Below are 56855 nucleotides of genomic sequence, written 5' to 3'. Positions count from 1 at the left end.
ACGACCGAAACTCTGACCCTCGCGGACGGTACGACCGTCGTGACTGTGTCTAAGTACGATGGCGCTGGGACCACACTGCAGGAGCGTACGACCAACACGACCAGTGCAGATGGTCGCATCGTTACCTTCACCCGTGACTCTAATGGCGACGGTGTGGTCGATCAGCTCAAGGATGTGCTTCAACACGTCGATGGCAGCTCGACCGTTGAAATCCGGGACTTCAATGAAACCGGCGGCGTTACCAGCCGGACACTGACGACAAAAACGGCGGATGGCCGCGAGAGCACGGCTCAGCAAGATATCGATGGTGATGGTACCTTCGATCTGTCGACGACCCATCGCTGGCATGACAACGCCGATGGGTCGACCGAGGAAACAGTCGACATCTATCAGATCAGCGCCCGCGCCAGCGACGGCACCGTCGTCGTGATCACGCCATTGCTGGTTCAATCCGCCAAGGTCACCACCAGTGCGGATGGGCGCGTACAGACCAGTTCCGTCGACGTTAATGGCGATGGTACCTTCGACGAGGTGACAACGGCGACTACGCGCCTGGATGGTTCCAGCCTGACGGTTGTGAGCACAACGCCTGCGGCTCGGAACGAACCGGCTTCGCCCAGCGAGGTCAAGTGGGTCTCCGCCATTGTTGCCGGAGCCACCACGGCGGCTCTCACCAAAATCGATGTCGCGGCCGATGGTGTCAATCGCACCGTCCTTGCGGACTTCGATGGCGACGGGCACGACGATCACCTGGAAATCTGGACCATTCGAATTGATGGCTCCCAGCGCGGTCAAATCTGGGACCGCAATTCCTCTGACGTCACTGTCGCCTCGGGGGTGATATCCATCAGCTCTGATGGGCTGATCACGCAGTTGGATCGAGACTCGGACAATGACGGAACCGTTGACTACGTGGAAACCGTCACCATCCGTGTCGACGGAAGCGCGGTAAAGATTGTCGAAACACTCGACGCTAACGGCAACCTTGTCACCAGCTCTGTTACAACCACGCACTCCAACGGTCAGTCGCTGACGATCCGGGGCACGCCTGGAGACGATGTACTAATCGGTGGTCGCTGGAACGATGTGCTTGTTGGCGACGGCGGCAATGACACCTTGGATGGCGGGGCCGGTGCTGACTACATGGTCGGTGGCATCGGAAACGACATCTACATCGTCGACAATGCCGGAGACACGGTTGTCGAGTCGGCCAACGAGGGGACCGATCTTGTTCGGTCGTCCGCATCGTACACGCTGGGTGCACATCTGGAGAACCTCACGCTGATCGGGGGCCAAGACGTCAACGCCACTGGCAATGAGCTCGACAACGTCCTCGTCGGCAATACTGGGGACAATGTTCTCGATGGAGGAGCCGGAAACGACGACATATCTGGCGGAGACGGCGATGATACCTACATCGTCAATTCCACCGGAGACAGCGTCACTGAACTGGCGGGTGAGGGAACGGATTTGGTCCGCTCCTCAATCAGCTACACCCTCGGTGCAAACCTGGAAAATCTGACCCTGACCGGCGGCGGCACAATCGACGGCACGGGCAACGAGCTGTCCAATGTCATTACCGGGAATGGTGCCAACAACGTCCTTTCTGGCTGCGATGGCGATGACGTGCTCATTGGGGGTGGTGGAGCCGACGCGCTCTATGGTGGCAATGGGTTTGACATTGCCTCCTATGAGAACGCGACCAGCGGCGTGCTCGTCCATACCGATGACTACAATCAAAATACCGGAGAAGCTGCCGGCGACACTTACTTCTCGATCGAGGGGCTGCGCGGCAGTGCCTTTGATGACCAGTTGATCATTGTGGCAAATGGGGGCAAGGCTTGGGGCGGCGCTGGTGACGACGAGATCACCGGTGTCGGGACTGACTTGGAACTGCACGGCGAGGCCGGCAGCGACTTTCTTTATGCCCACAATGGCAATGATGCCCTCTATGGCGGCTCCGAGAACGACGAGCTGTTCGGCTATGGTGGCAACGATCTACTTGATGGTGGCACAGGTGCCGACTGGATGGTGGGCGGCTCCGGAAATGATACTTATGTGGTCGACAACGCCGGCGACAGTGTTGTCGAATACTCAGGCGGCGGCACGGACACCGTTCAGTCCTCCATCACCTACTCTCTCGGCTCGCATGTCGAAAACCTCACACTGACCGGTAGCGCCGCGATCAACGGTACCGGCAATAGCGCGAACAACATTCTAACCGGGAATAGCGGCGCCAATGTTCTTGTTGGCGGTGCAGGGCACGACACGCTCGATGGAATGGGCGGCGCCGACACACTCATTGGTGGTACGGGGAACGACACCTACGTGGTCGATGATCTCGGCGACACGGTTTCGGAAGGCTCCGGGGAAGGAACGGACCTCGTACGGGCCTCAATCAACTACACCCTGGGGGCCAACCTCGAAAACCTAACCTTGATCGGCAGCAGTGCCATTAACGGCACCGGTAACGGGTTGAACAACGTCATCACCGGTAACGCCGCCAACAACATTCTCTCGGGTGGCAGCGGCAATGATACTCTCAATGGTGGCGATGGCGATGACACGCTCATCGGTGGTCTCGGGGCCGATGCCCACAATGGCGGCGCTGGCTTCGACTATGTGACCTATGAGGGAGCATCGAGTGGCGTCTATGCACACACTGGCTCTCCTGGGTCGAACACGGGTGAGGCTGCCGGAGACACGTATAGCTCCATAGAAGGTCTGCGCGGCAGCGCGTTCGCGGATGACCTTATCTTGGTGACCGAATCCGGTCGCGTTCACGGTGGTGATGGCGATGACTACATCACCTTCGTTGGTAGCCAGGGTGAACTCTACGGCGATGACGGCAATGACAGCCTCCACGCCCATAACGGCAACGACCAGCTCTACGGCGGAGCGGGCAATGACGATCTCATTGCCTATGGCGGCAACGATTACCTGGACGGAGGTTCGGGCGTTGACTGGATGGTCGGCGGCACCGGCAACGATACCTACGTCGTCGACAATGCCAGTGACTCGGTTATCGAACACTCCGGGGAAGGCACCGATCTGGTTCTGGCGTCGGTGACGCACGCCCTTGCGGCGCATGTCGAGAACCTGACATTGACCGGCAGCGCTGCCATCAATGGCACCGGCAATAGCCTCAACAATGTCCTGATTGGTAATGCCGCTGCGAATGTTCTGAGCGGCGGGGGGGGCAACGACACTCTGGATGGTGGCGCCGGTGCGGACACCATGGCGGGCGGCACAGGCAACGACACGTACCACGTCGATAATGCTGGTGACCTGGTGGTCGAAGCTACGGGTGAGGGCACGGATCAGGTCATCGCGTCCATCAATTATATACTCGGCAACAATGTCGAGAACCTCACCCTGGTCGGCGCTTCCGCGCTAACCGGCACTGGCAACAGCCTGAACAACACCATCATCGGCAATGAATACGCCAACACACTCAATGGTGGTGGCGGTAATGACTGGCTGGACGGTGGTGTTGGCGCGGACACCCTGGTCGGGGGATCGGGCAATGACACCTACGTCGTTGACAATACTGGTGACATTGTCACCGAGCTCGCAGGCGGCGGAACCGACAGTGTCCGATCCTCGATATCCTACACGGTTGGAAACTACGTCGAAAAACTGGTGCTGACCGGCTCTGCCAATATCAACGGCAACGGCAACTCTTTGGCCAACACGCTCGAAGGCAATGTCGGCAACAATACCTTGAGTGGCGGGACCGGGAACGACACCTACGCCTACAACCGGGGCGGTGGTCATGACACCATTGTTGAAAGCGCCACGGGTGGCAGCGCTGACGTTCTTCAAGTCAATGGCGTCAACGGCTACACCCAGACCTATCTCCATGCACAGGGCAAGGATCTGCTGATCGAGATATACGAATCCTACAGCGGAGCCGGCGATAGTGGATCGATCCTGGTCAAGGATTACCTCAATATGGCCGGAGACTACGGCGTCGAAACCATCATCGACGGAGCCAGCAATGTCTGGACCAAGGCCGATATTTTCCAGTTCCTCTACGGCAATAGCTCAGGCGGGCTGTCGATCTGGTCAGGGGCCGACAATGACACGCTGATCGGTACCAACCAGTTTGACGAGTTCCACGGCGGCGACGGCAACGACCAGCTGTTTGGCGGCGCCGGCAATGACGAACTCATTGGAGACGCGGGGGACGACATCCTGGAGGGTCAGACAGGGGACGACTGGTTGGTTGGTGGTACCGGTGCCGACACCTTCGTGTTCCGGGCTGGCACAGGCGAGGATGGCGTCGGCGACTTCGAGGTTGGTGTCGACACGCTTGAACTGCATGACCAAGGCTCGACAGACTTCGCATCCCTGATTGCCAACTCGGCGGAATGGGGCGGCAATGCCTGGCTGCATCTCGACAACGGCGATGTCGTAATTCTCTACGGCGTCGGTCTCAACGACCTCTCCGCCTCTGACTTCCGGTTCATGTAACACATGAGCCTCGCTACTGTCTCTGAACAGCGGGCCCAAGGGCCCGCTGCATCGCGATTGTCCCTGGTTGGTCCGAGCGTTTCCCTGGTCGTCGTCAGTCTGGTCTCGAACCTGCTGATGCTGACAGGGCCGCTCTTCATGCTGCAGGTCTACGACCGGGTGCTGGCCAGCCGGTCGGTCCCCACTCTCGTTGTCCTGACAGGTCTGATTGCAGGCCTCTTTGCCTTCTATGCGTTTCTGGACGCCCTGCGCAGCCGCATGTCGGCGCGATTGGCCAATGTGCTTGATGGCAGGATCTCCGACCGGTTGTTCGCGGCGGCCGTGAAATTCCGCCTCGTCGCCAATGCGCCCAAGACTGCCGATCCGGTCCGAGATGGCGATGTGCTGCGCCAGTTCCTGGCGAGCCCAGCACCCATGACGCTACTCGACCTGCCCTGGGTCCCCGTCTATCTGGTGGTCGTATTCCTGTTTCATGTCTGGCTCGGCTGGCTGGCAGTCGCCGGCAGCGTGGTCATCACCCTGCTGATGGTGATCAACGAAGCCATCGCGCGCCGACCCTCCCAGGAGGCCAATGCCGAGCAACAGCTTCGCCAGCGGCAAAGCGATGATGTTCGCCTCAATGCCGAGACTGTCATTGCCATGGGGATGCTGGATGCCTTGCGCGACCGCTGGCTCTCGCAGTCCAGCCGGATGCTGCAAGCGCAACTCAGAGGCGGTGATCGCGCGGCCTTCTTTTCTTCTGCCACCAAGGGCCTGCGCTTCTTCCTGCAATCGGCTGTGCTGGCCCTCGGTGCCTATCTCGTCATTCAGGGGCAGATGACCCCGGGACTGATGATCGCGGCCTCCGTGGTCACTGCAAGGGCCTTGGCGCCTGTGGAGCAGATTGTGGGGCAGTGGCGGAGCTTCGTCAGCGCCCGCCAGGCCTGGTCGCGCATTCGCAAGGTGCTGGAGGTCAAGGACGCGCCCATGCGAGAGGTGGGACTGCCCCTGCCTTCGAAGTCGTTGAGCGTTCGCGGATTTGCCACTGGGCCGCAGGGTGTCCGGGCTCCAGTTATCTCTGGCGTGACGTTTGAGCTCAGTGCCGGTGAGGGGCTCGGTATTCTGGGCCCATCGGGTTCCGGCAAGTCATCACTGGCGCGGGGTCTGGTAGGCGTGTGGCCGGCCGTGGCAGGCGAAGTCAGGTTCGACGGTGCCATGCTGGCGCACTTCAGGCCCGACCAGATTGGCCAGATGATCGGCTATTTGCCGCAGCGCGTGGATCTCTTTGATGGCACCGTGGCGGAAAACATTGCCCGGTTCCGCCCAGACGCAACGAGCGACGCCATTATCGCCGCAGCCAAGGCAGCAGGTGTGCATGACCTGATCAATTCGCTCCCCGATGGGTATAACAGTTCGGTTGGCGAACAGGGTGATCAACTGAGTGCCGGCCAGCGGCAACGCATTGGGCTAGCCCGCGCCTTGTATGGCGATCCGTTCCTGGTCCTTCTGGACGAGCCCAATTCCAATCTTGATGCCGAAGGTGAAGCGGCGCTCACAGCAGCCATTCAACAGGTCCGGGAGCGGGGCGGTGTTGTCATTGTCATTGCGCATCGTCCCAGTGCCATCGCAGCCGTGGACAAGGTGCTGTTCGTCCAGGGTGGAAAACAGATGGCCTTCGGCCCCAAGGCCGAAGTGCTTCAAAAGATCACCCAGCCCGGCAGCAATGTGCATCCGATCAAGGTGCCGGGCATATGAGCGCCGAAGCCCTATCGCAAGGTCAATCCGATCTCTCCAGCCTCAAACGACATGGTTTGCTGGGCTTGGCCGCCGTCATCGGGCTCATGGGCGGCCTGGTGGGCTGGGCGGCTCTGACCAACATATCCGGCGCCATTATCGCGCCCGGGACCCTGATGGTGGAAAGCAATGCCAAGCAGGTACAGCACGCTGAGGGTGGCATTGTCACCGAACTCCTCGTGCGCAACGAGGACGTCGTTGAAGGCGGCCAGTTGCTGGTTCGTCTCGATCAGACGGCCATCGCCGCCGGCCTTGAGATTTCCGAGGCACAGCTGCGGGAGGCCTTCGCCCGTGAAGCGCGATTGGCGGCCGAGATCGAAGGAAGGGCGAGGGCCGAGCTATCTGACGCTGCCTTGACCATGTTCAGCCCAGGCGAGCTGTCGTCGCTTCTTTACTTGGAGCAGCAGGCCCTAAATGTCCGCCTGGCGACAAAGTCGGGACGTATCGCGCAGCTCAATGAACAGATCGTCCAGTTGAACAAGCAGCGAGAAGGCCTGCTCATCCAGCAACAGGCACTCGAGACCCAGATCGGCATCCTGGACGCAGAGATCGCCGACTTTGACGCCCTCTATGAGCAACGGCTCGTCGCCTCTAGTCGGGGAACCGCGCTCAACAAAGATCTGGCCTCAGCACGCGGACAACTGGGCCAAGTGGTCGCGGCAATTGCTCAAAGCGACGCGGCGGAACGGGCGCTGCAGATCGAACAGATCCGGGATGAGTTTCTGACGGGGGCACTGGCTGAACTTCAGGAAACCCGGGGGCTCATCGTCGAGGCGAGCCAGCGCCGCGTCGCCGAGCGTGACCGGCTGCAGCGCACCGAGATCCGCGCTCCCCAACATGGGGTCGTCCATGAGTCCATTCTGCACACCGTCGGTGGCGTCGTTGCTCCGGGCGAGACGCTGATGCTGATCGTTCCAACCGACGAGCCCTTGTTGGTCAATGTGCGAGTCGATCCGATCGACATTGACAAGGTCTATGTCGGCCAGGAAGTCGTGCTCCGTCTGCCCGGACTAAATCCCCGGACCACGCCGGAGCTCTTTGCATCGATCACCCGCGTCGCGCCGGACGCCACCATCGATACCGCCACAGGGCTGCATTACTACGCCGCGCGTATTTCGATATCTGACGAGGAATTGTCACGCCTGCCAGATGGCGTGCAACTCGTGCCTGGCATGCCCGTCGAAGCTTACATGCAGATCGATGACCGGACGGTACTCTCGTACCTGATCAACCCCTTCACCGAGCAAATGAGACGCGCCCTGCGCGAGGAATGAACGACTGACCAGGATAGAGGAGATACTCAATGAGACTGAAGCTCGTGACCGCTGCAATGCTGGCAATATGCGGCCTGATCGCCCCCGTCCTGGCAGCCAAAAGCCCCCTGAACGACGGCTCATACATATGCCGTAACAAGGGCCAGATCACCGGGTCATTTGAGATCACCGGACCTTCATCATACGTGGATAGCAACGGTCGAGACAGGACATACCAATACGATCCGGGGCTAAACGTTCTTAACTTCGACACCGGAAAACAGTACTTCATCGGAAGTCGCGATCTCCTGATACTTGTCGAAAACGGCCAGCTCGGCAAGCACGGCTGCGTAAGGCAGATCCGGTAGTCGTTCGACGTCGAAAACCTTGAGGGCGTAGGACACTGACTGGCAGCGCCATGTCGGCTTTCGACAGCGCCGCGCAAAAAAGCTGCCGATCGACAACGCGCCCCATTTTAGTCGTTCCAGCCGCGGTTCTGCGTTCCCCATAGCGGACGGATACTGAAGTCCGAGCGTGCCACCCCTGCGTCCAACTGGGAGGCTTGTTGGTTGAGAATGGTGTTCCACGCACCGTACAGGGTCGAGTGCAAAAGCTGGTATCTCTCACCCGCCCGATAAACGACGAGGTTCTTCTCGGGCATGATATAGAGAATCTGCCCGTTCTGGCCCATGAAGTAGGTGAATGGGCCCTGCAGTTCCTAGCCGTCTCGATCGAGCACATTTTGAAGCGTATGGTTGCCGTAGTGGTCGTCTCTTCGCGCGGCCAGGGGAACATCGAGACCGAGAAACTCCCGCCAGAGATTGTTCGGGAGAAAGGACGTTGTTCCTGTTCCATTGGAGGCGAAGAAGATGCCGATGCGTAGCCAATCGCGCGCGGTCGCATAGATGCAGCAATAAGCCGAGACGCTGGTTTCGGCTGAGGGCTTACGCCAGACAGCGGTTTCGGCGCCAGCGGGCATCCAGATCTTTTCTGACAGCAGATCTTCGAGTGGCCGGCCATAGGCGCGCTCGATGACAGCGCCGAGCAAGGCGGTGTTGACGTTCTGGTAGTTGAACGTATCCGGCGGTGTTGGATCCATGGTCAGACCGCTCACCACGGCGTCCACCCCCTGGAAATGCAGGCGAGCAAGCGGGCCGAAAGGATTGGGGAAAGTGTCGCTGTCCTTGAAACTTCCGGGAGCCCCGAAGCTCGCCGTCTTGCTATCGAAATGAACGCCCGAGCGCATGGTGAGGATTTTGCGCAGGGTCATGTCGCTCAATCCCACTGCTACGGGCAGCAAGTCGCCAAGGGTCTGATCGAGGCTTTTGATCTTGCCCTCAGAAATTGCCTTGAAGACCAATGCACCGACGAGGCTTTTGGCGATCGAGAACGAGTTGAGCCGCGTTTGCTGGTCGATACCCAAGCCATAGTGTTCGAGGACCAGCTCGCCGTCACGAGCGGCCAAGAGGGCGCTGCCGCCACTTTCAGAAAAGAGCGTATCGAGATTCGGCTCCAGGCCAGAGACAGGAGAACTCCCTGTCCATCCTGGCTGAGCGGCCCCACGCACCTCGACATATTGACCCGCGTTGCGCCATGTCAGCGTAGGCGAGCTTTCGAGCACCAGCGACATCAGGTGAGGCGCGAAGGCATACAAACCGAGGGCTCCGCCCAGTATCACGGTAGTCGTCAGAGCGAGTAGTCGGCGCATATGCCACCTGAGCGTTCGCGTGTGGTCAGAGGTAACGTGTTCACGCTCCACCACTGAAGGACATCGCTAGCATGTTCAATCGGGAGAAATTTTGACCGGACGTGTCCAATAGGCGTTGGCGCTGCTCAAGAATTCCACTTTCTGGTGGCCGCTGCTATTGCCTGACTTTCTCTGATCCATCTGCACAAAAACTGCTGACGGCATCGTCAGGTTGTGCTCATGCGCAACTCAGATCGCCCACAGCCGCGTCCCGCCGTTCAATTGCCAAGTTGCATCACCAATGATGGCTGGTGGTTGGTGGCCGACCTCCCAATCCCATGCACAAAGGGGCCGAAGCGACCGGGTTGCGCCTTTCTCGTGCTCGATGGAGGCAAGCAAAATGCAAATGACCAGCCCGACAAGTTTGATGTCGGAGAAAGCCAGAGGCCCAGTCGCCGCGGGCGCACTGACAGTCCTGCTGGTTTTCGCCAGTGATCTCCTGCTTTTCGATGTCGAGCCGGGCATCAACCTCTTCATTGCGGCCATGCTCATCTCGATTGCACTCACATTGTTTGCAACGAGGCGGGAACGGTTCGGTCGAGGCGTTTTGGGCGTAGCTACGACGCTCGTCTTTGCCCTGCCCCTGATCGAGGCACCGTCGCTACTTGGGCTGGCACTGGCGGGTCTCGCCCTCGCCTTGGCGGCGCTTATGGTCATGAGGCTGGTGCCGTGCCGGTTGGAGCAACTTCCGACCACGGTGATGCGCTTTCTGCTGCCAGCGCCGATTACGCTCGCCCGCGATGCAGCCTCGCTCGGGCGCGTCGCGCGTCAACATTCCTGGCAGGCAAGCATTAGGGGGCTGTTCGCCTGGATCATGCCGCTGGGGCTTGGACTGGTGTTCGTTCTGTTGTTTGCCGCGGCAAATCCTCTCATTGAGATAGCGCTCGCCACGTTGCGGGTCGACAGCGCACTCAACCTGCTCAACCCGGTTCGTGTTGTCTTCTGGCTGATCATGGCCGCCGGCATCTGGGCGCTGCTGCGGCCAAAGCTGCTGCGATGGCAGAAAATCCGACGGGAAACGTCGTTGTTTGCGCCACGCGAGGCGGCCTGGTTTGGCCATGCGGCAGTCATCCGCTCGCTCGCCATTTTCAATGCGCTCTTCGCCATCGAAACCGCGCTCGATCTCGCCTTTCTGTGGGGCGGCATGGAGCTTCCCACTGGCATGAGCCATGCCGAATATGCCCATCGTGGTGCCTATCCCCTAGTCTTCACGGCGCTTCTGGCCGGAGCCTTCGTTCTGGTCGCCATGCGCAGTGATGGACCGGGCCAGAAAAGCCGACTCATCCGGGCCCTCGTCTATGCCTTCATCGCCCAGAACGTGCTGCTGTGCCTTTCTGCCATGCTGCGGCTCAAGCTCTACGTAGAAGTCTATTCGCTCACCGAACTGCGTCTTGCCGCCGGGATATGGATGGGCCTGGTGGCTGCCGGGCTTGTGTTCATCTCGCTGCGCATCTGGTGGCGGAAATCCAATACCTGGCTCGTCGCCTTAAATGTCGTGGCGCTGGTCTTTGTGCTCTATGGGGCAGCGCTGGTCGATTTTTCGGCCGTCATCGCACGTTTCAATGTGGAGCATAGTCTGGAAGTCAGCGGACAGGGCCTTGCCCTGGATTTCGATTATCTCGAGGAGCTGGGCTCCACGGCTATCCCCGCTCTTGATGTGTTCATCGCATCGCTAGGACCCAAGCAGGCCGCCTGGGAAAAAGCGCACCACCTGCGGGCCAAGCTCGATCATGATTTCAGGCGCCCAAGCCCGGAGTGGCGGAGTTGGTCGTGGCGTGCCCATCGATTGGCTGAGTATCTCACGCTCGATCCGGTTGCCTATGTGCATTCAACGCTGCAAAACAATGGTTTGATGCCGAGGTAGCGGTTTGATGAGCAACAAAATTCTGGTCGCTGACGATGATCCGCACATCCGCGATGTGATCACCTTCGCCCTCGAACGGGCCGGCATGGTCGTCGTTACGGCGCGGGATGGCGCAGATGCACTGGCGGCGTGGCGACGAGTGACGCCAGATCTCATCGTGCTCGATATCGGCATGCCCGAAGTCGATGGACTCGATGTCTGCAGACAGATTCGCAAAAGCTCGGATGTGCCGATTCTGTTTCTGTCCGCTCGCGACGAAGAAGTCGATCGCATCATAGGCCTCGAATTAGGCGGCGACGACTATGTGAGTAAGCCATTTAGTCCGCGGGAGCTGGTGGCGAGAGTCAAGACGATTCTGAAGCGAACGGCTGGTATTAGAACTTTGCAAAAGCAAAGCTTAGCTCGGGGAGCCTTGCGGCTTGATCGCGCCGCTCACAGCGTCAGTTGGGCGGAGACGCCTGTTGCTCTGACTGCAATGGAATTTTCAGTACTCGCAAGCCTTCTGGGCCGGCCAGAAGTGGTGTTCACGCGCGAGCAACTGATGGTCTCCGCCTATGGGAGTGGCATCCATGTGTCCGACCGCACGATCGACAGCCATGTGCGCAATCTGCGCGCTAAATTCCTCGCCATCGGCTGTGCCTCGGTCGTCGCCACCGTCCATGGCGTTGGGTTCAAGCTTGGAACGCTGGAGCCCATATCGTGACCAGGGCGCCGCGCGTGCCCAGCAAATGGCGACCGTCTCTGGCTCTGGTCGTCTACTCAGTGCTGTTGACCGTATTGGGCTTGCCATCTGGCCTCATCATCCTGGTTCGCGCCTGGGGTGGGCGCGGCCTGTCAACGCTCGAGATCGGTGTGCTGGTCGCTTCACTTATCGTCACCTTGATCATTGCCTATGTGCTGACGCGGGCGGTGACACACCCGATTTCGGCATTGATCTCTCGGACCCGAGACATTAGCCATGGTGGCCGCGACGCCATCGTTCCTCCCGATACTTATGGCTCAGCGGAACTTGCAACGTTGTCGCAGGCCTTTCTCGACCTCGCGTCGCGGCTGATGGATCGAACAGAACATATGCGGTCCTTTGCCGCCCATGTGTCGCATGAACTGAAGTCGCCATTGACCGCCATCCGCGGGTCTGCCGAACTGCTGCGCGATGAGGCAGCAAACATGACGGATCAGGAGCGGCAGCGTTTTCTGGAGAACATCATTTCGGACGCCGAGCGACTGACGCGGCTTGTGGCGCGAATGCGCGAGCTGGCCAAGGCTGAAGTACCGCTCGCGCGGGGCGCGACTACGCTCGGAGCCGTGCTGCCGGATTTGCGATCTCGGTTTTCAGAACTGGTGGTGGCCGCATCTGGGGAGGAGGTGGTTCTCGGCTTGCCAACCGAGGCGCTGGGAATCGTGCTCGGCCACCTGGTTGAAAACTCTGCGGAGAACGGCGCGAAACACCTGACTCTGACTGCCAGTCGGCAGGAAGGCCGGGCCATAGTCAGAATAGCGGACGATGGCGGCGGCATTTCGCCAGGAAACCGCGATCGCATATTTCAACCCTTCTTCACGACACGACGCGCTAATGGCGGTACGGGGATGGGCCTGGAAATTGTCCGTGCGATGCTTGAGGTGCATCAGGCTCGGATTTCTTTGGCTCCGTGCGATCAAGGGGCAAGCTTTGAAATAGACACTACTAGTCCCACACTGTGAACTGAGATTTCTTGGCGGCAATGCGCCCCAATCCGGTCATTTGACAGGGCCATCGAGATCCCCGAAAGCGGCCATCGCACGGAACTGCGCGTTTGGGGCAGAAAGCTTGCGAGGCTTTCCGGTTTCGTCCACCAAGCCGACGTTGGACAAACGATGGGCGGTAGACCTCTATTATCCCTACAATGTCAAGAGTTGAGGGACGGCTACCCGCGGGTACTGTATCGGAAGTTTTTCGGAGTGTCTTTAAAACAGAGGGTAGACAACCAATTGTCTTCCAACTTTCGTCGTCAGGGCTAACATTAGCCGGCCTTGCTTTGTAAAAGAAGTGGGCGGGTGCGCTACGTTGTCGGGAGTACTCTGTATGGAACGAGATAACACCATCAAGACCGGCGACCTGCCGTCTTCGCGAAATCAAATCTATATTCGCAACGACAAAGCCCACCTCGACCTGGACAGTTGGATGAAGTCCGACATCCCGATAGCGGTGGTCAACGGCGACGGCGGGTTCGGCAAGACAACCGTTGTTCGTCGATGGCTTCAAGAATCGGAGGCGGTGCGCAACGGTGTCGAACGGGCGGTTGGGCATAGCTGGCTAGCGATCCATTCGTTCTACGGGCAGACGGCATCCGAGAATTCGGTCGTGGACGATGCGCTTAGGGACATATTGGTGTCCCTCCTTGGCAAGGATGCCATGGTTCACTCCTCGGCAGTTCGACTTGAGCGTATCCTCAAGGCCGGAGCGGAAGGAGGCATGCTCCTCGTCCTCGACGGTCTCGAGACCCAGCAGGACAAGGCCGGATACATAGAAGGCAGTGCGCTGCCTATGGACGAACTCATCAGTAAGTTGTCGCAATTGCCAGCTTGCAAAATCCTCATCACCAGTCGCAAGGACCTTCACCTCTACCGACCCGCCCGGCAGAAGCTGATTAAGATTGAAGGGTTTGATCGGCGGAGTGTGGAAGAATTCCTTGAGGCGGACCTCGCGCTGGATAAGGAGGGCGTTTCGACGCTCAGCAACAACTTCTTTCCGAGCAGAACCACACCCCTGGTGGTCTCCGTGTTCGCGGACCTGGCCAAAGCGGGGCGCCTGGATACCCACCGGGAAGCCATCATCAAGACCATGCGGTCTACGACGGACCCCGAACACGATCCGATCGTCGATCTGTTCCGCATTTTGCGGCAGGGAATGGCCGTTGGGGTTCAAAAAGTCCTGGAAGTCGTGGCGATCAGCGATGCACCTCTCCCGACAGCGGATATCGGACGCATTATTGCCGATGGCACCGACGGAGACGCCGATCTCGATGCCTTTGCTGGCCTTCACCTCTCGCTCGATCCCCAACCGGAGCTCTGGGATCTTCATCCCAAAGTTCGCGATGCCATTCGCAACGTCCTTGAGGAGGACAATCCTCAGCGGTTTAGGGAGCTGCATGGGAAGTTCGGGGCGCTGTATGAGGAACGGGCCGCGGCACCAGCAGGCGAACTGGGCGCTCTCCGCCTCTCCTTCCTTTATCGGTCGCTCACGCACTGGCTGAAGTCCAGCGATCCGATGCACGGACTGCTGAAAGTCTACATCGAGAAAATTTCCGGGGACCGGATAGACCAGATGGGCGAAAAGGAAGCCTGGCGCTCCGTGCGGCAGGACTTTGCATATCGCCACGAGTTTCTCGCCTTGGAGGCCGTGCTCAAAACACTGGAGGCTCTGCTGAAGCAAAAGGCTGCGGTGGACGATCTGGTCAACAGCGCGCGATATCGATTGTCGATGGTGGCCCGCGGCCTGGGAGAAATGGACATAGCCGAGGAGCAGACCAAGCACCTGGCTGACATCGAAAGGGCCCGGAGCAACGATGTGAACGCCACGGGCCAGTTGGTCCTGACCAATCTGATGCGCGGGAACGTCGATTTGCCCCCCGATAAAATGAGCGGAGCGCTTTACTGGGTAGAGCGCACCGACGAATTGGCCGCCGCGTGCAAGCCGAAACGCGGGATCTATCCATCAGTTCGAGCCAACGTTTATGCGGGCGCCTATCACCATCGCATGGGTAACCAAGTGGAGGCGGACGAGAAGTTTTTGAACGCGGAGCAACTGCAGTCTGAGATGTACGCCCAGGATCCGACCAAACCGGAAAATCTGATCGGCCTGAATGCCTTCCTGCAATGTTGGTTTTTGGTGGAGAGCGGTGGCACGGAGAGAGCCCTGACCGCGGTTCAGAACTGCCGCCGGGATGTGTCTCGCCTGCGGGCTCAGGGCGTCGACGACGCGAATGCAGATCAATGGGAGGTGATGGCCGACATTACCGAAGCATGGGTGCAGCAGGAACACGCGCTGGCAACCGCGTCGACCCAATCGGCAGCCGCGCAGCGTGCTTTTGACCGGTCCCGAATTCTGTTGGGCGAATTGGAGCAGTTGGAACGCACTGGCGAATTCAAGATTCCCTTCGACATGGGTGTCATACATGTTCGTGTCGGAGCACGCAGCATGGCGATGACCGGCAAGCCGGATGCAGCAATAGAGCTGCTCCGCAAGCAGGTGGCGATTTATGAGCGCCGGGGTGTGATTTTGTACGCAGCCGATTGTCAGGCCGACATCCTGCGCATTTTGAACAGCCATAAAACGCTCACCGCGGAATGGGATCGGCCCGCTGTTATTGAAGTTCAGGATGAGTTGGACAAACTGGTTGCCCTGACCACTCACTACCCGCTCGGGCGGTCCCTTTGGCACGACATGCCGAAACTGCAGGCGTTCGAGATTGGTGCGGTGCCGTGACTGCCTGGAAGCGCTACCTGGAAAAGCTGGACGTTGAATTCGGCCGTTCTCGTGATCTGGCTGCAACTTCCGAAGCCATCCGAGTCTATCGAATTCTGGTTGTGGCTACTGAATGGGGGATCAGCAAGGGGGGGGTTAGCACCTTCAACGTCAACCTTTGTCAGGGGCTAGCCGCCCTCGGGCATGAGGTGCTCGTCGTGGTACCCAAGGATTTGATGCCTGGCGTCAGCGGGACCACCTTGTTCAAAGCAGAGGGCCTAGAGGTCGTCGAAATATCAGAGCGACCCAGTCCGGCGGATCTCAACAGGATACGGGAGCACGCGGCCGACTTCGTCCTGGGTCACGACAGATTCACCGGACGCACTTCGCCCTGGCTCGTCGACCTGGTCGACCAGCCGGCCCAGAAGGTTCTCTTCATCCATACGGATCCCATTATTGAGCTATACAAGCATGAGCCTGGCGGTAGTCGATACAGACAGCGCGAGGACCGCGATCACTTACATCGGTTGCTGTTCAAGAGTACCGATGTCGTTGTTCCGGTTGGCCCGCGTTTGGCGGAACACGCGCGCGCGATCTCAAGGCAGCTATTGCCGCACGAGCGACCGAAGATTGTTCAGTTTTACCCAGGTATCGCCCTCCGCGCGGAGGCCTGTCAGGAGGTGCCCACCCGCCCACAGGACTTTGAGATCCTGTTGTTCGGCCGCATGGAGGACAGCGAGCTGAAGGGGCAGGATATTGCCTTGGCCGCGGCAAGGCGACTCCTTGGAGAGAAGTCTGTTGGGAGAATTCGCTTCATCGGTGGCAGCCCCGATGAAGTCGCGGAGTTCTGGCTTTCCGGGGAGATCGGCGACCATGTGGATGCCAGGCCCTACATGGTCGACCGCGAGCAACTATGGGGCTACATCAGGTCCAGCAGCGTCGTGCTCATGCCGTCCCGCGAAGAGGGCTTTGGCCTTGTTGCTCTGGAAGCGATCGAGGCGAACAGACCGATTATTGCTTCGGGAAAGAGCGGGTTCGCCCAATGGCTACTCGATGGACTCGATACGACGCCAGAAGAGCGAGAGCGCTGGAAACAGTATCTGGTAGTGGACTATGAAAGGCCGGCAGACGAGGTCGATAAGCTCACCGAAAAATTGGCCCTCGTATACGAGAACTACAGCGAAGTGGTGGACATCATTGAGAGCTTGAGAGAGCGCGTGAGAGACTACGATTGGCCGGCGAGCTGCGACAAATTGATGAGAGGGCTTCGGTGACTGAGGCGGTGGGCAACCAATTTCAGATCGAGGAGATTGCGGGCGCTGGGTTCCCCTTGAAGGCATCGATCGAACAACGGTCAGGTTCGTCGCCGACGGTGCTCTGCCTGGGCGGCTTGCTTTCCGACCAGCTGGCAGTCGAGGGATCAAGAGCGCAAGCCCTGTCCGACCTATGCCAACAGTACGGTATGAGCTTTGTGCGGTTCAACTACCGGGCGCACGGGTTTTCGCCTTCCACACGCTCGTCTGGTGAGTTCCATGACGTTACGATAGCCGGTCTCATAGATGACACGGTGGCTGTCGCAGGGTGGTCTGAGGCCCGCAGCGTGGTCTTGGTCGGATCATCGATCGGAGCAGGCATCATGCCGTTCGTTGCCAAGCAACTTAAGGAAACGGGAACGGAAGTCGTTGGCTTTTACGGGGTGTCGGCGGTTCCTCCGATAGCCCTTCGTGATTTTGTACTTTCGCAGATTTCACGAAATGGGCTCCTTGCGGAGTTTCAGCGTGACGGCGAAGTCGTAGTCACCAGCGACACGCTTCCGTTCCCGGTTTCGGTGCAACAAGCCCAATTCGACAACATTGTCGACTACGCAAGGGCGCTGCCAGTCCTCGCGGACGAGGGATTGCCACTAGGGTTGTTGCACGGGCACTTCGACACGCTGTCAACCCAAGCGATCAATCGGGAACTAGCCATATTGTTCGGTCAGCCTGGTGTCGAGATTGTCGAGGTAGACGAAGGTCACGAGATTAGCTTCGAAACCATGACGGCCTTCCTTAGCTCGAGACTGTCGCAGTTTGTTTCTTAGCGACGACTTCGACATTGTTTAGTGTCCACGTCGATCAAGCTGGGCTAGTCCCATATTTCGCCGGTAGACCAACCGCCAAATCGAACTGTGGTCGTTGCGGCGGCAACAGTGCAAACGCATTCGTCGGCAGAAAACCGCGTCATCGACGACCTAGTTGGCCTTCCAAGGCGGTCGTCGTCGTTTGTTCACCGAAGGGCGCGATTGGTGTGGGTAGCGGAGTGTCGGCTATTCTGTACCACTGCCTGCTTTGCGCCCCAAATCGGTCATTCAGGCCGTCATTCGGTTCGCCTGAGAGCAGACGGTCCGCATTCTGCAGCCTTTACTCGCCGTAGCGTGGCGCTTCAATCGCTCGACACCGAGTTGCAGGCCTCCGGCGATTTGCTCTCCACCAGCCCACCCTATCAGAGTCCGACATGCTAGCAGACATTGCATCGGGTCTCTGGATTTGATGTGCAACTTCATCTTATCTGCCGCGCGCAACCGTGCTTGGTGAACCGTCCGTTCTCTATAAGGATGAGCAGGTCCGGCTTTCCGACAAAGTACTGTTTCCCGTTTTCAAAATTCAGCACGTTCAACCCGGGGTCGTATTGGAAAGTACGCTGCTTGCCGCTGCTATCGACATAGATTGATGGACCCGTGATTGCAAAGGTCCCGGTAATGGCCCCCTTGTTTCGACACACATAATCGCCCTCATTGTGCGGGCTTTTTTGACCAAGTGCTGGAGCGGTGCAAGCTAGAGTAAGGCAGACTGTGGCTACCAATGATTTCATCATCGTTATTCTGTTCCTTGGACGGGCGGGAATTGCCAGTTTGCAGACCTTTGTGCGACGTGGGGCGCCCAAGTCTGACCGCCCCGCCTGATGTGCAATTACCTTGCTGCGAACACGATACCGCAGTTTTTGACACGGTTGACCTGTTCGATAGCCTGCATTTCCCCCTTCAACCGAGCGACTTCCGCTGCGTCGGCGCCGTCGCCTTTCATGAAGAAGAGTGCTGGCCAGAACAGCACCACACCCACAGTCGTCATGGCCGCGTCCTGGCCACGATTTGACTCTTGCTTGCCATAGGCGGCCGCTGCCCGAGCCGAGACACCTTCGGCCTCATTGCGCAGTTGCTGGCAAGACAGGTTTTCATAGAGCGTGGTGGAAACATATGCAGCCGCTATGTCCTTGGGCGGCGTGGCACACGCAGCGAGTATTGAGACCGCGCCAAGCGCGATGACAGATTTATTCAACATGGATTGTCCCCCAAAGTAATGCGGGCAGATAAGCACCGCAAAAGGCTGACGGACAAGAGATTTGTTCACAATTCGTTAAGCATTGGGATTTCTCCCCATTACAGGTCAGCAGCGACTGTTATGGATAGTCGTCTGCAACGAAGCGGGCCCATCGCCGTGCGATTTCTCGGCCATCCAAGGTGGTGACAACCACTTCGAACTCCATGGTGCCAACCAGCGAGGCCATATCCCGGCCCATTTCAGATATTGCAATGCCCGCTTCTTGTCTCGCGGCTTCATCGTCCACGAACTCAGCGCTATAGGTCTCATTGGTGGTCGTGCCGTTCACCTGGCGCACGTTGAAATAGTACTTTGGCACGTTGCCTCTCCAACATTCTCAGCCTGAAGGGGCAAGAGCGGCTGTTAGTTGCCGTGTTCTCCGATCAACTCTGCAGATGGTTGGATTGGCTGTAGAGACGGACCATGTTCGTCGTGCCGTTCGTCACCCAGTAGACGCGGCACACCAGATGTTTTGGTACACCAGAGCGGAGGGCCTTTATGCCCAGAGCTTTCTCGGCCGCTTCCTCCGGGGATTTGGCCTCAACGGCAGCCTCCGGCTCGATAACTGCTGTGCGCAAGTCAATAACGCGAAACTCTGGCAAATCGAATGCTCCACGACGGCGAAAGCTACCAGCCTTTGGGCATGACACCCTTCAACTTTGACATGTGGACGTGTTTGTCGCCTTGACTCAAACACCACCCGCACATGAACATAAAGGGAACATTGTTTGTGACTGCTAGACATGCCCGCCGATTCCCTCAAGCAGATGGGCGCAACGCCCCTTCGCTTTAAGTGCGAGCCCTGCGGCCGGAAAGGCCAGTACCGAGCCGACCGGCTGGCCGAGCTGGTCGGTGACGTAGGATTGCCTGAAGCGATGGTGTTGCTAGCCAAGCTCGGCCAATGCCCCCGCGCCCTGAAAGATACGAAACTAGCTTGAACTCTTGCGGGCTGAGGTCCAGTGGCAGCCCGTCTTTCGTTACCTGCATGGTGCCAGTGTCAAGCTCGTAAGGTCCAAACGTTTCTCTCGAAGAGGCCAGACCACCGCTCCGCCTGATTAAAGCGCGCAGCCGTGCAACAATTTCCATGATATGGAAGGGTTTGACCACATAATCGTCCGCGCCGGCTTCAATTCCTTCCACGCGCTCTTCCCATTGGCCGCGGGCAGTGAGGATGAGGACCGGCATTAAACGCTTGGCCCGGCGCCAGCGTTTAAGGACTGTGAGGCCGTCCATTTGCGGAAGTCCCAGATCAAGCACGACGGCGTCGAAGTCCTCCGTCTCGCCCCGAAAAAGAGCGCTTTCGCCTTCCCTCTCGCGCTCGACCCCAAAACCCGATTTGCTCAATGCGATCACCAACGTCTCGGCGATTTGGTCGTCGTCTTCGCACAAAAGGACGCGCATCACTGGCTCCCGATAAAGCGCCCGGAGCGAGCATAGTAGTATTGGATGGACAGTCGTTCGGCCTGATCGATCACTCTGATTGAATAGACAAGCATCCTACCAATTCTGAGAAGCTCCGCATCCACCATCTCTGCGCCGGATCGCTGAAGAACGATCTCGGCCAGCTCGGAAAGGGGCACAACTTGTTTTGTCTGCACAAGGGCGAGCGCCTCATCCGGTGTTAACGAGGTGACGACGGGTGGACTAGCGTCTGCATGTCCACCGTCACCGATATCAGCCTTAGCGGGATCGCCGAAGCCGCGTAAGACTTCGTTTATTCTGTCGTGACAGACTTTTGAGTGGGCGCGACATGTACCGAGTACGCGCTGCTAACCCTATCTTCTAGTGGAATTGGGCCGGGGTCCCCGTTAGCTCCAGCCTCCTAGATCATCGCTGCGCCCAGCCTTCCGATGCCAGATGGTGCCCGTCTTGCTGCGCCACTCCTGGTGGAACCTTATTCTCCCGGACGCGTTCCGGCCTTGCGTGCAGATAGTCCCCCACTGATGGCACGCCGCCCCAGTGACCTGTCGCGCTGGGGCCCAAGTCATGTTCTCCCTCGGTCCTCAGCAGCTCTGGCTGCTGAGGTTCTGTTTGCTTTTGGTTGTAATTTTGTAGGGTCGCAGGAATTACGACGATAGGGTCTTAGCAGCTCGCTCCGACTTCGTGCGGGAGGATGCGCGCTGTCGGCTGGACACGCTGTGGTCAGCTCTTATTGACCACCATGTTCTCGGGAAGTGCGTCGGACAGGGTCTGACGGTCTGCAACTTCAAGGAAGGCTTGCAATGCTCTGTCCAATGCAGATGGCACATCGCAGCGTGCGGTGAATAGGCACCGCTCTCCGGCCATGCAGCCGACGAGGGCAAAGTCGGGTTCCGTGACCCGCAACACATCGCCCAGGGTGATAGCCTCGGGCGGCTTGCCCAGCATCAGACCGCCGTTACGTCCTCTAGATGGTTTGAGAAACCCTTCCTGAGCAAGGCGCTGGGCAACTTTCATCAGGTGGTTGCGTGAGATGTTGTTTGCCTTGGCGGCATCGGCAATAGTCGTGCGCTGACCGTCTTGATCAGCCACATGCATCAGGAGGCGCCAGGCGTAGTCGGAGAACTGGGTGAGACGCATGCTTGCTCCTGATTGCAAGGCAGCCTCCGTATGGGAGGCTGCCGCCGGTAAGCACTATTGGGTAGTGGTTGCGCTTCCTGCGTGCGGATGCTCGGCGTTGGGCCGATGGGTTAGCAACTGCCCTTCAGCGGCCACCGTCGGACCCTGGACTTGATAATCGTAAAAGGTGCCGTGCAACCCCCAGTAAGCGCCGGCGATGAGCACCATTGCAGCAAGCAAACCTGCAGGAACGCTACCGATAGCCGGGGCCAGTTTTGGCAGTTTGAGTCCCGATGGCGTCGGATCGGCCGCAATCAGAAACAGCGTCCCCATGATCAGGGCGTGGCCCACTAGGTCTATGCGACCGAAGGGGTACACCGCAGCGGTGAAGATGACGATTAGGGCGACTGCCGACAGTCGGCGAATGAGCGGGGTCCACAGCAGGCCAAATCCCATGGTGAACTCGGCAACGCCAGCCATCGGGATGAACATGTCGCGTGGCATGCCGAAGGTCAGGAAAGGCCGCTCTTCAACGAGCGGATAGAACCATTCGGCATAAGCAAACTTTTCAAGGCTCGACCACATCAGCGCGATGGCAACACCCCAGCGCAGTACGGTGAAACGATGCTGATACCATTTGCTCTCCGGGTCTGCCGCAAGCGCAAGATAACCCGCAATACCGACGCCAAGGGCCAGATAGTCAAGCAGATGGAAGAAGTCATAGTCCCGCAGCGCAATCACCCACAGTCCGATAATGCCGGCCGCAGCCAGGGGCATGGTGCGCCGCGAAAACACGAGCAGCGCGATCAGGAGCTGCAGCCACGACACCCATTCGTTCGGGGTCTGAAGATCAGGCGTGAGATAGACACCGCCCACTGCGAAGATGGCCACGAAGAAGGCGCCGATGACCGCCCGCATGAAATCGTCGCCGCGCCGCCAAAGCGGCAGGGCTAGACGGTCAAGCATGCCGTTGACCGGGGTCGCCGAAGGGCTGCGTTCCACCAGAACGGTGGCTGCGAAAAACACCAGGACCAGCGCGATCCCCGCCCAGAACCAACCATTTGTGAGGGTGTCGGTAATGGGGGCTGGAGCCGCGCCCACAACATAGGGCGCGAACCACTTTACATGTGCGTGGGCGGGACCAGTTGCCACGAGGGTCGCGATCACGGCGGCGAAGGAAGTGCCCAGAGCGTGCCCTGTGCGGGTGCGGCTCCGGCGCTCATAGTTGTCTGCCACGTCCAGCTCCATCTGATTTCTACGTGCTGCAAATGGGAGCCTTCTAAACATTCATTTCCACTGCATCTTTGATTTCAATCAATCTAAAGGCCACTGAGCTGAGGCAACGTCTGGCCGATATTGCAGGAAGGACTTAGTGATGGATGTCTTGAAGCTCGGAACGGCAGCTCTGCTGGCGGTCGCTTTCGCCGGTGCGCTTCTGGTGCGGGACCAGCCGGCGAGCGAAGTCGCTGCCTTGGCATTGCCGTCCGTCTGCGGTGAGGTGCATTCCGATCATGGCGGCGCCTCCATGCAAGAGCACCTTGACATCATGGCCGAGGGCCAGAGCGCGGAGATTGCGGCCCTGATCCAGACGATGGAGCCGATGCACACCGACATGATGCGCGGCATGACCGCTGCCGATTTTCAGACTGCCTTTGTCTGTTCAATGATCCCGCACCACCAGGGCGCCGTGGAAATGGCAAAAATCGCACAGGCCCATGCGACAGACCCATGGATCCAGATGTTCGCCCAAGAGATCATCAGCGCGCAACAGGTTGAGATTGCCGAGATGCAGACCTGGCTAGCGCGAAGGCGTCAATAATTGTACAGCGGACAGCGCGCTCTGGGACACGAAGTCGAGGCCTGAAGCTTCAACTCTTCAAGATGCTACGATTTGACTGCATTTCTCGATTTTTGTGTGAAACCAGACGGACCGCCATCGGCCCCGATTCGGTCACGAGCGCACCGTCATTCGGGCGCGCCAGCTGAAGCGGCCGCTCCGACAATTGGCGTTGCGAAGCGGCCTAACCGCCCCACGTGGAGATCACCCCATGGGTGGGCTCCAAGGATTACTCCCGCCGCCACAGGCATCGTCAAGGATTACTTGCGCACTCAAAAGGATTTGTGCGGTCGGGCGATCAACGCTCGGCCGCATGGCTTTCCGTTCAGATACGAGGAAGTCCACGCCTGTATGAGGCGTTGTTTTCTTCGCGCTTGGTGATGAAAGTCATCATTGTCGATTTGCGGCATGCCAGGGTCGACCCGACCCTGAAGATGGGCAGGTGTTCCTGATCGCAGGCGTGGTAGACTTGCCGACGGGTCATCCCCAGAAATCGGCCGATGGCCTCGGCGCCCCAAATCACGTCGCCATTGAGTTCGTAGTCGGTATCCATACAATTTAACTCCCGGACAAGAGATGCGAGTTCACGCCGCAGCTCCGCACTTGGGCAAAGCCGCGCCGGGCCACGCAGATGCAGCGTGGCCATGGCCGGAAATGTTGGGCTTATCCTTCTGTCGGACGGGAGCTGGCGTGGTTGTGCGAGCAGTCCGTCCCGCAGCGCACTACGGCGTTGAAGGGCCCTCCAATCCGGATAACGACACCGGATACGGAGGCGGGGTATGGCTATAAACGAGACTGAATTCCATGTTGATCTCCTGTGTTTCGGCCTATCCGTACGGGTGCCGCGCCAACGGCAGTCCGCCCGCTCGCGATTGCGACGGCCACAATCTAGGAAGCGCCTGATTGCTTAATGACTTGATAAACTCATGAGCCGCCCCGGGAGAACTGGAATCCCGGTCCAACCTCGTTCTCAACCGCAACGGGTATCGCGGAGTGGAAAATCTGTTAGTCCTTGCCAGCTTTCAAAGGCGGGACGTCTTGAAAGAACTCCTCAAGGTCGGCTTGAGACAGGGACAGCGTCGCAACAAGCAAAGTTGCCAGCTTGCGGCAGATATCCGCGTGTTGTTGGATTAGGTGCGCAGCCCTTTCCGCGTGCCGTCGCAGGTCTGACTCAACGACCTCGAGAAACCGGCGATCTCGGGACAAGAGGGCGATCGCGTCTTTCGGCTCGGTCCGCCAAACCAGAGCGTCTCCCCATCCGAAACTGGCATAGCCTTGAGCGACAACTTCGGTTGCCAGATGCAGGTCTGACCCGCGTGGCCCGCCCGTGCCCATCGTGAAACTGCCGCCCAGAATTTCGCGCTCGGCGGCCTGACCACCCAGGATGACGATCGCAGCCCTTTCCAAGTCCTCCCGGGTTGCAGGCGTGCCTATTTCGAAACGGGTGTGGCCTGCACTGTCCCTGACGCCGCGGGCGGTCACGAAGACCGGCTTTTGGCCTAAAAGGTGCCCCACCAGACAGTGGCCGGCTTCGTGTACGGCGACGCGCCATAGCTCTGTGGCGGACCGGGTATCGCTCCCGATAGCAGCGGCCCATAAGTCGTCGACGCAGATAGCACGCGCGGCGTTTCGCGCCGCTCGACGAGCACCAGCCACCCATTCGGCAGCGGCGGCACCGGTCGCCCCAGTCGTCAGCAGGGCCAAAGGGTGAAGATCTTCGTTTGCCAGGTCGGAGCCGAGATGGTGCCGCAGGATCGCTTCGAGAGCTTCGGTGGTGGGCGGCGCGATCTGCAGCAGCCGTGACAGTCGGCCGGGCCTTACAAGCGCGGGATCCAGATCACTATACCGATTGGTGGCTCCCAGTACGATGACGCCAGTCCGGTCATTCAGCGACGAGTCCAGTTGAACCAGGAAGTCGGTAATCACAGTTGTCCACCAGGACCTGTCTTGGTCATCCATCTTGTCTCGGGACGGCAGCGCATCGAGTTCGTCAATGAAGAGCAGGGAAGGCGCTGTTATCTTCGCCTCGTCGACGACGGAGCGAAACTTCTTAATCACCGCACCAAGGTGACCATCTGTGGTTGCGAACAAACTGCCGATGGATGTCTGGACGAAATTGAGCCCGCATTCATTGGCGATGATCCGGGCCACCATGGTCTTCCCAGTTCCCGGCGGGCCGGCCAGGACGGCACCCGACTCGATGGCAGAAAAAGGAATCTCACCCGACCTATAGGCGGCCAGGTCGGCCTTGAGGTCGATTCCCCATTGCTTGGCTGCATCGAGACCTTGGACAGAAGCCAATGGCGGTATGTCGGTGGCTGCTTTTTGGGGTGATACCACTAGCCGCTGGAGCCGAGCCAGTGTCGTTTTCACTGAACCGCCGCGTGGAAAACAGGCGCCCAACACGTTCAGCTCATAGAACCGATCAATACCCACCTTGATCCTCGAGGCGTCGCCGATCAAGGTGCGCCTGGCAACCTCGCGCAAGGCGGACCGATCGGGCAGTTTCAGCTTGAACTGGTAGTCGGCGAGCTTGTCAGCCTCGCTAGGTAGATCACCACTCTCGACGACGGCTATGACGCCCCCCTGTTTCGCGACGACACCGGCCAGGCGTTCAAGTTCTGCACTGGACTTCTGGCCGGCGCGAGAAGCCGATCGAATGAGCAGTGGGTAGCCCGGGAGCAACTCTTTGGTGGCGGCAGCGACCCAGTTGACCCAATCGACTCCGGGCGCTTCGATGAGCACGATGCTGAACCGGTCGACACGCAGCTTGTTGAAGACGGATGTGGGCACGGTCCTTTTGAGACAAGCGAGTGCGATCGCCTGGCGTGGGTCAGGAAATTCCGCCTTGGCCTCAATGAGCATGTCGAGCGTTACGGCCGCGTCGTCGTCGTCATCGTGCTCCGCCATTTCTCGCTCGCTTCCGTTCGGGTTCGCGAAACTGGATTAGGGCGAAAACCGAAAGGTGCCGACCCGGGCGAATTCGTCGTGCAGCAAGGATTGCTGTCGCAGCGCCAGGATTGTCGAGTGCTTCCCAGCTTTCCGGCTCCACAGGTTTGCTCGCCGGCCATTGCCTATAGCTGCGAGTGACGCCTCAGAGCAGACGAGAACTCCGCGCGGGTCCGTTTTGTGCGACCGCTCGGCAATTCTGCAGAACGAGCACAAACCTTCCCGTGGTCGTCTCAACTGGGCTCCTCTATCCATTCCGCATCCTAATGATGTCGCCGCGCATCACGGATCATCGGCAGGGAGGAGCGAATTGTGATTGTCGATCACCTGGGACTGACCGCGACGCATCTCGTCAATGCCGACGGTGTGTTCTTGCACGTGCCACACCGCATTCCGGTCCATGGAATTACGCTTGTGTCTGCGGATCGCACGACAGCAGTCGTCATTGCCCCGGCTTGTGCAATCGAAGATCCAAGGCTCGCGCCGTGGCTGTCACTGCATGGCATTTATCGCGTTGAGGACCCCAGCGGAACTATTGCACGCATCGGCGAAGGAAAGGTCATCGATCGCCTCCGCCGGCATAGGGCCGCGCCCGTCGTGCTTCCGGCACGTATCGTTGCGGCATTCTGTGCCGACCGCGAGTGGACCGCCGAAGAGCGCAAAAACCTTGAAACGGCTTTCGCGCACGCCTGGATCGCCGAGGGCAATGTTTTGGCCAGCACCATGTTCGATCGCGAAAGCCATCTTCGCCTGGATCTTGCCCGGCGCGCTGCGCTGACCAGAACCCTGCACACTATCCTCGACCTGATTTTTTTGGGTGAGCGTGTTCTGGATGGCGATGCGGATTTCCGTCCCCTGCCGGTGGATGCAAAAGAGTGGCCAATGGCCCCGACCTCCGTTCCGGGGCCCGCTGATGAAGTGGTCGGCCCCGCTTTGTTGATCGACCTGGCCCGCGAGCCGACCGTCTTTCGCCGGTTCGAGATCGGGTCTCGATTGCGGTATGCGGACGGCAGGATTGCCGCCTTGGCCACCGTGCGAGACGGTTCCATTGTCCTGCACCCTGGTTCCAGCGTCTACACGCACACCACCATCAGCGTCGGCCAGCGCTATCGTTCGACACACAGGCGGTTTCTTGAATTGGCGAGAGTCGTTGGCAACTCAGATATCGGCATCACCAGGGTGCCGGTTGCAGGGAGGACCGCGGCTTCGCTGATCAAGATGGTCACGGCCGGTCGGACCCATGTCGCTGCTCGCTGGAGTATCAACTAAGGCGCCCGGGTCGCGGGTGCATTTTTCATCGAGGACACCATGAGCTTGACGAAGGAAGCGGTAATGGCCGGCCTGTACGCGGCCATGAAACTGAGAGACGGCGAACTGCCGACCGATGCCGAACTGTCTGGCGCTCCATTGCTGACTGGCTGGGTTCTGGGAGAGGCGTCCGGGGGATTTTATCGACTGGGCGGCTTTGTGAGCGGGCATCCCAAACTGGTGGACGGATGGTGCTGGACCAGCGTCGTGCTGTACATCGAGCCGAACCGCCGCTGGGCACGAACGGTCAGTCGCCTATATAGGCTGGGCGACCCCCTCAACTCTTCCGAGCGGTGAGGACAGGCTGCTAGGTAGCAGCTTCAGGTGGGTTGGGTGGTGCCACACGTGGTTCGTGGCCCTTCCGGAAAGGCGTTCCTTCTTCATTCGGCGTGCTCCCAGACGATCCACTCCACCGGGTCTTACCACCCGTGTTGTCTGCCTGGCACGCGCAGGGGGCCAATCGGCGCAGATGGGGAATCATTTCATGTTGAAAATTCCGCATTGACCTCGTACTTTCAAACATGAAATGGTCGGGCAACTGCCAGATAAGCTGCTGCGCCTCCTTTCCATCGGGCGCCTGACGTTCTCGAAGGATGAGGTATCCTCCCTGCTGGGGATGACCCCTTCCGCCTTCGAGGATGCGTCGCAGCGCGCCATCAGCAGAGGACGCCTCCTTCGGCCTCGACGAGGATTCTACGTCGTCGTCCCCCCTCAGGACATGGCCTACGGAGCGCCACCGGCAACGCAGGTGATCGATGACCTCATGGCGCACGAGGGCGCCCCGTATTATGTGGGGCTGCTGAAGGCGGCCGAACTGCACGGCGCCGCCCATCAGGCGGTGATGGCTTTCCAGGTCGTTTCGTCGAAGCGAATGCCTTCCATCCCTTACGGTCGCGGGGTTATCGACTTCTTCTATAATGGCACCATGCCGCCTGACGAGTTGATCGAGCGCAAGCAAACGGACGCCGGCTTCTTCAGCGTGTCTTCCGCGGCGCTTACGGCGGCAGATTTACTGCGCTACCCACGGGCGTCGGGCTCGATCGACGCCGCGGCCTCGGTGATCGGAAACCTGGTTGAACAGATCGAAAGCTCGGCGCTTGCCGGCCTGAGAGGTGTCATTCCCACACCGACGCTTCAGAGGCTGGGGTATGTCCTGGACCAAGTGGGTGCTGCCGAATTGGCGAATGAGGTCGACAAGGCGATCGCAGGCGGTAGTCGTCGCGTCAAGCTGGATACCTTCGTCGCGACCCCTCAGGCTGGCTCGGAGACGCGGGATGATCGATGGAAGGTCGTCGTTCGTCGACCTTTGGAGCTAGACGATGAAGCCCAGGAATTTTCTCCTCGAACGGGCTAAGCGGGCGAAACGCCGCCCTGTGTGAAAGAAGATGCGAGTGCCAAATTGGGCTGGCTCTTCGCATCGGGATCGCCAGGGTTTTCCCGGCTCTGTCATATTCTGATGTGGGCGATATCTCCGGCGGGCAGAGGCGACAGCAGGTAGATCAGTATGATTGGATTATACTAATCTGGATTATTCTCACCGACGGCCCAGGACTTCGGGCCACGGGCGATGCGTCCGCACGTCGGACCGTTGCGGCCAATAGGCCGCCAGCGCTAGCCCGTTCACCCCATTGAACAACAGGAACCAGAGGGCCTGCAATTCCGGTGAGGACAGGTGCGGGGCGATGAGCGGTGCCGCCAGAGCCATGCCCGCTACGCCCACGGTTGTCAGACGCTGCAGTTGGGCGCGCCGATGGCTATCCAAACCCGCCAGGAGGGCGATCGCGCAGGGTACGGCCGCAAAAAGTACCAGATGAGCTGCCGTCCAGCCGCCCACCAAGGCCGACGCGGTCAGTGCAGCGGCAGAGAGGGTCGCCGCGATCAGTACCACCGGTCCGACCGCAAAGATCGGCCAGGGCATCGAGCACTGGGCGTTGACCACCAGTTGGAATTTTCGGTTTGTCCTTGTCGCGTTCATTTTCGGTCTCCGATTGTCGATGACCGAAGGATAGGGCCACTCCATGAAAATCAGAAACCTTGCGACCGGGGCCGAAATGGTCCGGCTGCCACTTGGGCGACAAGCGATCGAGTCGAAGCCTGCGGGGGAATACTGCGGGCAAGGATTATTGGCTCTATTCTATGGGGTACGGAGCCGGGGTACGAAATGGGGTACGAGTTGCGAATCAACGCCGACTTAACGCACTGATTTTGCGAAGTTTTTGCCGTGTCGGAAAAAATGGTGGAGCTGAGCGGGATCGAACCGCTGACCTCGTCATTGCGAACGACGCGCTCTCCCAACTGAGCTACAGCCCCTCACCACGCCGGTATATGGACAATATTGGCGCCAAGGGCAAGGGGGGGCGCGGCGGGCTGGCTAGACGATACGCCTTTCGATCAGGGCCGTTGTGGTATCGGCGATGGCGCGATCGGCCGCGATCAAAGGCCGGCCCAGAAGGGCGACGGCACTGCGCGAATCGAGTGATTTCAGCACCCCCAATTCGTTGAGAATGCCGCGCACGTCCCGGTCGAACAGGGCATAGACGCGGACAGCCCAATCGGGCATGGGCAGGCGCGGCACCTTGCGGTTCGGGGCTGTCTTGCGGACGATTTCGGCAACTTCCCCCATCAGCATGGACCTTTCACCCATGGGGAAGCGGCGTCCGCCGGCATTGGGGGCGGTCATGGCCTTGAGGTGGGCCTCGGCAATATCGCGGACATCGACAATGACGAAGGGCATGCGCGGCAGCGCCGGGACCGAGCCGTCCAGCAGGCGCTTGACCATCAGGGCGGATGTGCCCGGGTCCTCGTCGAGCAGCGGCCCCAGAATGGCGCTGGGATTGATGGTGGCGAGGTCGTTTTCACGGCCAGCCTCCCGCATGATCTCCCAGGCACGCTGTTCTGCCAGGGTCTTGGATTCGATATAGGCGTTGACGCCGCGGCCATTCAGGTTTGTCCAGTCCGCCTCGGTGAACGGCCTCGTCCGCGATTTGTCATGGCCATAGGCGATCGCTGCCATGGATGAGGTCAATACGATCCGCTCGACGCTGGCCTTGAGGGCCGCATTGAGCGCCCGCTCGGTCCCTTCGACGGCGGGGCGAATGAGTTCCATCTTGTCCTCGGGCAGGTCGATGACAAAGGGCGAGGCGGTGTGCTGGAGATAGCGCACGCCGTCCATAGCCTTGTCCCAGCCCTTGTCGGACATGAGGTCGAGTTCGACGAATTCGAGCCGGGAGATGTCGGTGCCGGCGCGGCGTAGCGTGTCCCGCACCGCCTCGGCCTTGCCGATGTTGCGCAGGCTGCCGCGCACGCTATAACCGGCCTTGAGCAGGGCCAAAGCAAGGTGACCGCCGAGAAATCCGGATATGCCGGTGAGCAGGACGCGGTCATGGACTTGGGCGTTTGCGGACATGGGATGGCCTCCTGATGAATTGAACGATATATACGTTGATCGTTCAATTCGTTCAATATCGATGGGTACACATATTTGCGATGAGCACTGACAGGCACTCGGAAAAGCGAGCGCGCATCCTCGATGCGGCGCAGGAGCTGTTCCTGCACCAGGGCTTGCGGGCGACCACCATGGAGGCGATCGCCAAGGCAGCGCGCATGGCCAAGGCCACGCTTTATGCGGAGTTCTCCGACAAGGACGCAATTTTCCTGGCCATTCTGGAGCAGCTGATCGCCGAAAAGCTGGTGCGCTTCGAGGCGGGCCTGGCCGCGCCGGGGCCACTGGTCGACCGCATCGGAGCGGCGCTGGCAGCAGAGTTCGGCGTGATTGCCGAAGCACTGGCCGGCTCGGCCCATACCGAAGAACTATTCTCGGCACATCGCCTCGGCTCGGCGCTCTTTGCCGCATCGGACCGCACCGTGCGGGAACGGGTCACGACGGAATTGGCCGCCGCAGGGGTCGCAGATCCCGCCAGGCTGGCGCGGCTGGTGCTGGACGCCAGCTATGGCGTGGCGCAGAAATCGATTGCCGCCGAGACGCTGGCTGAAGACCTTGTACTGGTGGCGCGCCGCTTGCTGGGGCCAGAGCTCTCCTAGCGCGCGACCGACGCCCAGGCCCCCACCTTTTCGCTCTCAAAGATCGCGTCGATCACCCGCATCGTCTTGATCGCATCTTCAACGCCATAGGGCAGGGGCGTGTTGCCCAGAACCGCCTGGGCAAAGGCCTCCGCCTGTTCGGAATATTGGTCGCAGGCGGGCAGGATTTCGCGCCGGGCGAGCGCGCCGTCGACAGTGCCACTGACATCGATGGTGATGGCAGTCGGCATATTTGCGGGGGCGTTGAAGGGGATGATGATCTCGGCCTTGGCCCGGGTCCCGAAGACTTGCACGCGCTGGTGCGGCGCGGCCTGGGTGGAACAGGTAAAGCTCAATTGCCGGCCACCGCCGAAATCGGCCATGACGCTGGCGAGACGGTCGGTGCCGAAATCGGGGTCCCGTTCTACCAGGGAAACGACGCGGCTGGGCTCGCTCTCGAAGAAATAGCGCCCCGCGGTGACGGGATAGCAGCCGATATCCATGATGCCGCCGCCGCCGATATCGGCCTGGTTGCGCACATTGGCGGGGTCGACATTGTGATAGGTGAAGACGGCGTTGATGGAGCGAATGTCACCCAATTCGCCCGAGCGGATGATCTCGCGAACCCGCTGCCATTGCGGATGGAAGCGCACCATGAAGGCTTCCATGAAGACAATGTCCTTGGGAATGGCGCGCAATTGCTCGGCCTCGGTCGCCGAGAGGGCGATCGGTTTTTCGCATAACACGTGCTTGCCGGCGCGCGCCGCTGCCAGGGTCATGGGCACATGTAAATGGTTGGGTAGCGGATTGTAGATGGCGTCGATGTCGGGGTCGGCAAACAGGTCTTCATAGGAGCCATAGGCCCGCTCAATGCCGAGGCGGTCAGCCGCGGCCCGGGCCTTGGCGGCATCGCGAGAGGCGATCGCCAGCACCTGGGAACTGGGCGAAGCCTGGATGGCGGGCGTTACCTTCTCCATCCCGATATTGGCGGTGGACAGGATGCCCCAACGAACGGTCTTGGTCATGAAATGCTCCTCTGCCTGTGTCTGACGTACGCTCCTCAGGGCGGTTCGGGCAAGTGTCGGCGCGCAGAAAGTCTCACCGGAATGTCATCATGCCTGCGTTAACCTTGGCGTCGGCTGCCTCGGTTCTGCCAAACGAGCTGTGTTAACCTGGTCTTAAGGGCCCGGTGGCGGGCCGACAGCTTGCCGGGGCCATTCATGCAGCTCAAGCCCAATGCCTTCCGCCTCCACGAAACCGCACGCGGGGTGGAGACCATGAGCCGGTTTGCCCTGGCGGTGCTGGCGCTGGCCTCCGGCGTCTATACCTATCTGGGGGTGAGAGGCCTGCTCGATGGTTCGGCGAGCTTTGTCTTTTTTGCCGCCATCATCTATTCGGCGGCCGTCTCGGTCGCGATTTACGCCTTCTGGACCTATATGATGCGGTTCATTCCGCTGGTGGTCAGCGGTGTGCAACGGATCGGCTTGTTCGTTACCATGCTGGCCGGCTCGGTGATGATCATCGCCATGAGCTCCTGGCTCAATGCCGCGGCCCTGGCCGGCTCTGCGGCTCTCGAACAGCATATGGCTGTCACGCTCCAGGGCTATGCGGAAGATCTGGATCAGGCCCATGCCAATGCTTTGGCCAGCCAGAGCCTGCTGCCCGATGTCGAGCGCGCCGCCGCCCGGTTTGCCGCCCTGGCTCAGGATGAGCGGGAGAGCGGCGCCCTCACCGGAACGCAGGGCTCGGGCAGCGTGGTGCAATTGCTCACCCAGATGAGCACGCAGATGACGCAACTGGCCGGCACCATCTCCGGATCGCGCGAAGAGGTTTCGACGCTGTTCGCCCAGGGTTCGGAGCGCTTGGCCAGCATGCGCGAGCTGGTGTCGACGCCGGGGCAGATCGAGCCGCGCTCGGACGCTTTCCAGGCCGAGGCGGTGCAGCTCTCGGCCGTCATTGCCGCCCTGCAGCAGACCGACGTGGCCGCTTCGGTGCGGCGCGCCGCTACCGATCTCTCCGCGGGTTTCATCGCCCCGGTGGCCGATGGCCGGGTGGGCGATCTGGCTGTGCGACAGAACCAGGTGATGGCGACAGTCCAGAGCTCGGTGGATGCCCAGTCGGCGGCTCTGGTGGCGGCGGCCGACGAAATTCTGGCCACGCCCAGCGTCGCGCAACGACGCTTTGTGCCCCTGTCCTCCGCAGAGGCGGTGATCCGCTACTGGGGCGATTTCATCCCCTCCTGGGCGGGCGCCATTTCGATAGACCTGCTGCCCGTGGTGCTGGTGCTGGTGCTAATGATCGTCAACGATGCCATGCGGCGCGAGGCCGAGACGCTCAAGGAAGCCGAGACCATAACGGCGGCCGAAATGCTGCGGGCCATGGCGCTCTACAAGCGTATGGAAGCCGAGGGCGCCGCCGAGGCAGCGGCAGCGCTCACGCCGCAGATCGAGGAAATCGAGGAGCGGCCGGCGGCGCAGGGGCCAGACGAAGCGGCAGGTGACGAAGAGGGGACCGTGACGCCCATTGACGCGGCGCAGCGTAAGCGCGGCGAGGGGCCGCGCCCGGCATGAAGACAGAGGCCAATGCGCGCCCGGCGACCGATGCGGGGCCGTTCTACCGGCATCTACTAAGCGGATTGGCGAAGATCGAAGATGGCGCCATTCTGCGCTTTGCCTTTTTCGCGCTGCTGGCCGGCACGATCGGCGTGCTCTATGTCGATTTTCGTGAGCTGAGCGCCAATGCCCCCGCCGCGCTAACCTATACGCCGCAACCCATATTGCCGCCGACGAGCACCCAGGATGGTGGCGGGCGGCCGCGTCCCGCCCTGACGACGCCGCCGGAACTTCTGGATGAGCCCCTGCGAATCGAGCTGGAAGGCGGCGGGGTGTTGCGGCTCACCGGCACCATTGATCCGGGCGCGGCAAAAAGATTTGAACACGAGATCGATACAAGGGGCGAATATGTGTCAACCGTGCTGCTGGATTCCCCCGGCGGCGCAGTGGACGATGCCCTCGAAATGGGGCGCCTGATTGGGGAGAAAGGACTTCATACGCGAGTGCCGGATGGTGCGCTTTGTGCATCCTCCTGTCCGATTGTTTTTGCCTCGGGCCAGGTCCGGGAGGCAGGACGTGAGGCGGCCATAGGCGTGCACCAGATCTATGCGGCGGCGCTTAACGCCTCGCCTGTGGATGCGTTGAGCGTTGCAGGCGTGGCCATGGCTGACGCGCAGACGGCTACGGCGGCAATCACCCGGCGCCTGACCGAGGCCGGCGTAGACCCGGCGATGTGGCTGCATGCGCTCGAGACGCCGCCCGACCGGCTTTACTATTTTTCGCCCGAAGAGCTCGAGCGTTATCGGCTCGTCACGCAATGGGCGGAGAATTGATGTTGTGGAGCGGAACCGGAGGAGGACCGGGCTGTTCCGCGCGTTAGACCAAGAAAAGGCGAGGAGGCCACACCATGAAGCAAGCCCATATGCTCACGCGGCATCGGGACATTCAGAATTGGGTCACAGATCGCAGCGGCCGGCCGGCGATCGCCCGGGTGCGCGACCGTTTCGGGGATGAGCGCGCCCAGCTCAAGCTGCGGTTTTCGCATCAGAACGAAGGCCGTGAAGATATCGGCATGAGCCCGTGTTCTTGGACGGCCTGGCTGGCGGAGCTGGACCGGCAGAACCTGGCCCTCAAGGTCGATGCGACCGGTGACTGCGAACTGGTGTCGCGCCAGGCTATGAACTGAGCCGGCGGTTTTCGGTAGGCCTTTCGGACCGCGGCTGACCAGAGGCGTCCGCGGATGCCATGCGGACACAGTCGCGGCCATCGCTCTTGGCCTGGTAGAGCGCAGCGTCTGCCCGGCGCAGCAGGTCGGAGAGGTGGTCATAGGGCATGAATTGGGCGACGCCGAATGAGGCAGTCGCGGGGGTCGAAAGCCCGGTATCGTCCGTCGGCAGATTGCGGAAATTGAGCCGGACGGTTTCGGCATAGAGCTTGCCGGTCGAGAGGTTGGCGCCGGGGATGAAGGCGGCGAATTCCTCGCCGCCCAAACGCCCCAGCACGGCCTGCGGCACCGCGCAATCGCGCAGGATTTCCGCGAAAGCGGCAATGACCGCGTCCCCGGCGGCGTGGCCATGGGTGTCGTTGATCTGCTTGAAATGGTCGAGATCGGCGACGATCATCACGGCTGGTACCCCCGAGCGGGCCGCCAGGACGAGGGCGCGGTCGCCGCGATCCTCAAAGCCCCTGCGGTTGAGGAGGCCCGAGAGCGTGTCGGTTTCCGAGCGGGCCGTCATGTCGGCCATGACGTCGCGCACGATAATCAGCAGCATCATCAGCCCATTGGCGATCAGCAATACCGCACCCAGGGTCTGGGAGACGGCGGCATAGGTGGAGCTGATATAGGCCTGCGGCGCCTGGCCCGAGCCGATCGCGACGGCGAGGAACGGCTTGGCCAGGAAATGCAGGGACGAGACCAGATAGATGGCGAACAGCACCCAGTCGAGCGCAGCCTTGCGCCTGTTTGCCAGAATCACGCCCAGGCCGATGGCCTGCACCAGGGCATAAGGACCCTGATAGAGCATGTTGCGGACAAAGCTGGCGCGCGGCATGTCCAGAATGGTCAGGTTCAACAGCAGAGATGCAGCCACGGCCAGGCCCTGCAAGAGCCAGGGCGGCCTGACCCGGTAGTGCTGCGCCAGGCCTATGACGCAGCCGGCCAGCGCCAGCAGAAACACCGCGAAGATGCCGAAGCTCACCAAACGGTGATCATCCTGATAGGGCAGGATGAACTCGAGCACGACATTGAGCACCCCAAAGCTATAGGCAAGCGCCAGCCAGCGCGCCCCCAGCGCCGAGCGCTGATAGGCCGCCACGACACCGAAGGCGGTGGCGAAAATCCCTGCGATGAACAGGTTTATGGCCAGCACAAAGGCCGCTGCGCTCATGAATGCCGATCCGTTTCACTACCCTTCCAGTCTAGCGGCCCCGGCTCGCTGAGACGTTAACGCCCAGCTAGCGACCGGCCGGTCCGGGTGCCACGCCAAGGGCCTCGGCGAGAAGGGCGAAGGAGCGACGGCGCAGGGCGTAGTCGTGGATGGTGGTGGTGATCATCACCTCGTCGGCCCCGGCGGCATGGGCCTTTTCGGTGATCGCCTCGGCTAGCTGTTCAGGGTCGCCGACCAGCCAGAGCGGTGATTGATGTTCGATCACCTGTTGCTGCTGCGGCGAAAGAGCGCGGGCGGCGGCTTCTTCGGGTGGCATCAGCTGGCGCTGCTCGCCGGTGACGAACAGGGCCCAGCTCACCGCCTGCGAGGTGGCCAGGAACTTTGCCTCCTCTTCGCTCGGGGCGCAGATGGCCGAAAGGCAGAGAATGGTCCTGGGTGCAGGGAAGTCCCTGGACGGCGCGAACGCCTGGCGATAGGCGGCAAAGGCGGGTGCGGCCGGGGTGTGGCTGAAATGAGCCGCAAATGCATAGCCGAAGCCAAGCTGCCCGGCTGCCTGTGCACTGGCCCCCGAGGAGCCCAGGAGCCATTTGGGCGGCAGGGTGATGCCGCCGGGTGAAACCGGCACTCGGGAGAAGGGATGGTCGGGCGGAAAGCCGTCCTCGTCGAAGGCCATGAGTTCGGCCAGATAGGCCGAAAACTCCTCCCCGCCGCCACTCTTGAGTGCGCGCATGGCATAGCCGTCACCGCCCGGTGCCCGGCCGATCCCGAGATCGATCCGCTCCGGATGCAGCGCCGCAAGGGTGCGGTAGGCCTCGGCAATACGCAATGGCGCATGGTTGAGCAGCATGACGCCGCCCGAGCCAATGCGAATATTTCGGGTCGCGGCCGCCGCACTGCCGATCAGGATCTCGGGCACCGAAGAGGCGATCGAGGGCATGCCGTGATGCTCGGCATACCAAAGCCGCGTATAGCCGAGCCGGTCAGCCTCCTGCGCCAGCAGCACGGTTTCGGCCATGGCTTGTTGGGTGTTTGTGCCCTGGGCAATAGGGGCGAGGTCCTGCAATGAAAGGCTGAAAGGGGCGGGCATCAAAAGGTTCTCGGACAAGGTCTTTTATCGGTAGATCACGATGAACCCCTTGCCCGTCAAGGTTTGGTCAATGTTTTTGTCATTTTTGATCCGGTCCCTGCGGGCGCGATTGACTCGCCTGCGGGTCGATGGCCCAATAAGGGCCTGTTGCGGGAGAGTATCGATGTTGAAGTGGATCGGCCTGATCTTGGGAGGCCTTGCGAGCCTGCCGATGGCGCCGGCCGCTGCACAGAACTTGCTCGATCCCCATCCGCTGGCCGGCGTGGTCGACGAATTGCGTATCGGCCTGCATGCCCACAGGGTGCATCACGCTGCGCTGCCTTTCCTGGTCAATGAGTGGAAGCTGAACGGGGTTGAGGATGTCAGTTTCGACGTGCTCTTCACTTCGCCCGATGTCGATGTCTTCCGCTGGATCGGCTCGCCTCGTCCCGAGATCGGCACGACCATCAGCATGACCGGGCGGGACAGCCTGGTGCACGCCAACCTGACCTGGCAATTGCCGGTCTTCGACACGCCGATCTATCTCGAGGCCGGTCTGGGCGCGGCCATTCATGACGGGGTGCTGACCGGGGCCGCACCCGGCCGGCAGAATTTCGGCTGCCGGGTCAATTTCTATGAACGCTGGGGCGTGGGTATACATGTGAGCGAAAACGCCACGGCGACCCTGACCTATGAACACACCTCCAATAATGGCTGGTGCGTGGCCAATGACGGCCTGTCCAATTTCGGCCTCAGGCTAGGCTGGAAGTTCTAGCCTGGGTTCATGCGGCCTGGCCCGCAGCCCAACCTGAGGCCCAGGCCCACTGGAAATTGTAGCCGCCGAGCCAGCCGGTGACATCCACCGCTTCGCCCACGAAATAGAGGCCCGGCACGTCGCGCGCCATCATGGTCTTGGCGTCCAGCCCGGTCGTGTCGATACCGCCTAGCGTGACTTCGGCCGTGCGGTAGCCTTCCGACCCGACCGGCTTGAGGGTCCAGCGTGACACCTGTTCGGCGGCGGCAAGAAGTTTCTTGTCCGAAAGGTCGCCGATCATGCCGGGCTGGCCGATCATCTCGCCCAGCAATTGCGCCAGGCGCCGGGGCAGCTTTTCGCTGAGCACGGTCTGGATGTGGAGCTTGGGCGTGGCCCGGCGCGCGGATTTGAGCAGCTCGAGCGCATCTTCGCCGGGCAGGAGATCGACCGAAATAGTGTCGCCTTCGCGCCAATAGGAAGAAATCTGCAGGATAGCCGGACCAGATAGTCCGCGATGGGTGAAGAGCAGCGCCTCTTCGAAGCGGGTTTTGCCATGGCCGACAATGGCGTTGGTCGAGACACCGGCCAGCGGTTTCAATTGTTCCAGCGCACCGGGTTCGAAGGTCAGCGGCACCAGGGCGGGGCGGGTTTCGGTGATCTTGAGGCCGAACTGGCGGGCAATGTCATAGGCCAGGCCCGTTGCCCCCATCTTGGGGATGGATTTGCCGCCAGTGGCGACAACCAGGCTGGAGGCCGTGACCCGGCCATCACCCACCATCACGTCAAAACCCTCGTCAATCCTTTCGATGCTGCCCACCTGCCGCCCGGTCCAGATTGCCGCGCCGGCGGCGCGCAGATCATTGGTCAGCATGGCGACGATCTGGGTGGCGGGGCCATCGCAGAACAATTGCCCAAGGGTCTTTTCGTGAAAGGCGATGCCCTGTTTTTTCACCCGGGCGATGAACATGTCCGGCGTGTAGCGGGAGAGGGCCGACAGGGCGAAGCGCGGATTGGCGCTGAGGAAGCGCTCGCGCCCCAGCTGGTGGGTCGCGTTGATATTGGTGAAATTGCAGCGCCCGCCGCCGGAAATGCGGATCTTCTCGCCCGGGTCGCGCGCATGGTCGACCACCAGCACCCTGCGACCGCGCTTGCCGGCCTCGATGCCCGCCATCATGCCGGCAGCCCCGGCACCCAGAATGATCACGTCGAAATCGGGCATAGTGTTCCTCGGTTCTTCACCTCGCCCTTGGGGGAGAGGTCGGCGCGGTGCGCCGGGTGAGGGGGCCTTCAGCTCTCAGTGCTGTCAAGGCCCCTCGTCCCCACCCTTTCCTCTAAAAGGGAGAAGGGGCGCAAGGGGCAATGCGGTCTGCATCGCGCGTGGCAAATTCATTGACTCTTTCCTATTTCAGCGTATGACAAGTCCTGCTTTTTCATAGGAAGCCTCGTTCATCATGCGCCGCCGCAGCCTCACCGCAGCTCTTGCCACCACCCGGTTTACCACCGGGGGCATGCCGGCCATGACCAAAACCACCAAAACCGCCTGACGCTTTTCCCCGGGTCGCACTCCCGACGGGGAGAGGCGCCAAAGCATTGACCGCGATGATGTGTCATCGTGCGGGAGGCGAAAATGGTAAGGAACCGGAGTTCCATTATGGGTTATCGTGTCGCTGTCGTCGGGGCCACAGGCAATGTGGGCCGCGAAGTTCTCAACATTCTGGCCGAGCGCAAGTTTCCGGCGGACGAGGTCTTTGCCTTGGCTTCGTCGCGCTCCATCGGCAAGGAATTGTCCTATGGCGACAAGGTGCTCAAGGCCAAGGACCTGCAGCATTTCGACTTCTCGAGCGTCGATTTCGCGATCATGTCGGCCGGCGGCTCAATCTCCAAGGAATGGGCCCCAAAGATCGCCGCAGCCGGGGCGATCGTGATCGATAACTCCTCCTACTGGCGCTACCACTCCGACGTGCCGCTGGTGGTGCCGGAGGTGAACGCGCATGTGCTCGATCGCTGGCTCAGCGATCCCAAGCGCACCAATATCATTGCCAATCCCAATTGCTCGACGGCGCAGCTGGTCGTGGCGCTGAAGCCGCTGCACGACGCGGCCAAGATCACCCGCGTGGTGGTGTCGACCTATCAGTCGGTGTCCGGCGCGGGCAAGGAAGGCGTCGACGAGCTCTGGAACCAGACCAAGGGCATTTTCGTCAATGACAGCCCGACCCCGGGCAAGTTCCCCAAGCAGATTGCCTTCAACGTCATCCCGCATATCGATGTGTTCATGGAGGACGGCTACACCAAGGAAGAATGGAAGGTGCTGGCCGAAACCAAGAAGATGCTCGACCCCAAGATCAAGGTAACCTGCACCGCGGTGCGCGTGCCGGTCTTTGTCGGTCACTCCGAGGCGGTCAATCTCGAATTTGCCAACCCGATCAGTGCCGATGAGGCGCGTGACATCCTGCGCGAGGCGCCCGGCGTCTCGGTGATCGACAAGCGCGAGGCCGGTGGCTACGCGACCCCGGTCGAGAGCGTGGGTGAATATGACACCTATGTCAGCCGCATCCGCGAGGATGTCACGGTCGAAAACGGCCTCGCCATGTGGGTGGTTAGCGACAATCTGCGCAAGGGCGCCGCGCTTAACACCGTGCAGATTGCCGAAACCCTGATTGAAAAGGGCTACAAGGCCCGAGCCTTGGCGGCCTGACAGACCCTCGTGTACGGGGCTCCACCCCACCCTTGATCCCTCCCCATCGAGGGGAGGGAGACGATGGAGCCGAGGCGTTCCAGCCTGCACCTCCCTCCCCCTTGTGGGGAGGGAATGAGGGTGGGGGTAAACCGGACTAAACCATGCCCCTCCGCCACATTCTCCTCGCCCTGTTGGTCGTTGCCATTTGGGGCTTCAACTTCGTTGTCATCAAGCTGAGCGTGGAGGCCCTGCCGCCGATCCTGGCGGCGGCCTTGCGCTTTGCGGCGGCCGCCTTTCCGGCGGTGCTGCTGGTCCGTCCACCCAAGGCGCCGGCCTGGGTCGTCATCTGCTTCGGCCTGACCTTTGGCGTGGCGCTCTACGGGTTTCTCAATCTCGGCCTGGCCTGGGGCATGCCGGCCGGGCTGAGTTCGCTGGTGCTGCAGACCCAGGCCTTTTTCACCATGGTCATGGCCTTTGTGCTTCTGGGCGAGCGGCCGAGCCGGTTCCAGATCATCGGGGCGGCCATCGCCTTTGCCGGCATTGCCGTCATTGCGTCTGAACGGCTGGAAGTCACCAATCTGCTGCCGCTGGGATTGGTGCTGCTGGCCGCCTTGAGCTGGGGCCTGGCCAATGTGCTGACCAAGAAGGCCGGCAGGGTCAATGCGGTCTCGTTCACCGTCTGGGGGGCGCTGGCGGCGCCTGTGCCGCTCTTGGCATTGTCGGTGCTGACAGAAGGGTGGCCGACCGTTTCCGCGGCCCTGGCCGGCTTCAGCTGGGCCGATGCCGGGTTGATCGCCTTTCTTGCCTATCCGGCAACGCTTTTGGGTGGGGGAATCTGGAGCTGGCTATTAGGCCGGCATCCGGCGTCGGTGGTCGCGCCATTCACGCTATTGGTGCCAATCACCGGCCTGGCCTCGGGCTATCTGGTCCTCGGCGAAACCATCACCCGCGTGGAGGTCCTCGGGGCCCTGTTGGTGATCAGCGGGCTGATCGTGACGCTGCGCAAGGCGAGAAAGAGCGAGCCGCCCATAAGGCTGGATTGAAGGAGAAAGGCCGCATGGAGCGGCCTTGTTCCTGTCGTTATTGGCCGGATGTGTCGGACAATGAGCTTGCCGGATCGAGCGGAACTGCCGGAGCGGTCATGGCGTCATCCATGGGAGCTGGCGCCGGCAGCGTGCTGGATTGCAGGGCATTGATCTCATCGGCGCTGAGGCTGCCATTGGCGTCCATGTCGGCGACAGTGAACTCTTCCTGGGTCAGGTCCGGCCAGACCGCCTGCAATTCTTCAAAGCTGAGTTCTCCACTGGCGTCGAGGTCCACATCGGCGAAGTTCATCGGCGCCTGAGCCAGGGTCGGGGTGGCAGCAAGGGTCAGGGCAACAAGGCCCATTGCAATCTTGTTCATGCGAGAAAATCTCCATCTGGGGTGGCTTCACCCCGTTTCTTGGCAGGCCGCGGCCACCCCGGGACGCGTGGGGTGGCCGGCCGATAGCCCTGGTCATGCACCGTGCAGCCGGAGTTGGGGGGGGGCGCGGCCGAAGGTGCCCAGGGCAGCGTGCTTATTCGGCGGCAGGGGCCGCGGAGGCTGCGACCAGCGCGTCATATTCTTCGAGCGAAAGCTCGCCATTGCCGTCGGTGTCGGCGGCGGTGAAGGCCTCTTCGGTCAGATCGGGCCAGGCGACCTGCGCTTCAGCCAGCGACACGCTGCCGTTCATGTCGGTATCGACCGTGGCGAAATCGGTCGTGGCCTGGGCCAGGGCAGCGCCGGTCAGGCCGAGGGCGAACAGCGAGGTCAGGACGATCTTTTTCATGGGATTGCTCCATACTGTCTTTGTTGGGAACGGCACCTGCATCAGGCCGGTGCCGACGGGCGCTTGCTGAGCGGCCCGTGGGACAGACAGTGGTTGCCCAATGTGGCTGGTGGTGGCCCGCAGAAGGGCGCGAGCGGACAGTTTCCGCGGCGTTTTTCGGGCAATGTGAAGCCCTTAGCCAGCCGGGACCCGGCAGTCACGACGGCGTGAATCATGGTCCCGCAACAGCATTTGATCACGCTCTAGTGATCACGATTGCGGCCGACCAAGTGCAAGTTTTGGGCGAAACGGGGACAAGTGGGAGCCGGCTAGTCGACGGGGCAAGACCTTTGCCCCATCGATCGCCGCCAATGCGTCAAAGCGTGGGGCGGATGAAGTCGCCACTATTGTCCATGATCCACAATTCGCCGGTCGAGATGTCAAACCAGGCGCCATGCACCGCCAACTGGCCGTCTTCCTCAAGCTTCTTGACATAGGGGAAGGTGCGCAGGTTGCGGATGGAGTTGCGGATCGAGATGCGCTCCATGGCGGTCTGCCGCTCGGCCTCGGTCATCAGCGTGTTCTGGCCCAGCTGGCTGGGCAGCTCGCCCAGCATGCTCATCCACTTGCCGATGAAATCGCCGCTGTCGAGTGGCTTCATATGCGGGTCCAGAGCCGCCTTGATGCCGCCGCAGCGACCATGGCCCATGACCACAATATTGGAGACGCTGAGCCCCTTGATGGCAAATTCGATTGCCGCCGAGGTACCGTGCTGTCCGCCGTCAGGCTGGTAGGTGGGCACCAGATTGGCGACATTGCGCAGCACGAACAATTCGCCCGGGCCGGCGTCGAAGATCATTTCGGGCGCCGCGCGGCTGTCGCAGCAGGCGATGATCAATGTCGTCGGCTTCTGGCCGGTTTCGGCCAAACCGCGAATGCGTTCTTTCTCCCGGGCATAGCGTCCGGACATGAAATTGGCGTGGCCGTCGAGAAGGTGCTGAGGAAAGCTGTGCATGCCGGTTGGATTAGCTGTAAGAGGCACCAAGATCAATTGTGGACATTGGGATGTTCGACAAAGGGGGCATGCATGCTGATCTACCGTTTCCTGACCGGCGAGGACGACAGTGCCTTTTGCCACAAGGTAACCAAGGCGCTGTCGGAGGGGTGGCAATTGCACGGCAGCCCCACCTATGCCTATGACGCGGTGACCAAGAAGATGCGCTGCGGCCAGGCGGTCACCCGCACGGCGCGGGATCAGCCCTATGATCCGGACAAGAAGCTGGTTGACTTCTGAACGTCCAAAGGGGCAGTTCGACCGAACTGAGTGAAGAAGGCCGCGACAGCTATGCTGGCGTGGCGAGTGGGCCCGCTCCGGTGGTGCGATTTCAGGTCAGGAGGCCATGAGAGCTATGCTCTCATGGCGTTTGCCGTGCGGCGCGCTGCAGTGCGGCATGCTGGAGCAGGATGATGGTCTTGGCGTCGAGAATGCGGCCGTCCTCGATCATGGCGAGCGCGTCGGCAAGCGTCAGTTCCACCACCTCGATCTCTTCGCCCTCATGGGCAAGCCCGCCCCCGGCCCCGCGCCGGGTCGTCGCATTGTACTGGCCGACGAACAGGCTGGTTTTTTCCGACAGCGAGCCCGGGCTCGCATAGACGTCGCAGACATGGACCAGGTTGACCGGCTCATGGCCGGTTTCCTCTATGGCCTCGCGATTGGCCGCCAGGGCAGGGGCTTCGCCATCCAACAGGCCCGCGCAGACCTCCAGCAGATCGGGATGGTCGCCGTTCAGCAGCGGCGGCAGGCGGAACTGGCGCACCAATAGGACGGTGTCGCGGGCCGGGTCGTGCAGCAGCAGGGCGGCAGCATTGCCGTGGTCATAGACCTCCCGTTCAAGCCGTTGCACGGTGCCGTCCTTGTGCCGGTAGTCCAGGGTGACGCTGGATAGCGATCCCCAGCCCTTCACCAGCAGCCTGGTCGAGATGATGGCGATGCGATCGGACATGGTGGTCTCCGGGATAAGCGCCTCCGCATAACCCATCCGATGGCGGCTTGGTAGGGCCGGGGGCCCGGACCGGGGTCAGCGTGAGAGGGGGTACACCCCGCCGATCGGCGCCGCCCTCCCCCGCTCATGCCGTCCAAACCTTCCTTCGCAGGTCGAACAGCCTGTGCGCTATACGAACAAAGTGCGCGCTGCGCCGAAAGTTGCATGCCGGGGGCGGTGCAGGGCTTTGATTTTGTAACCATTGGACGGTAAAGACTCGAACCATTCCAAACTGGACGCGGCGACGCGCCGCATCAGGAAAGGCCCCGGAACGCCCCATGACGGTCAGAGCCCGCCCCACCTCCCCGCATCTGCAAATCTATCGCTGGACCGTCACCATGGCGATGTCCATCCTTCACCGCATGACCGGCATTGCCAATTATGCCGGCATGGCGTTGCTCGCCGTCTGGCTCGTGGCCGCGGCCATCGGGCAGGATGCCCTGACCCAGGTCAACTACATCTATGGCAGCTGGTTCGGCCAATTGGTGTTGTTCGGCTTCACCTGGAGCCTGGTACATCACATGTGCGGGGGCCTCCGGCACTTCGTGTGGGATTTTGCCGTGATGATGGAGCCGGGGCAGCGCGAGCGCATGGCCTGGGCCACGATCATTGCCTCGGTGATTCTCACCCTCCTGATCTGGACCGTTTTCGTGTGGATGGCCTGATATGCGCGACACTGTGATCAATACCCAGACCATCGCCAATCCAAAGTCGCATTATGGCGATGCGAAAGCCGCCACCCGCCATTTCATCACCCAGCGGACCACCGGCGCCATCAATATCCTGTTCCTGCTGCTGCTGCTGTTCGTGGTGGTGCGGCTGGCCGGGCAGGACCGGGCCGACGTGGTGGCGCTGCTCGGCAATTGGTGGCTTGGCATTCCCTTTGCGGCGCTGATTGCCATTGCCGCGGTGCATATGCGCAACGGTATGCGCGATACGCTCGAGGACTATGTCCATGGCTCGCTCTATCGCCTCGCCATGCTTCTCAACACGCTCTTCTGCCTCGCCGTCGCCCTGCTCGGTGCTGGCGCTGTGCTCAAAATCGTCTTCTGGGGTTGATCAACAATGGCTGAATACGAACTGATCGACCACGAATTCGATGTGGTGGTGGTGGGTGCCGGCGGCGCGGGTCTGCGCGCCACGCTGGGCATGGCCGAACAGGGGTTCAATACCGCCTGCATCACCAAGGTCTTCCCCACCCGGTCCCACACCGTGGCCGCGCAGGGCGGCATTGCCGCATCCTTGCAGAATATGGGCCCCGATAGCTGGCAGTGGCACATGTACGACACCGTCAAGGGGTCGGACTGGCTGGGCGACAATGACGCCATGGAATATCTGGCGCGCGAGGCCCCGGCGGCGATTTACGAGCTGGAACATTATGGCGTGCCCTTCAGCCGCACCAATGAGGGCAAGATCTACCAGCGGCCCTTTGGCGGTCATATGACCGAGTTTGGCGATGGCCCGCCGGTGCAGCGCACCTGCGCCGCCGCCGACCGCACGGGCCACGCGATCCTGCACACGCTCTATGGCCAGTCGGTCAAGAATGACGCGCAGTTCTTCATCGAATATTTCGCGCTCGACCTGATCATGGGCGAGAATGGTGAATGCCAGGGCGTCATCGCCTGGAAGCTTGATGATGGGACGCTGCATCGCTTCCGCGCCAAGCTGGTGGTGCTGGCGACCGGTGGCTATGGCCGGGCGTATTTTTCGGCCACGTCGGCCCATACCTGTACCGGTGACGGCAATGGCATGGTCGCCCGCGCCGGCCTGCCGCTGCAGGACATGGAATTCGTGCAGTTCCACCCCACCGGCATCTATGGCGCTGGCGTGCTGATCACAGAAGGCGCGCGCGGCGAGGGCGGGTATCTGACCAATTCGGAAGGCGAGCGCTTCATGGAGCGCTATGCCCCCAATGCCAAGGACTTGGCATCGCGCGATGTCGTCAGCCGCTGCATGACGCTGGAAATCCGCGAGGGCAGGGGCGTTGGTCCCAAGAAGGACCATATCTACCTGCACCTCGATCACCTCGATCCCAAGGTGCTGCATGAGCGCCTGCCGGGCATCACCGAGAGCGCCAAGATTTTTGCCGGAGTCGACCTCACCCGCGAGCCGATCCCGGTGCTGCCCACGGTGCACTACAATATGGGCGGCATCCCGGCCAATTATCACGGCGAGGTACTCAACCCGACTGCCGACGACCCCAACCGCATCGTGCCGGGCCTCATGGCCGTGGGCGAAGCGGCCTGCGCCTCGGTACATGGCGCCAACCGCCTGGGTTCGAACTCGCTGACCGACCTGGTGGTCTTTGGCCGCGCCGCAGCTCTGCGCGCCGGCAAGGTCCTCGACAAGACGACACCGGTGCCGGGCATCAACAAAGCCCAGGACGAGAAAATCCTGGCGCGCTTCGACCGGTTGCGCAACGCCAATGGCTCCCAGCCCACGGCCAAGCTGCGCGACGAGATGCAGCGCACCATGCAGGCCGATGCCGCGGTGTTCCGCACCGAGGCTTCGCTCAAGAACGGTGTCGCGGCGATGAGCGAAATCTATTCGCGCCTCACCGACGTCAAGGTCACCGACCGCTCGCTGATCTGGAATTCGGATCTGGTGGAGACACTGGAACTGGAAAACCTCATGGCCTGCGCCATGGCCACGGTGGTCAGCGCCGAAGCCCGTCACGAGAGCCGCGGCGCCCATGCGCATGAGGACTTTCCCAATCGCGACGACGTCGAATGGCGCAAGCATACGCTGGCCAAGGTCGATATTGCCTCGGGCAAGGTGGACCTCAGCTATCGTCCCGTCATCGTCGATCCACTGACCCCACAGGCCGAGGGCGGTATCGACCTCAAGAAGATCGCCCCCAAGGCGCGGGTGTACTGATGTTCAAGCTTGCGCGCTTGTCCGGCGTCGTCGCCATTCTGCTTTCGGGGCTGGTGGTCGGTTCGCCTACGTTTGGCGCTGCCGGCTTGCCGCAGGATGTTCTGGATACGGCGCTGAGAGCCTGCATTGAGAACCGCAATGCGGTCTGGGCCACTCCCGGCTCGGCCAGCCGCCTGTGCCCGTGTTTCATTGAGAATATCAAGCGGATGCCGCTGACGAACTCGCAGAAGATTCGGGTGATGCTGTTCAACTTCGACGAGGAGATGATGCAGCCATTCGTCAGGCCCTTGAGCACCGAAGACCGTGCCGTGGCGTTTCGCTACTCACTGACCATCCAAGAGGGTTGCCATGTGTAACTGGTCCCTGACGGCCGCCAAGGCGCGCGTCTACTAGGAGAGGCAGATGTGCCATCTGTGCGAGGAACGCAGCTATGATGGACGCCGCAGCGATGCGGCGACGGTTGCGCCCGCCGCAAAGCCGGTCCCGGCGCCCCCTGCGCGGGACCCTGCCGAAAAGGTGCGCAAATGAGTGATGCGGGCTATTCAGGCACTCCTCTGGCGAAAAAGCTCGGGCTCAAGGATGGGCGGCGTGCACTGTTCATCGACTTGCCCGAGGACCTGGCCGAACTGACACAGGCGCGCCAGTTTGTGGAAGCCAGCCGGATCACGGCCGATCAGGTCGGGACTGCATCACCCGGCTATGATTTCGTGCATCTGTTCACCGCCACAAGGTCAGTGCTCGAAGCGCTGGCGCTGCCGCTGATGAAGCTGATCGCCCGCGATGGCATGATCTGGGTCAGCTGGCCCAAGAAGGCAGCCAAGCTTGCCACCGACATCACCGAGGATGTGATCCGGGCGGTCCTGCTGCCCATCGGCCTGGTGGACGTCAAGGTCTGCGCCGTCGACCAGACCTGGTCCGGCCTCAAACTGGTGATCCGCAAGGAGCTGAGATGAAGCCAATTCATGCCCTGTTGCCGTTGCTGCTGCTGCTGACGCAGTCGGCCAGTGCTGCCGCCCCGACCGCGGCCCAGAAGGATGAATTCTATCGCGTATGCATGGGCATTGCGCAGAACGCGACGCTGTGCGGCTGCAAGGCCGATGCGGCGATGACCCTGATTGATGAGCGCTTCATGGGCGTCGTCATCGCCTCAATGAAGGGCGGCTCACCCGCCGCTTCCGATTACGATGCCTACAACACCTATGTCGCCAAATCGAACCAGGTCTGCAAGCCGAACTATTGAGCCGGCAAGCTGGAATGGCCTTGGGGCCACAACCCCGAAGTTGAGAAGGACGAGTTGAGAAAATGGCCGAACTGACGTTGCGCAAGGCCGACCAGCCGCAAAAGGGCAAGACCTGGCCCAAGCCCGAGGGGGCGACGCGCCTGCGCGAGTTCCATATCTATCGCTATGACCCGGACAAGGCCGACAATCCGCGGATCGATACCTATTTCGTCGATCTGGACAATTGCGGGCCGATGATCCTGGACGCCCTGCTCTATATCAAGAACAATACCGATCCGACCCTGACGCTCCGCCGCTCCTGCCGCGAGGGCATTTGCGGCTCGTGCTCGATGAATATCAACGGGCTCAACACGCTGGCCTGTACCAAGGGCATGGATGACTCCTCCGGCCCGATCAAGATCTACCCGCTGCCGCATATGCCGGTGGTCAAGGATCTGGTCCCCGACCTCACCAATTTCTACGCCCAGCACCGCGCCATCGAGCCCTGGCTCAAGACCACTTCGCCCACGCCGGAAAAGGAATGGACGCAGTCGGTCGAGAACCGCGCCAAGCTCGACGGGCTTTATGAGTGCATCCTGTGCGCCTGCTGCTCGACCTCCTGCCCGTCCTATTGGTGGAATGGCGAGAAATATCTCGGCCCCGCCGCCCTGCTGCAGGCCTATCGCTGGCTGATCGACAGCCGCGACGAAACGACCTCCGAGCGTCTCGATAATCTCGAGGACCCGTTCAAGCTCTATCGCTGCCACACCATCATGAACTGCGCCAAGGTCTGCCCCAAGGGTCTGAACCCGGCCAAGGCCATCGCCCAGATCAAGAAGATGATGGTCGAGCGCAAGGCGGCCTGAGGCTCGGCCTTTCGACTGCACCAAAAGCAAACGGCGGGACCCCGGTCCCGCCGTTCATTATTGGGGGCCTGGAGGGGGTCCAGGCGTTAGCGCAGGGTGATCTGACCGGCCTCGAACAGGGCCTGGCAGTCCGCCGCATCGTGTTCGAGATCGCTGTCCAGGAGGGTGGAGGCAGAGCCGGGACCTTCGAAGCGCGGATCGTCGCAGATGTCGTCATCGGCATAGGACGAGCTGTTGTCCCCGAACGCGACCCCGGACGAATCATAAGGCGCGCCAAGGACATAGTCGGGCGTGAACACCGGTTTGATGGCGATGTCGCCGCTGGCTTCAAGCGCCCGGCAATCGCTGGCGTCGGCCATCACATCGGCGCTGGAGAGCTTCTTGGCCATGCCCGCACCAGTGAAGCGCCAGTCATCGCATTGGCCGTCATTGGCCCATTCCGAGCTGTCCGAACCATAGTCAAACTGGCTCACCGCCACCCCGCCAGAACCCTTGAGCGTCGCCGTCCCCGCGAGGAAAGCGGCGCGGCAGTCGCTGGCGTCGTGCAGGCGATCGGTGTCAAGCGTTTCGCCGACCACGCCGGGACCGGTGAAGTCGGGATCGTCACATTCCCCGTCATTGGCCCAGCTGCTGGTATCATCGCCGAAATCGATGCGCGCCGCGATTTGCTCGAGCATGCTGGCCGAGACCGTGCTCACCGGTGCGGTAGTCGCATCAGCCAGGGTGATGGTGCCGTCTTCGAAGGCTTGGCGGCAGTCGCTGGCGTCGCGCATGATATTGACGTCTTCGAGCTCGCTGGCCATGCCCGCGCCGACAAAGCGCGGATCGTCGCATTCCAGATCCTTGGCCCATTCCGAGCTGTCGTCGCCGAAGTCGATATCGGCCTGCATGGTTGGATCGCCGTCACCAACCAGCGTAATGGCGCCTGCCTCGTAAGCGGTGCGGCAATCTGTGGCGTCCCGGCCGATATCGATGTCTTCCAGCTCTGTCGCCATGGCCGAACCGGCAAAGCGTGGATCGTCACACTCGCCATCATTAGCCCAGTTGGAGGTGTCGTCACCAAAATCGATCGCAGAGGCGTCGGCGCTGTCTCCGGTATCGGCTTCCGCCAGCGCAATGGTGCCGGCCTCGAACAGGGCCTGGCAATCGGTGGCGTCGTGGCCGACATCGGCATCAAGGAGTTCTGCGGCCATGCCTTCCCCTGAGAAGCGCGGATCGTCGCACTCCCCGTCATTGGCCCATTCGGATGCGTCATCCCCGAAATCGATGTCTGCTGCCGATTGACTCAGGGCCGGTGCCGTCAATCCTGCGAACAGGATCAGGGCTAGACCGGTTGCTCCCAGGCGCTTGCCGATTGCGCGCATTGCGTGTTCTCCCTCAAGATTCTGCCACCCGTTAGCTTACCTTATCGCGGCTTTGTGGCAGCCAGAAGTGGGAAAGCTATTCGCTCGTCGCGCGATTGCGGGATTCCTGGCGCGCAAAGTACCATGAACCTAACAAGACCATCGCCGTGCCGATGGCATGGTAGATGGTGAACGCCTCGCCCAGGATGAACACGGCCAGAGCGATGGTCACGATCGGCCCGAATGAGGCCGTCGAAGATGTAGCGCGAGCACCGATGCGGGTGATGCCGGCATTGAGCAGGAAGGAAGGGAGTACCGTACCGAAGACGCCCAGCATGGTTCCAAGGAACCAGACATAGGGACTGAATTCGACATAGCGGGCCGGCCCGTCAACGAGAAGGCTCTGGCCGATAGCAAGCACCGCAGCGGTCGACATGCCGATGCAGGTGAACAGGGCGGAGCCCAAGACAAGCATCTGCCGCCGAGCCAGGTGTTGATAAAGAGCAAAGGTCACCGCAGAGCCCAGAACCAGCGTGGTGCCCAGGAGCAGGCCCTCGGGCCGGACGCTGAGGTTCCAGGCGAAGATGACCATGAGCCCGCCATAGCTCATGAGCATGGCCGGGATCAGGCGCCAGTTCATCTTGTCGCCGAAGAACCACACCCCAAACAGCAGCACGAAGAAGGGATAGGTGAAGAGCACCAATCGTTCGTATTGGGCGGTGACGAAGGCCAGTCCCGCGAAGTCCAGATAGCTGGCGATGTAATAGCCCAAAGTCCCCACCGCCATGCTGACCAGCAGACGAGGCGGGGTCAGCAGTAGCCGCAATTGCGGGTTACGCCGCAGCAAGGACACCAGAATCACCAGATAGACCGGCAGGGCCACCAGCATGCGAAGGGCCAGTGTGGCTTCGGTTGAGACCCCTTCGGCAAATGCCAGTTTGATGAAGATGCCCTTGGTGGAAAACAGGGCCGCGCCGCAAAAGGCGAGGCCATAGCCAACGGTGTCGATGGCGGGCAGGGCGGCGGATGGCTTGGCGGTCATGGAGATTGGTCCTTCGACCATTGTCTAGGCCCATCCGTCCGGACTTGGAAAGCCCGATCCCGGCATTAACGTCCACTGATTGCTAGCCGCGCGGATGGGCCTTGGCATAGCTTTCAAGCAAGCGTTCGGTATCGACAGCAGTATAGATCTGGGTGGTAGAAAGGCTCGCGTGACCGAGCAATTCCTGAATGGCGCGCAGATCGCCTCCCTTGCCGAGCAGGTGGGTGGCAAAGGAATGCCGCAAGGCGTGAGGTGTGGCCGAGGGCGGCAGGCCGAGAGCGCCGCGCAGCTGCGCCATGCGCAATTGTATCAGGCGCGGAGACAGCACCCCGCCGCGCACGCCGCGAAACAGCGGTTCCTCGGGCCAGAGCTTGAAGGGCGCCAGTTCCAGATAGCTGGCGATCGCGTTCCGGACGGGCGCAATCAGCGGCACCATCCGGACCTTGCCGCCCTTGCCGGTGACCCGCATTACATCGGCGTCGAGGTCGGCCTTGGTCAGCGCCAAGGCCTCCGAAATACGCAGGCCGGCGCCATAGCACAGCGAAATCACAGCCATGTCGCGTGCGGCGACCCAGGGCCGGTCTTCGATTTCGTCGGTCATCGAGATGGTCTGCTTGGCTTCGACGACTGTGAGGGCCTTTGGCAGGGCACGGGGCATTTTCGGCGTACGAATGACATTGAGCGCCTCGGTCGCCAGCGTCCCCTCGCGTTCCAGAAAGCAGAAGAAGCTCTTGAGTGCAGAGAGTACGCGGGCCAGCGAGCGGGAGCCAAGGCTTTCGCTGCGCCGTTGCGCCATGAAGGCACGAATGTCGGCGCCGCGCATGTCCTTGAGCGCGCTCAGTGTCACCGGGCCGCCCATGTGTCCCGAGAGGAAAGCCATGAACTGACCGATGTCGCGGCCATAGGCTTCCAGTGTTCTGGGCGCCAGGCGCCGCACAGACCCTAGGTCGCGCAGCCAGGCATCGATGCGGGCCCGAATGAATTCGTCAGTGGCAAAGGCGCTGTCGGTCATGCCAGCAATCTACAGCCCGGCGAGTTAGCAATCTTTCAATGCATCAGCGCCGGAGCGGCGCTGAGGGCAGAGGCAACTTTGCGCGCCTAGTGAACAAAATGCCAAGCCAATTGGTAAACCGGCGCTTAACCCCGCATGTGCAACATAGGTTCGCCCCGAGGGAGTGGATCATGCGCCTGCCATCCTATGCCGGACCGATGCTTGCCTTGCTGGCCGCCAGCCCTGCTGCAACGGCAGAACTGGGCCATTTCGGTCCGTGGTCGCCCGGTGGCCATATGGCGCCGACCTATGTGGCAGAGGCAGTGGAAACGACCTCTGTGGATGGTAGCCTGCGGCTGCGGGCCAGCCTGGGCGCGACCTATCTCGAGGGCAATGAGTTCGTCTATTCTGGCGACTACCGGGTCAGCAAGCTGATATGGCAAAGCCTGGCCCCGATGCTGCGCGGCAGCGTCTCGGCAGATCTGGGCCATGGCGTCAGCGTTTCCGCAGAGGGCGGCGTGGCCATGAGCGGCATATCGCACATGGTGGACTATGACTGGCTGCGAGGCGATGACACGTTCGACAACTGGTCTCACAGATCGGAGCATCCGGACACGCATCTGGCTCATTTCTGGACCGGTTCGGCGACCATTGGTTATGATCTGGCTCGTGCCGAGGACGCGGTGGTGCGGCTCCATGGGGGATTTCAATATACCGATGTGAAGTGGGACGCCTTTGGCGGGTCCTATGTCTATAGCTCCGGTGGAGGCTTTCGGGACCTGTCGGGCGATTTCGCGGCGGGCCAGCCTGCCATTTCCTATCGCCAGCAGATGCCGGAGCTGTTCCTGGGAGTGGATGGCGAACAATATTATGGCAAGCTGCGGATCGGCGGCCTGATGCGGGCAGGGCTGGTGGTGGGAGCCATCGCCACCGATGACCACTGGATGCGCAACTTGCGCTTTACCGACAATATCTACGTGCAGCCCGCGGTCGAACTGGGCTTGGATGCGGGCTATGCGCTGGGCCGCAATGTGGAATTGACGCTGGCCGGACGCTTCAAGCACATGTTCGAGCGGCGCGGGGACACAGCGGCCTATGACACCGTTTTGGGCACGACCCAGTACTTTCCAAACGCCGCTGCGGCGTCCTTCACCCAGTTGGACCTGACCGCCGGATTGCGCGCCCGTTTCTGACCGCCCCAGGATTGGCTTTGGCCGAATCGCCTCTTGCCCCTATCTATGGCGCAAGAGAACGGAACGCGCACAAACATGGTCGAAGCCGGAGGCATCGTAGCGGTAATGGTCGGGGTGGCCGTCGACGGCCCCTATAGCTATCGCGTGCCCGAGGGAATGCAGGTTGAGCGGGGCTCCATCGTGGCGGTGCCGCTGGGGCCGCGGCTGATCCTGGGGGTCGTCTGGGGCCCGCCCAAGGATATGATTGCCCATAACCGTCTGCGCGACATTGCCCATTTTTACGACGTGCCGCCGCTTTCAGAAGAATTGCTCAAGCTGGTGGAGTGGGTCGCCCGATATACCCTGACGGCACCGGGACAGGTCTTGCGCGGGGTGCTGCGTTCGCCCGAAGCGCTTGACTCCCCCAAGCCGGTGTTGGCCTACCGCCGCACTGGGCACGAGCCGGAAAAGCTGACGCCGGCGCGGCTGCGCGTACTCGATTGCCTGATGGACGATATGGCCTGGCCGAAACCGGCACTTGTGGGGGCTAGCGGTGTCTCGGCTTCGGTGATCGACGGGCTGGAGCGCGCCGGGGCGGTCGAAAAACTCGAAATGACGCCCCCACCCGTGGTGATGCCGCCGGACCCGGACGACAACCCGGCGAGCCTTAGCCCCCAGCAACAGGCGGCGCTGAAAGAAATACGGGCGTTGGACGTGAACGCTTTTGGCGTGGCGCTGCTCGACGGGGTGACGGGCGGCGGCAAGACCGAGGTCTTCTTCGAGGCGGTTGCCGACACCCTGCGCGCGGGCCGGCAGGCCCTGATTCTGCTACCTGAAATCGCCTTGACCAATACCTTTATCGACCGGTTCACGCGACGCTTCGGCACGAAACCGGCGGAGTGGCACTCGGACATGACCCCGGTACAACGGTCCAAGGTGTGGCGGGGTGTACTGGAGGGGACGGTCCGCGCCGTGGTGGGCGCGCGCTCGGCCCTGTTCCTGCCATTCCGGGAGCTGGGTCTGCTGGTCCTGGATGAGGAACATGATGGGGCCTACAAGCAGTCGGAAGGCTTCACCTACCATGCCCGCGACATGGCCATTGTCCGTGCCAATCTGGCAAATGCACGTGTGGTGCTGTCTTCGGCGACGCCGTCGGTGGAATCGCGCAACAACGCCAATGCCGGTCGCTATGCTCATGTGATGCTGGAAAGCCGGTTTGCCGCAGCGGCCATGCCCGATGTTGCAGCCATCGACATGCGCACCGATGGGCCGGAGAAGGGCGAGTGGATCGCCCCTGCCTTGGCCCGGGAAGTCTTTGCGGCGCTGGACCGCGGCGAACAGGCCTTGTTGTTCCTCAACCGGCGCGGTTATGCGCCGCTGACGCTATGCCGATCCTGCGGGCATCAATATCAGTGTCCGGACTGTTCGAGCTGGATGGTGGAGCACCGCTTTCGCGGCGTGCTCATGTGTCACCATTGCGGGCATGAGATGCGGACGCCGAAAGTCTGCAGCGAATGCGGCGACGCTGAGAGCCTGGTCGCCGTCGGTCCCGGCGTCGAGCGGGTGGCTGAAGAGGCTGCGGCCCGCTTCCCTGATGCCAGGCGGGTCCTGCTGTCGACCGACATGGGCAGTCATGCACAGTTGCGCGAACGATTTGCCGAGATCGAGCGGGGTGAATATGATCTCATCATCGGCACGCAGCTGGTGAGCAAGGGACATCATTTCGAAAAGCTCTCGGTGGTCGGCGTGCTCGATGCCGATCTCGGCCTGGCCCATGGCGATCCGCGTGCCGCCGAAAAGACCTTTCAGATTCTGACCCAGGTGGCCGGGCGGGCCGGGCGCGCTTCAAAACACGGCAAGGCCTTTCTCCAGACCTATCATCCAGACCATCCGGTGATGAAGGCGATGGTCAGCGGGGATCGGGAGGCTTTCTATGCGCAGGAGCTCCTGGCCCGGGAGGCCGGCGGCATGCCGCCATTCGGACGGCTGGCAGCCCTGATCATCTCGGCCAATGAACAGCCGACCGCCATGAGCTATGCCAAGTCGCTACTGTCCGCGGCACCCATGGCCGATGGCGTGCGCCTGTTCGGACCGGCCGATGCGCCGATCGCCATGATCAGAGGGCGGCACCGGGTTCGGCTGCTGGCGCAGTCGGGCAAGGATTTCGATCTTTCGGGCTATATGCGCTTCTGGCTGGGCACTGCCGAAAAACCCAAGGGGGACCTGAAGGTGCAGGTCGATATCGATCCGATGAGCTTCATGTAGCCGATGTCTGCCTCGGGGACGGTTCCTGCCATTCGAGCATGGCTCTCATGGCCTTCTCACCTCAAATCATGCCACTGGCATGATTTGCCCTGCGGGACGGTTCCTGCCATTCGAGCATGGCTCTCATGGCCTTCTCACCTCAAATCATGCCACTGGCATGATTTGCCCTGCGGGACGGTTCCTGCCATTCGAGCATGGCTCTCATGGCCTTCTCACCTCAAATCATGCCACTGGCATGATTTGCCCTG

53 protein-coding genes and 1 tRNA gene (1 of these 54 running past the window's edge) are annotated in these 56855 nt (G+C 61.2%); 31 read left to right on the top strand and 23 right to left on the bottom strand.

The genetic code is table 11. From position 1 onward, the window contains the following. The 4 genes in view from QZ564_RS02755 to QZ564_RS02740 are tightly spaced (at most 29 nt apart) and all read left to right on the top strand, a layout consistent with a single transcriptional unit that may run on beyond the window. Positions 1-4476, top strand: partial view of a hypothetical protein gene (locus tag QZ564_RS02755; RefSeq protein ID WP_297104203.1) — the 3' portion only. Its footprint begins 4548 nt before the window's first position; the window shows 4476 of its 9024 coding nt (coding positions 4549-9024); its start codon lies beyond the left edge, outside the window; its stop codon occupies positions 4474-4476. Between the two features lie 3 nt (positions 4477-4479). Then, positions 4480-6210: a type I secretion system permease/ATPase gene (locus QZ564_RS02750; protein WP_297104200.1), complete on the top strand. Its 1731-nt coding sequence runs from the start codon at positions 4480-4482 to the stop codon at positions 6208-6210. After that, positions 6207-7523, top strand: a complete 1317-nt coding sequence (locus QZ564_RS02745) for an HlyD family type I secretion periplasmic adaptor subunit (protein ID WP_297104197.1) — start codon at positions 6207-6209, stop codon at positions 7521-7523. Before QZ564_RS02750 ends, QZ564_RS02745 begins: the two co-directional genes overlap by 4 nt. Positions 7524-7552: 29 nt before the next feature. Then, entirely contained in the window at positions 7553-7870 is a 318-nt protein-coding gene (locus QZ564_RS02740; RefSeq protein WP_297104194.1) for a hypothetical protein, read from the top strand. A 350-nt stretch (positions 7871-8220) separates the two neighbouring features. Here QZ564_RS02740 and QZ564_RS02735 read toward each other — a convergent pair whose 3' ends face one another. After that, entirely contained in the window at positions 8221-9210 is a 990-nt protein-coding gene (locus QZ564_RS02735; RefSeq protein WP_297104191.1) for a serine hydrolase, read from the bottom strand. 379 nt (positions 9211-9589) lie between these two features. On the opposite strand from QZ564_RS02735, the gene QZ564_RS02730 reads away from it, so the two are divergent. The 6 genes from QZ564_RS02730 (at position 9590) to QZ564_RS02705 (ending at position 17637) form a co-directional block, all read left to right on the top strand. Continuing rightward, on the top strand, positions 9590-11113 hold the full coding sequence (locus QZ564_RS02730) for a DUF4173 domain-containing protein (protein ID WP_297104188.1): 1524 nt from the start codon (positions 9590-9592) through the stop codon (positions 11111-11113). 7 nt (positions 11114-11120) lie between these two features. Beyond that, positions 11121-11816: a response regulator transcription factor gene (locus QZ564_RS02725; RefSeq protein ID WP_297104185.1), complete on the top strand. Its 696-nt coding sequence runs from the start codon at positions 11121-11123 to the stop codon at positions 11814-11816. Then, the gene (locus QZ564_RS02720; protein ID WP_297104182.1) at positions 11813-12814 is read left to right on the top strand and encodes a histidine kinase dimerization/phospho-acceptor domain-containing protein; all 1002 of its coding nucleotides are present in this window, start codon (positions 11813-11815) and stop codon (positions 12812-12814) included. Before QZ564_RS02725 ends, QZ564_RS02720 begins: the two co-directional genes overlap by 4 nt. Positions 12815-13175: 361 nt before the next feature. Then, positions 13176-15578, top strand: coding sequence for an NACHT domain-containing protein (locus QZ564_RS02715; RefSeq protein WP_297104179.1), 2403 nt, complete (start codon positions 13176-13178; stop codon positions 15576-15578). Beyond that, positions 15575-16831: a glycosyltransferase family 4 protein gene (locus tag QZ564_RS02710; protein ID WP_297104176.1), complete on the top strand. Its 1257-nt coding sequence runs from the start codon at positions 15575-15577 to the stop codon at positions 16829-16831. The genes QZ564_RS02715 and QZ564_RS02710 overlap by 4 nt, the downstream gene beginning before the upstream one ends. Then, positions 16789-17637 carry a hypothetical protein gene (locus QZ564_RS02705; protein WP_297104174.1) on the top strand — a complete coding sequence of 283 codons (849 nt, stop codon included), beginning with the start codon at positions 16789-16791 and terminating at the stop codon, positions 17635-17637. The genes QZ564_RS02710 and QZ564_RS02705 overlap by 43 nt, the downstream gene beginning before the upstream one ends. Positions 17638-18505: 868 nt before the next feature. Here QZ564_RS02705 and QZ564_RS02700 read toward each other — a convergent pair. The 6 genes from QZ564_RS02700 to QZ564_RS02675 all read right to left on the bottom strand — a co-directional run bounded on the left by QZ564_RS02700 (position 18506) and on the right by QZ564_RS02675 (position 22687). Further along, a complete protein-coding gene (locus tag QZ564_RS02700; protein ID WP_297104172.1) occupies positions 18506-18943 on the bottom strand; it encodes a hypothetical protein in 438 nt (145 codons plus the stop codon). Between the two features lie 49 nt (positions 18944-18992). Then, positions 18993-19232 carry a hypothetical protein gene (locus QZ564_RS02695; RefSeq protein ID WP_297104170.1) on the bottom strand — a complete coding sequence of 80 codons (240 nt, stop codon included), beginning with the start codon at positions 19230-19232 and terminating at the stop codon, positions 18993-18995. 64 nt (positions 19233-19296) lie between these two features. Further along, on the bottom strand, positions 19297-19515 hold the full coding sequence (locus QZ564_RS02690) for a hypothetical protein (RefSeq protein WP_297104168.1): 219 nt from the start codon (positions 19513-19515) through the stop codon (positions 19297-19299). 187 nt (positions 19516-19702) lie between these two features. Continuing rightward, positions 19703-20314, bottom strand: a complete 612-nt coding sequence (locus QZ564_RS02685; protein ID WP_297104167.1) for a response regulator — start codon at positions 20312-20314, stop codon at positions 19703-19705. A 741-nt stretch (positions 20315-21055) separates the two neighbouring features. Beyond that, a complete protein-coding gene (locus QZ564_RS02680; protein WP_297104165.1) occupies positions 21056-21472 on the bottom strand; it encodes an Rrf2 family transcriptional regulator in 417 nt (138 codons plus the stop codon). 54 nt (positions 21473-21526) lie between these two features. Beyond that, positions 21527-22687 carry a hypothetical protein gene (locus QZ564_RS02675; RefSeq protein WP_297104163.1) on the bottom strand — a complete coding sequence of 387 codons (1161 nt, stop codon included), beginning with the start codon at positions 22685-22687 and terminating at the stop codon, positions 21527-21529. 139 nt (positions 22688-22826) lie between these two features. Here QZ564_RS02675 and QZ564_RS02670 point away from each other — a divergent pair, with 139 nt between their 5' ends. Continuing rightward, positions 22827-23270 (top strand): DUF305 domain-containing protein, encoded by a 444-nt coding sequence (locus QZ564_RS02670; protein WP_297104161.1) that lies wholly within the window; start codon positions 22827-22829, stop codon positions 23268-23270. 343 nt (positions 23271-23613) lie between these two features. On the opposite strand, the gene QZ564_RS02665 is transcribed toward QZ564_RS02670, so the two are convergent. Together QZ564_RS02665 and QZ564_RS02660 are read right to left on the bottom strand one after the other, a co-directional pair. Beyond that, on the bottom strand, positions 23614-23841 hold the full coding sequence (locus QZ564_RS02665) for a DNA-binding protein (protein ID WP_297104159.1): 228 nt from the start codon (positions 23839-23841) through the stop codon (positions 23614-23616). A gap of 452 nt (positions 23842-24293) precedes the next feature. Then, positions 24294-26198, bottom strand: a complete 1905-nt coding sequence (locus tag QZ564_RS02660) for an AAA family ATPase (RefSeq protein ID WP_297104157.1) — start codon at positions 26196-26198, stop codon at positions 24294-24296. Between the two features lie 351 nt (positions 26199-26549). Here QZ564_RS02660 and QZ564_RS02655 point away from each other — a divergent pair, with 351 nt between their 5' ends. From QZ564_RS02655 to QZ564_RS02645, 3 genes are all read left to right on the top strand, one after another. Then, complete coding sequence (locus QZ564_RS02655) at positions 26550-27506, top strand: hypothetical protein (RefSeq protein ID WP_297104155.1); 957 nt, start codon at positions 26550-26552, stop codon at positions 27504-27506. A 39-nt stretch (positions 27507-27545) separates the two neighbouring features. Further along, positions 27546-27842: a DUF6634 family protein gene (locus QZ564_RS02650; RefSeq protein ID WP_297104154.1), complete on the top strand. Its 297-nt coding sequence runs from the start codon at positions 27546-27548 to the stop codon at positions 27840-27842. Positions 27843-28071: 229 nt separating this feature from the next. Beyond that, entirely contained in the window at positions 28072-28899 is an 828-nt protein-coding gene (locus tag QZ564_RS02645) for a type IV toxin-antitoxin system AbiEi family antitoxin (protein ID WP_297104149.1), read from the top strand. A gap of 180 nt (positions 28900-29079) precedes the next feature. Here the strand turns inward: QZ564_RS02645 and QZ564_RS02640 are convergent, their stop codons facing one another. From QZ564_RS02640 to QZ564_RS02630, 3 genes are all read right to left on the bottom strand, one after another. Then, the gene (locus tag QZ564_RS02640) at positions 29080-29520 is read right to left on the bottom strand and encodes a hypothetical protein (RefSeq protein ID WP_297104147.1); all 441 of its coding nucleotides are present in this window, start codon (positions 29518-29520) and stop codon (positions 29080-29082) included. Between the two features lie 259 nt (positions 29521-29779). Continuing rightward, positions 29780-29855: transfer RNA gene (locus QZ564_RS02635), tRNA-Ala, on the bottom strand. A 61-nt stretch (positions 29856-29916) separates the two neighbouring features. Beyond that, positions 29917-30951: an NAD-dependent epimerase/dehydratase family protein gene (locus tag QZ564_RS02630; protein WP_297104146.1), complete on the bottom strand. Its 1035-nt coding sequence runs from the start codon at positions 30949-30951 to the stop codon at positions 29917-29919. Between the two features lie 80 nt (positions 30952-31031). Between QZ564_RS02630 and QZ564_RS02625 the strand changes: the two genes are divergently transcribed. Then, positions 31032-31586, top strand: coding sequence for a TetR/AcrR family transcriptional regulator (locus QZ564_RS02625; RefSeq protein ID WP_297104144.1), 555 nt, complete (start codon positions 31032-31034; stop codon positions 31584-31586). On the opposite strand, the gene QZ564_RS02620 is transcribed toward QZ564_RS02625, so the two are convergent. Continuing rightward, on the bottom strand, positions 31583-32590 hold the full coding sequence (locus tag QZ564_RS02620) for a Gfo/Idh/MocA family oxidoreductase (RefSeq protein ID WP_297104142.1): 1008 nt from the start codon (positions 32588-32590) through the stop codon (positions 31583-31585). The genes QZ564_RS02625 and QZ564_RS02620 overlap by 4 nt on opposite strands. A 195-nt stretch (positions 32591-32785) precedes the next feature. Between QZ564_RS02620 and QZ564_RS02615 the strand changes: the two genes are divergently transcribed. The 3 genes from QZ564_RS02615 to QZ564_RS02605 all read left to right on the top strand — a co-directional run bounded on the left by QZ564_RS02615 (position 32786) and on the right by QZ564_RS02605 (position 35303). Further along, positions 32786-34135 carry a hypothetical protein gene (locus QZ564_RS02615; RefSeq protein ID WP_297104140.1) on the top strand — a complete coding sequence of 450 codons (1350 nt, stop codon included), beginning with the start codon at positions 32786-32788 and terminating at the stop codon, positions 34133-34135. Continuing rightward, positions 34132-34950, top strand: a complete 819-nt coding sequence (locus QZ564_RS02610; RefSeq protein ID WP_297104138.1) for a hypothetical protein — start codon at positions 34132-34134, stop codon at positions 34948-34950. Before QZ564_RS02615 ends, QZ564_RS02610 begins: the two co-directional genes overlap by 4 nt. 74 nt (positions 34951-35024) lie before the next feature. Continuing rightward, positions 35025-35303, top strand: a complete 279-nt coding sequence (locus QZ564_RS02605; protein WP_297104136.1) for a hypothetical protein — start codon at positions 35025-35027, stop codon at positions 35301-35303. Here the strand turns inward: QZ564_RS02605 and QZ564_RS02600 are convergent. After that, the gene (locus QZ564_RS02600; RefSeq protein WP_297104134.1) at positions 35293-36504 is read right to left on the bottom strand and encodes a GGDEF domain-containing protein; all 1212 of its coding nucleotides are present in this window, start codon (positions 36502-36504) and stop codon (positions 35293-35295) included. The two genes, QZ564_RS02605 and QZ564_RS02600, sit on opposite strands and share 11 nt — an antisense overlap. Positions 36505-36571: 67 nt before the next feature. Continuing rightward, the gene (locus QZ564_RS02595) at positions 36572-37591 is read right to left on the bottom strand and encodes an LLM class flavin-dependent oxidoreductase (protein WP_297104132.1); all 1020 of its coding nucleotides are present in this window, start codon (positions 37589-37591) and stop codon (positions 36572-36574) included. 163 nt (positions 37592-37754) lie between these two features. On the opposite strand from QZ564_RS02595, the gene QZ564_RS02590 reads away from it, so the two are divergent. Next, positions 37755-38345 carry an acyloxyacyl hydrolase gene (locus QZ564_RS02590; protein WP_297104130.1) on the top strand — a complete coding sequence of 197 codons (591 nt, stop codon included), beginning with the start codon at positions 37755-37757 and terminating at the stop codon, positions 38343-38345. A 7-nt stretch (positions 38346-38352) separates the two neighbouring features. On the opposite strand, the gene QZ564_RS02585 is transcribed toward QZ564_RS02590, so the two are convergent. Beyond that, a complete protein-coding gene (locus tag QZ564_RS02585) occupies positions 38353-39543 on the bottom strand; it encodes an NAD(P)/FAD-dependent oxidoreductase (RefSeq protein WP_297104128.1) in 1191 nt (396 codons plus the stop codon). Positions 39544-39975: 432 nt separating this feature from the next. Between QZ564_RS02585 and QZ564_RS02580 the strand changes: the two genes are divergently transcribed. Beyond that, a complete protein-coding gene (locus QZ564_RS02580) occupies positions 39976-41019 on the top strand; it encodes an aspartate-semialdehyde dehydrogenase (RefSeq protein WP_297104126.1) in 1044 nt (347 codons plus the stop codon). 143 nt (positions 41020-41162) lie between these two features. Next, positions 41163-42044: an EamA family transporter gene (locus QZ564_RS02575; RefSeq protein WP_297104124.1), complete on the top strand. Its 882-nt coding sequence runs from the start codon at positions 41163-41165 to the stop codon at positions 42042-42044. A gap of 37 nt (positions 42045-42081) precedes the next feature. Here QZ564_RS02575 and QZ564_RS02570 read toward each other — a convergent pair whose 3' ends face one another. The 3 genes from QZ564_RS02570 to QZ564_RS02560 form a co-directional block, all read right to left on the bottom strand. Next, a complete protein-coding gene (locus QZ564_RS02570; RefSeq protein WP_297104122.1) occupies positions 42082-42405 on the bottom strand; it encodes a hypothetical protein in 324 nt (107 codons plus the stop codon). 154 nt (positions 42406-42559) lie between these two features. Next, positions 42560-42811, bottom strand: a complete 252-nt coding sequence (locus tag QZ564_RS02565) for a hypothetical protein (RefSeq protein WP_297104121.1) — start codon at positions 42809-42811, stop codon at positions 42560-42562. A gap of 355 nt (positions 42812-43166) precedes the next feature. Continuing rightward, complete coding sequence (locus tag QZ564_RS02560) at positions 43167-43805, bottom strand: carbonic anhydrase (protein ID WP_297104119.1); 639 nt, start codon at positions 43803-43805, stop codon at positions 43167-43169. Positions 43806-43877: 72 nt separating this feature from the next. Between QZ564_RS02560 and QZ564_RS02555 the strand changes: the two genes are divergently transcribed. Beyond that, entirely contained in the window at positions 43878-44084 is a 207-nt protein-coding gene (locus QZ564_RS02555) for a DUF1737 domain-containing protein (protein ID WP_297104116.1), read from the top strand. Between the two features lie 121 nt (positions 44085-44205). Here QZ564_RS02555 and QZ564_RS02550 read toward each other — a convergent pair whose 3' ends face one another. Continuing rightward, a complete protein-coding gene (locus QZ564_RS02550; RefSeq protein ID WP_297104114.1) occupies positions 44206-44793 on the bottom strand; it encodes an NUDIX domain-containing protein in 588 nt (195 codons plus the stop codon). Positions 44794-45110: 317 nt separating this feature from the next. Between QZ564_RS02550 and sdhC the strand changes: the two genes are divergently transcribed. The 7 genes from sdhC (at position 45111) to QZ564_RS02515 (ending at position 49794) form a co-directional block, all read left to right on the top strand. Further along, complete coding sequence (gene sdhC / locus QZ564_RS02545) at positions 45111-45497, top strand: succinate dehydrogenase, cytochrome b556 subunit (RefSeq protein WP_297104112.1); 387 nt, start codon at positions 45111-45113, stop codon at positions 45495-45497. Position 45498: 1 nt separating this feature from the next. Beyond that, the gene (sdhD, locus tag QZ564_RS02540; RefSeq protein WP_297104110.1) at positions 45499-45891 is read left to right on the top strand and encodes a succinate dehydrogenase, hydrophobic membrane anchor protein; all 393 of its coding nucleotides are present in this window, start codon (positions 45499-45501) and stop codon (positions 45889-45891) included. A gap of 6 nt (positions 45892-45897) precedes the next feature. Continuing rightward, positions 45898-47709 carry a succinate dehydrogenase flavoprotein subunit gene (gene sdhA / locus QZ564_RS02535; RefSeq protein ID WP_297104108.1) on the top strand — a complete coding sequence of 604 codons (1812 nt, stop codon included), beginning with the start codon at positions 45898-45900 and terminating at the stop codon, positions 47707-47709. Continuing rightward, positions 47709-48065, top strand: coding sequence for a hypothetical protein (locus tag QZ564_RS02530; protein ID WP_297104106.1), 357 nt, complete (start codon positions 47709-47711; stop codon positions 48063-48065). The genes sdhA and QZ564_RS02530 overlap by 1 nt, the downstream gene beginning before the upstream one ends. A gap of 168 nt (positions 48066-48233) precedes the next feature. Further along, positions 48234-48662 (top strand): DUF3052 domain-containing protein, encoded by a 429-nt coding sequence (locus QZ564_RS02525; protein ID WP_297104104.1) that lies wholly within the window; start codon positions 48234-48236, stop codon positions 48660-48662. Beyond that, positions 48659-48949: a hypothetical protein gene (locus QZ564_RS02520; protein ID WP_297104102.1), complete on the top strand. Its 291-nt coding sequence runs from the start codon at positions 48659-48661 to the stop codon at positions 48947-48949. The genes QZ564_RS02525 and QZ564_RS02520 overlap by 4 nt, the downstream gene beginning before the upstream one ends. Positions 48950-49011: 62 nt before the next feature. After that, entirely contained in the window at positions 49012-49794 is a 783-nt protein-coding gene (locus QZ564_RS02515) for a succinate dehydrogenase iron-sulfur subunit (RefSeq protein ID WP_297104100.1), read from the top strand. A gap of 86 nt (positions 49795-49880) precedes the next feature. On the opposite strand, the gene QZ564_RS02510 is transcribed toward QZ564_RS02515, so the two are convergent. The 3 genes from QZ564_RS02510 to QZ564_RS02500 form a co-directional block, all read right to left on the bottom strand. Next, complete coding sequence (locus QZ564_RS02510) at positions 49881-51158, bottom strand: hypothetical protein (RefSeq protein WP_297104098.1); 1278 nt, start codon at positions 51156-51158, stop codon at positions 49881-49883. 76 nt (positions 51159-51234) lie between these two features. Continuing rightward, positions 51235-52179 carry a DMT family transporter gene (locus tag QZ564_RS02505; protein WP_297104096.1) on the bottom strand — a complete coding sequence of 315 codons (945 nt, stop codon included), beginning with the start codon at positions 52177-52179 and terminating at the stop codon, positions 51235-51237. 82 nt (positions 52180-52261) lie between these two features. Beyond that, positions 52262-53191 carry a tyrosine recombinase XerC gene (locus QZ564_RS02500; protein WP_297104094.1) on the bottom strand — a complete coding sequence of 310 codons (930 nt, stop codon included), beginning with the start codon at positions 53189-53191 and terminating at the stop codon, positions 52262-52264. A gap of 170 nt (positions 53192-53361) precedes the next feature. Here QZ564_RS02500 and QZ564_RS02495 point away from each other — a divergent pair, with 170 nt between their 5' ends. After that, positions 53362-54363, top strand: a complete 1002-nt coding sequence (locus QZ564_RS02495) for an omptin family outer membrane protease (protein ID WP_297104092.1) — start codon at positions 53362-53364, stop codon at positions 54361-54363. 75 nt (positions 54364-54438) lie between these two features. Further along, positions 54439-56607, top strand: coding sequence for a primosomal protein N' (locus QZ564_RS02490; RefSeq protein WP_297104090.1), 2169 nt, complete (start codon positions 54439-54441; stop codon positions 56605-56607). Positions 56608-56855: the final 248 nt, after the last annotated feature.

The organism is uncultured Devosia sp. (genome assembly GCF_913055165.1).
GTDB lineage: Bacteria > Pseudomonadota > Alphaproteobacteria > Rhizobiales > Devosiaceae > Devosia.
Note: the sequence above shows the minus strand (reverse complement) of the source record. Positions and strands in the feature narration are given on the sequence as shown.

Excerpts from the sequence above, each read along its gene's own strand:
- QZ564_RS02750 (WP_297104200.1), top strand. The coding sequence starts at position 4,480 with ATGAGCCTCGCTACTGTCTCTGAACAGCGGGCCCAAGGGCCCGCTGCA.
- QZ564_RS02745 (WP_297104197.1), top strand. The coding sequence starts at position 6,207 with ATGAGCGCCGAAGCCCTATCGCAAGGTCAATCCGATCTCTCCAGCCTC.
- QZ564_RS02740 (WP_297104194.1), top strand. The coding sequence starts at position 7,553 with ATGAGACTGAAGCTCGTGACCGCTGCAATGCTGGCAATATGCGGCCTG.
- QZ564_RS02735 (WP_297104191.1), bottom strand. The coding sequence starts at position 9,210 with ATGCGCCGACTACTCGCTCTGACGACTACCGTGATACTGGGCGGAGCC.
- QZ564_RS02730 (WP_297104188.1), top strand. The coding sequence starts at position 9,590 with ATGCAAATGACCAGCCCGACAAGTTTGATGTCGGAGAAAGCCAGAGGC.
- QZ564_RS02725 (WP_297104185.1), top strand. The coding sequence starts at position 11,121 with ATGAGCAACAAAATTCTGGTCGCTGACGATGATCCGCACATCCGCGAT.
- QZ564_RS02715 (WP_297104179.1), top strand. The coding sequence starts at position 13,176 with ATGGAACGAGATAACACCATCAAGACCGGCGACCTGCCGTCTTCGCGA.
- QZ564_RS02685 (WP_297104167.1), bottom strand. The coding sequence starts at position 20,314 with ATGCGCGTCCTTTTGTGCGAAGACGACGACCAAATCGCCGAGACGTTG.
- QZ564_RS02680 (WP_297104165.1), bottom strand. The coding sequence starts at position 21,472 with ATGCGTCTCACCCAGTTCTCCGACTACGCCTGGCGCCTCCTGATGCAT.
- QZ564_RS02670 (WP_297104161.1), top strand. The coding sequence starts at position 22,827 with ATGGATGTCTTGAAGCTCGGAACGGCAGCTCTGCTGGCGGTCGCTTTC.
- QZ564_RS02665 (WP_297104159.1), bottom strand. The coding sequence starts at position 23,841 with ATGGATACCGACTACGAACTCAATGGCGACGTGATTTGGGGCGCCGAG.
- QZ564_RS02660 (WP_297104157.1), bottom strand. The coding sequence starts at position 26,198 with ATGGCGGAGCACGATGACGACGACGACGCGGCCGTAACGCTCGACATG.
- QZ564_RS02650 (WP_297104154.1), top strand. The coding sequence starts at position 27,546 with ATGAGCTTGACGAAGGAAGCGGTAATGGCCGGCCTGTACGCGGCCATG.
- QZ564_RS02645 (WP_297104149.1), top strand. The coding sequence starts at position 28,072 with ATGGTCGGGCAACTGCCAGATAAGCTGCTGCGCCTCCTTTCCATCGGG.
- QZ564_RS02640 (WP_297104147.1), bottom strand. The coding sequence starts at position 29,520 with ATGAACGCGACAAGGACAAACCGAAAATTCCAACTGGTGGTCAACGCC.
- QZ564_RS02630 (WP_297104146.1), bottom strand. The coding sequence starts at position 30,951 with ATGTCCGCAAACGCCCAAGTCCATGACCGCGTCCTGCTCACCGGCATA.
- QZ564_RS02625 (WP_297104144.1), top strand. The coding sequence starts at position 31,032 with ATGAGCACTGACAGGCACTCGGAAAAGCGAGCGCGCATCCTCGATGCG.
- QZ564_RS02620 (WP_297104142.1), bottom strand. The coding sequence starts at position 32,590 with ATGACCAAGACCGTTCGTTGGGGCATCCTGTCCACCGCCAATATCGGG.
- QZ564_RS02615 (WP_297104140.1), top strand. The coding sequence starts at position 32,786 with ATGCAGCTCAAGCCCAATGCCTTCCGCCTCCACGAAACCGCACGCGGG.
- QZ564_RS02610 (WP_297104138.1), top strand. The coding sequence starts at position 34,132 with ATGAAGACAGAGGCCAATGCGCGCCCGGCGACCGATGCGGGGCCGTTC.
- QZ564_RS02605 (WP_297104136.1), top strand. The coding sequence starts at position 35,025 with ATGAAGCAAGCCCATATGCTCACGCGGCATCGGGACATTCAGAATTGG.
- QZ564_RS02600 (WP_297104134.1), bottom strand. The coding sequence starts at position 36,504 with ATGAGCGCAGCGGCCTTTGTGCTGGCCATAAACCTGTTCATCGCAGGG.
- QZ564_RS02595 (WP_297104132.1), bottom strand. The coding sequence starts at position 37,591 with ATGCCCGCCCCTTTCAGCCTTTCATTGCAGGACCTCGCCCCTATTGCC.
- QZ564_RS02590 (WP_297104130.1), top strand. The coding sequence starts at position 37,755 with ATGTTGAAGTGGATCGGCCTGATCTTGGGAGGCCTTGCGAGCCTGCCG.
- QZ564_RS02585 (WP_297104128.1), bottom strand. The coding sequence starts at position 39,543 with ATGCCCGATTTCGACGTGATCATTCTGGGTGCCGGGGCTGCCGGCATG.
- QZ564_RS02580 (WP_297104126.1), top strand. The coding sequence starts at position 39,976 with ATGGGTTATCGTGTCGCTGTCGTCGGGGCCACAGGCAATGTGGGCCGC.
- QZ564_RS02575 (WP_297104124.1), top strand. The coding sequence starts at position 41,163 with ATGCCCCTCCGCCACATTCTCCTCGCCCTGTTGGTCGTTGCCATTTGG.
- QZ564_RS02570 (WP_297104122.1), bottom strand. The coding sequence starts at position 42,405 with ATGAACAAGATTGCAATGGGCCTTGTTGCCCTGACCCTTGCTGCCACC.
- QZ564_RS02565 (WP_297104121.1), bottom strand. The coding sequence starts at position 42,811 with ATGAAAAAGATCGTCCTGACCTCGCTGTTCGCCCTCGGCCTGACCGGC.
- QZ564_RS02560 (WP_297104119.1), bottom strand. The coding sequence starts at position 43,805 with ATGCACAGCTTTCCTCAGCACCTTCTCGACGGCCACGCCAATTTCATG.
- QZ564_RS02555 (WP_297104116.1), top strand. The coding sequence starts at position 43,878 with ATGCTGATCTACCGTTTCCTGACCGGCGAGGACGACAGTGCCTTTTGC.
- QZ564_RS02550 (WP_297104114.1), bottom strand. The coding sequence starts at position 44,793 with ATGTCCGATCGCATCGCCATCATCTCGACCAGGCTGCTGGTGAAGGGC.
- sdhC (WP_297104112.1), top strand. The coding sequence starts at position 45,111 with ATGACGGTCAGAGCCCGCCCCACCTCCCCGCATCTGCAAATCTATCGC.
- sdhD (WP_297104110.1), top strand. The coding sequence starts at position 45,499 with ATGCGCGACACTGTGATCAATACCCAGACCATCGCCAATCCAAAGTCG.
- sdhA (WP_297104108.1), top strand. The coding sequence starts at position 45,898 with ATGGCTGAATACGAACTGATCGACCACGAATTCGATGTGGTGGTGGTG.
- QZ564_RS02530 (WP_297104106.1), top strand. The coding sequence starts at position 47,709 with ATGTTCAAGCTTGCGCGCTTGTCCGGCGTCGTCGCCATTCTGCTTTCG.
- QZ564_RS02525 (WP_297104104.1), top strand. The coding sequence starts at position 48,234 with ATGAGTGATGCGGGCTATTCAGGCACTCCTCTGGCGAAAAAGCTCGGG.
- QZ564_RS02520 (WP_297104102.1), top strand. The coding sequence starts at position 48,659 with ATGAAGCCAATTCATGCCCTGTTGCCGTTGCTGCTGCTGCTGACGCAG.
- QZ564_RS02515 (WP_297104100.1), top strand. The coding sequence starts at position 49,012 with ATGGCCGAACTGACGTTGCGCAAGGCCGACCAGCCGCAAAAGGGCAAG.
- QZ564_RS02510 (WP_297104098.1), bottom strand. The coding sequence starts at position 51,158 with ATGCGCGCAATCGGCAAGCGCCTGGGAGCAACCGGTCTAGCCCTGATC.
- QZ564_RS02505 (WP_297104096.1), bottom strand. The coding sequence starts at position 52,179 with ATGACCGCCAAGCCATCCGCCGCCCTGCCCGCCATCGACACCGTTGGC.
- QZ564_RS02500 (WP_297104094.1), bottom strand. The coding sequence starts at position 53,191 with ATGACCGACAGCGCCTTTGCCACTGACGAATTCATTCGGGCCCGCATC.
- QZ564_RS02495 (WP_297104092.1), top strand. The coding sequence starts at position 53,362 with ATGCGCCTGCCATCCTATGCCGGACCGATGCTTGCCTTGCTGGCCGCC.
- QZ564_RS02490 (WP_297104090.1), top strand. The coding sequence starts at position 54,439 with ATGGTCGAAGCCGGAGGCATCGTAGCGGTAATGGTCGGGGTGGCCGTC.